At 64.9% G+C, this 56,740-nt stretch carries 49 protein-coding genes, 1 other RNA gene and 1 pseudogene (1 of these 51 cut by a window edge); 15 read left to right on the top strand and 36 right to left on the bottom strand.

Annotation, left to right across the window (positions count from 1 at the left end; genetic code table 11):
- Together AB3X95_RS02565 and fetB are read left to right on the top strand one after the other, a co-directional pair.
- Positions 1-323, top strand: partial view of an ATP-binding cassette domain-containing protein gene (locus tag AB3X95_RS02565; RefSeq protein WP_176119867.1) — the 3' portion only. The gene continues 421 nt to the left of window position 1, outside the view; 323 of the gene's 744 nt are visible here — the last part of the coding sequence; its start codon lies off the left edge, out of view; its stop codon occupies positions 321-323.
- Positions 320-1,126, top strand: a complete 807-nt coding sequence (gene fetB / locus AB3X95_RS02560; protein ID WP_176119868.1) for an iron export ABC transporter permease subunit FetB — start codon at positions 320-322, stop codon at positions 1,124-1,126. Before AB3X95_RS02565 ends, fetB begins: the two co-directional genes overlap by 4 nt.
- Positions 1,127-1,196: 70 nt before the next feature.
- Here the strand turns inward: fetB and AB3X95_RS02555 are convergent, their stop codons facing one another.
- Both AB3X95_RS02555 and AB3X95_RS02550 read right to left on the bottom strand, forming a co-directional pair.
- Positions 1,197-1,745, bottom strand: a complete 549-nt coding sequence (locus AB3X95_RS02555) for a DUF6013 family protein (protein WP_176368892.1) — start codon at positions 1,743-1,745, stop codon at positions 1,197-1,199.
- Positions 1,746-1,978: 233 nt separating this feature from the next.
- Positions 1,979-2,995, bottom strand: coding sequence for a zinc-binding alcohol dehydrogenase family protein (locus tag AB3X95_RS02550; protein ID WP_176119869.1), 1,017 nt, complete (start codon positions 2,993-2,995; stop codon positions 1,979-1,981).
- A gap of 112 nt (positions 2,996-3,107) precedes the next feature.
- Between AB3X95_RS02550 and AB3X95_RS02545 the strand changes: the two genes are divergently transcribed.
- On the top strand, positions 3,108-4,076 hold the full coding sequence (locus AB3X95_RS02545; protein WP_368620589.1) for a LysR family transcriptional regulator: 969 nt from the start codon (positions 3,108-3,110) through the stop codon (positions 4,074-4,076).
- A 22-nt stretch (positions 4,077-4,098) separates the two neighbouring features.
- Here the strand turns inward: AB3X95_RS02545 and AB3X95_RS02540 are convergent, their stop codons facing one another.
- From AB3X95_RS02540 to AB3X95_RS02525, 4 genes are all read right to left on the bottom strand, one after another.
- Entirely contained in the window at positions 4,099-4,401 is a 303-nt protein-coding gene (locus AB3X95_RS02540; protein WP_368620588.1) for a hypothetical protein, read from the bottom strand.
- A gap of 87 nt (positions 4,402-4,488) precedes the next feature.
- Positions 4,489-7,314, bottom strand: a complete 2,826-nt coding sequence (gene ligD, locus AB3X95_RS02535; protein ID WP_368620587.1) for a DNA ligase D — start codon at positions 7,312-7,314, stop codon at positions 4,489-4,491.
- Positions 7,315-7,362: 48 nt separating this feature from the next.
- Positions 7,363-8,373: a Ku protein gene (locus AB3X95_RS02530; protein WP_368620586.1), complete on the bottom strand. Its 1,011-nt coding sequence runs from the start codon at positions 8,371-8,373 to the stop codon at positions 7,363-7,365.
- 201 nt (positions 8,374-8,574) lie between these two features.
- Positions 8,575-9,810: a cytochrome P450 gene (locus AB3X95_RS02525; RefSeq protein WP_368620585.1), complete on the bottom strand. Its 1,236-nt coding sequence runs from the start codon at positions 9,808-9,810 to the stop codon at positions 8,575-8,577.
- 285 nt (positions 9,811-10,095) lie between these two features.
- On the opposite strand from AB3X95_RS02525, the gene serB reads away from it, so the two are divergent.
- Positions 10,096-10,935: a phosphoserine phosphatase SerB gene (gene serB / locus AB3X95_RS02520; protein ID WP_184225815.1), complete on the top strand. Its 840-nt coding sequence runs from the start codon at positions 10,096-10,098 to the stop codon at positions 10,933-10,935.
- A gap of 400 nt (positions 10,936-11,335) precedes the next feature.
- Here the strand turns inward: serB and AB3X95_RS02515 are convergent, their stop codons facing one another.
- From AB3X95_RS02515 to AB3X95_RS02460, 12 genes are all read right to left on the bottom strand, one after another.
- Positions 11,336-12,520 (bottom strand): cystathionine beta-lyase, encoded by a 1,185-nt coding sequence (locus AB3X95_RS02515; protein ID WP_176119876.1) that lies wholly within the window; start codon positions 12,518-12,520, stop codon positions 11,336-11,338.
- 84 nt (positions 12,521-12,604) lie between these two features.
- Complete coding sequence (locus tag AB3X95_RS02510) at positions 12,605-13,255, bottom strand: hypothetical protein (protein ID WP_368620584.1); 651 nt, start codon at positions 13,253-13,255, stop codon at positions 12,605-12,607.
- A gap of 63 nt (positions 13,256-13,318) precedes the next feature.
- On the bottom strand, positions 13,319-14,503 hold the full coding sequence (gene bktB / locus AB3X95_RS02505; protein ID WP_368620583.1) for a beta-ketothiolase BktB: 1,185 nt from the start codon (positions 14,501-14,503) through the stop codon (positions 13,319-13,321).
- A gap of 85 nt (positions 14,504-14,588) precedes the next feature.
- Entirely contained in the window at positions 14,589-15,539 is a 951-nt protein-coding gene (locus tag AB3X95_RS02500) for a sugar kinase (RefSeq protein WP_176119879.1), read from the bottom strand.
- 3 nt (positions 15,540-15,542) lie between these two features.
- Positions 15,543-16,937, bottom strand: a complete 1,395-nt coding sequence (gene rimO, locus AB3X95_RS02495) for a 30S ribosomal protein S12 methylthiotransferase RimO (RefSeq protein ID WP_368620582.1) — start codon at positions 16,935-16,937, stop codon at positions 15,543-15,545.
- Positions 16,938-17,018: 81 nt separating this feature from the next.
- Entirely contained in the window at positions 17,019-18,062 is a 1,044-nt protein-coding gene (locus AB3X95_RS02490; protein ID WP_368620581.1) for a tRNA dihydrouridine synthase, read from the bottom strand.
- A 430-nt stretch (positions 18,063-18,492) separates the two neighbouring features.
- The gene (gene phaR / locus AB3X95_RS02485) at positions 18,493-19,110 is read right to left on the bottom strand and encodes a polyhydroxyalkanoate synthesis repressor PhaR (protein ID WP_176108638.1); all 618 of its coding nucleotides are present in this window, start codon (positions 19,108-19,110) and stop codon (positions 18,493-18,495) included.
- Between the two features lie 137 nt (positions 19,111-19,247).
- A complete protein-coding gene (locus AB3X95_RS02480; RefSeq protein ID WP_176108639.1) occupies positions 19,248-19,988 on the bottom strand; it encodes a 3-ketoacyl-ACP reductase in 741 nt (246 codons plus the stop codon).
- A 232-nt stretch (positions 19,989-20,220) separates the two neighbouring features.
- Positions 20,221-21,402, bottom strand: coding sequence for an acetyl-CoA C-acetyltransferase (locus AB3X95_RS02475; RefSeq protein ID WP_176368882.1), 1,182 nt, complete (start codon positions 21,400-21,402; stop codon positions 20,221-20,223).
- Between the two features lie 179 nt (positions 21,403-21,581).
- The gene (phaC, locus tag AB3X95_RS02470) at positions 21,582-23,387 is read right to left on the bottom strand and encodes a class I poly(R)-hydroxyalkanoic acid synthase (RefSeq protein ID WP_176120112.1); all 1,806 of its coding nucleotides are present in this window, start codon (positions 23,385-23,387) and stop codon (positions 21,582-21,584) included.
- Positions 23,388-23,987: 600 nt separating this feature from the next.
- Positions 23,988-24,851: a peptidoglycan editing factor PgeF gene (gene pgeF / locus AB3X95_RS02465; RefSeq protein WP_176368881.1), complete on the bottom strand. Its 864-nt coding sequence runs from the start codon at positions 24,849-24,851 to the stop codon at positions 23,988-23,990.
- Positions 24,848-26,092 carry an RluA family pseudouridine synthase gene (locus tag AB3X95_RS02460; protein ID WP_368620580.1) on the bottom strand — a complete coding sequence of 415 codons (1,245 nt, stop codon included), beginning with the start codon at positions 26,090-26,092 and terminating at the stop codon, positions 24,848-24,850. The genes pgeF and AB3X95_RS02460 overlap by 4 nt, the downstream gene beginning before the upstream one ends.
- Before the next feature lie 38 nt (positions 26,093-26,130).
- Here AB3X95_RS02460 and AB3X95_RS02455 point away from each other — a divergent pair, with 38 nt between their 5' ends.
- Positions 26,131-26,991 (top strand): outer membrane protein assembly factor BamD, encoded by an 861-nt coding sequence (locus AB3X95_RS02455; protein ID WP_176119884.1) that lies wholly within the window; start codon positions 26,131-26,133, stop codon positions 26,989-26,991.
- Between the two features lie 93 nt (positions 26,992-27,084).
- Here AB3X95_RS02455 and rlmD read toward each other — a convergent pair whose 3' ends face one another.
- The 6 genes from rlmD to surE form a co-directional block, all read right to left on the bottom strand.
- Positions 27,085-28,515 (bottom strand): 23S rRNA (uracil(1939)-C(5))-methyltransferase RlmD, encoded by a 1,431-nt coding sequence (gene rlmD, locus AB3X95_RS02450; protein ID WP_368620579.1) that lies wholly within the window; start codon positions 28,513-28,515, stop codon positions 27,085-27,087.
- Positions 28,516-28,668: 153 nt separating this feature from the next.
- Positions 28,669-29,445: a 3'-5' exonuclease gene (locus AB3X95_RS02445; RefSeq protein ID WP_176108645.1), complete on the bottom strand. Its 777-nt coding sequence runs from the start codon at positions 29,443-29,445 to the stop codon at positions 28,669-28,671.
- A gap of 4 nt (positions 29,446-29,449) precedes the next feature.
- Positions 29,450-30,538 carry an RNA polymerase sigma factor RpoS gene (rpoS, locus tag AB3X95_RS02440; protein ID WP_368620578.1) on the bottom strand — a complete coding sequence of 363 codons (1,089 nt, stop codon included), beginning with the start codon at positions 30,536-30,538 and terminating at the stop codon, positions 29,450-29,452.
- A gap of 11 nt (positions 30,539-30,549) precedes the next feature.
- On the bottom strand, positions 30,550-31,500 hold the full coding sequence (locus AB3X95_RS02435) for a peptidoglycan DD-metalloendopeptidase family protein (protein ID WP_176368878.1): 951 nt from the start codon (positions 31,498-31,500) through the stop codon (positions 30,550-30,552).
- Between the two features lie 5 nt (positions 31,501-31,505).
- On the bottom strand, positions 31,506-32,720 hold the full coding sequence (locus AB3X95_RS02430) for a protein-L-isoaspartate(D-aspartate) O-methyltransferase (RefSeq protein ID WP_368620577.1): 1,215 nt from the start codon (positions 32,718-32,720) through the stop codon (positions 31,506-31,508).
- The gene (gene surE / locus AB3X95_RS02425) at positions 32,717-33,475 is read right to left on the bottom strand and encodes a 5'/3'-nucleotidase SurE (RefSeq protein ID WP_176368876.1); all 759 of its coding nucleotides are present in this window, start codon (positions 33,473-33,475) and stop codon (positions 32,717-32,719) included. Before surE ends, AB3X95_RS02430 begins: the two co-directional genes overlap by 4 nt.
- A gap of 225 nt (positions 33,476-33,700) precedes the next feature.
- Between surE and AB3X95_RS02420 the strand changes: the two genes are divergently transcribed.
- Complete coding sequence (locus tag AB3X95_RS02420) at positions 33,701-34,675, top strand: NADPH:quinone oxidoreductase family protein (protein ID WP_368620576.1); 975 nt, start codon at positions 33,701-33,703, stop codon at positions 34,673-34,675.
- Positions 34,676-34,753: 78 nt separating this feature from the next.
- Here AB3X95_RS02420 and AB3X95_RS02415 read toward each other — a convergent pair whose 3' ends face one another.
- The 8 genes from AB3X95_RS02415 to ffs form a co-directional block, all read right to left on the bottom strand.
- Positions 34,754-35,578, bottom strand: a complete 825-nt coding sequence (locus AB3X95_RS02415; RefSeq protein WP_176108650.1) for an ABC transporter permease — start codon at positions 35,576-35,578, stop codon at positions 34,754-34,756.
- A gap of 70 nt (positions 35,579-35,648) precedes the next feature.
- Entirely contained in the window at positions 35,649-36,461 is an 813-nt protein-coding gene (locus AB3X95_RS02410) for an ABC transporter ATP-binding protein (protein WP_176108651.1), read from the bottom strand.
- Positions 36,462-36,535: 74 nt separating this feature from the next.
- Entirely contained in the window at positions 36,536-37,573 is a 1,038-nt protein-coding gene (locus AB3X95_RS02405) for an ABC transporter substrate-binding protein (protein ID WP_176119891.1), read from the bottom strand.
- A gap of 159 nt (positions 37,574-37,732) precedes the next feature.
- Positions 37,733-38,974 (bottom strand): CaiB/BaiF CoA transferase family protein, encoded by a 1,242-nt coding sequence (locus AB3X95_RS02400; protein WP_368620575.1) that lies wholly within the window; start codon positions 38,972-38,974, stop codon positions 37,733-37,735.
- Between the two features lie 154 nt (positions 38,975-39,128).
- Complete coding sequence (gene recR / locus AB3X95_RS02395) at positions 39,129-39,725, bottom strand: recombination mediator RecR (protein ID WP_018418135.1); 597 nt, start codon at positions 39,723-39,725, stop codon at positions 39,129-39,131.
- Between the two features lie 146 nt (positions 39,726-39,871).
- Positions 39,872-40,198, bottom strand: a complete 327-nt coding sequence (locus tag AB3X95_RS02390; RefSeq protein WP_008923976.1) for a YbaB/EbfC family nucleoid-associated protein — start codon at positions 40,196-40,198, stop codon at positions 39,872-39,874.
- A 73-nt stretch (positions 40,199-40,271) separates the two neighbouring features.
- Positions 40,272-42,767 (bottom strand): DNA polymerase III subunit gamma/tau, encoded by a 2,496-nt coding sequence (locus AB3X95_RS02385; RefSeq protein WP_368620574.1) that lies wholly within the window; start codon positions 42,765-42,767, stop codon positions 40,272-40,274.
- 183 nt (positions 42,768-42,950) lie between these two features.
- Positions 42,951-43,049: signal recognition particle sRNA small type (gene ffs, locus AB3X95_RS02380), an RNA gene on the bottom strand.
- A gap of 508 nt (positions 43,050-43,557) precedes the next feature.
- Here ffs and trxA point away from each other — a divergent pair.
- From trxA to AB3X95_RS02345, 7 genes and pseudogenes are all read left to right on the top strand, one after another.
- Positions 43,558-43,884, top strand: a complete 327-nt coding sequence (gene trxA, locus AB3X95_RS02375; RefSeq protein ID WP_013089343.1) for a thioredoxin TrxA — start codon at positions 43,558-43,560, stop codon at positions 43,882-43,884.
- Positions 43,885-44,168: 284 nt separating this feature from the next.
- The gene (rho, locus tag AB3X95_RS02370) at positions 44,169-45,437 is read left to right on the top strand and encodes a transcription termination factor Rho (RefSeq protein WP_008921615.1); all 1,269 of its coding nucleotides are present in this window, start codon (positions 44,169-44,171) and stop codon (positions 45,435-45,437) included.
- Between the two features lie 151 nt (positions 45,438-45,588).
- A pseudogene (locus tag AB3X95_RS02365) lies at positions 45,589-45,947 on the top strand (MFS transporter); the annotation flags it as partial.
- Positions 45,948-45,961: 14 nt separating this feature from the next.
- Positions 45,962-46,795 carry a zinc-dependent peptidase gene (locus AB3X95_RS02360; RefSeq protein WP_176108655.1) on the top strand — a complete coding sequence of 278 codons (834 nt, stop codon included), beginning with the start codon at positions 45,962-45,964 and terminating at the stop codon, positions 46,793-46,795.
- A gap of 178 nt (positions 46,796-46,973) precedes the next feature.
- A complete protein-coding gene (locus AB3X95_RS02355; RefSeq protein WP_012400355.1) occupies positions 46,974-47,237 on the top strand; it encodes a type B 50S ribosomal protein L31 in 264 nt (87 codons plus the stop codon).
- A gap of 305 nt (positions 47,238-47,542) precedes the next feature.
- On the top strand, positions 47,543-49,300 hold the full coding sequence (locus AB3X95_RS02350; protein WP_176119894.1) for a glycosyltransferase family 39 protein: 1,758 nt from the start codon (positions 47,543-47,545) through the stop codon (positions 49,298-49,300).
- 2 nt (positions 49,301-49,302) lie between these two features.
- On the top strand, positions 49,303-50,682 hold the full coding sequence (locus tag AB3X95_RS02345; RefSeq protein ID WP_368620573.1) for an MATE family efflux transporter: 1,380 nt from the start codon (positions 49,303-49,305) through the stop codon (positions 50,680-50,682).
- Between the two features lie 124 nt (positions 50,683-50,806).
- On the opposite strand, the gene AB3X95_RS02340 is transcribed toward AB3X95_RS02345, so the two are convergent.
- Both AB3X95_RS02340 and AB3X95_RS02335 read right to left on the bottom strand, forming a co-directional pair.
- Positions 50,807-51,217, bottom strand: coding sequence for a carboxymuconolactone decarboxylase family protein (locus AB3X95_RS02340; protein WP_368620572.1), 411 nt, complete (start codon positions 51,215-51,217; stop codon positions 50,807-50,809).
- Positions 51,136-51,663 (bottom strand): MerR family transcriptional regulator, encoded by a 528-nt coding sequence (locus AB3X95_RS02335; protein WP_176368867.1) that lies wholly within the window; start codon positions 51,661-51,663, stop codon positions 51,136-51,138. The genes AB3X95_RS02340 and AB3X95_RS02335 overlap by 82 nt, the downstream gene beginning before the upstream one ends.
- 311 nt (positions 51,664-51,974) lie before the next feature.
- Here AB3X95_RS02335 and AB3X95_RS02330 point away from each other — a divergent pair, with 311 nt between their 5' ends.
- Together AB3X95_RS02330 and AB3X95_RS02325 are read left to right on the top strand one after the other, a co-directional pair.
- Entirely contained in the window at positions 51,975-52,544 is a 570-nt protein-coding gene (locus tag AB3X95_RS02330) for a ComEA family DNA-binding protein (RefSeq protein WP_368620571.1), read from the top strand.
- A gap of 105 nt (positions 52,545-52,649) precedes the next feature.
- Entirely contained in the window at positions 52,650-53,081 is a 432-nt protein-coding gene (locus AB3X95_RS02325; RefSeq protein WP_176108661.1) for a YidB family protein, read from the top strand.
- A gap of 175 nt (positions 53,082-53,256) precedes the next feature.
- Here the strand turns inward: AB3X95_RS02325 and clpB are convergent, their stop codons facing one another.
- Together clpB and AB3X95_RS02315 are read right to left on the bottom strand one after the other, a co-directional pair.
- Positions 53,257-55,854, bottom strand: coding sequence for an ATP-dependent chaperone ClpB (gene clpB / locus AB3X95_RS02320; protein WP_368620570.1), 2,598 nt, complete (start codon positions 55,852-55,854; stop codon positions 53,257-53,259).
- 170 nt (positions 55,855-56,024) lie between these two features.
- Positions 56,025-56,555, bottom strand: coding sequence for an Rrf2 family transcriptional regulator (locus tag AB3X95_RS02315; protein WP_176119898.1), 531 nt, complete (start codon positions 56,553-56,555; stop codon positions 56,025-56,027).
- Positions 56,556-56,740: the final 185 nt, after the last annotated feature.

Below are 56,740 nucleotides of genomic sequence, written 5' to 3'. Positions count from 1 at the left end.
GCGAATTGTCGGGCGGCGAAGCGCAGATCGCCGCGCTGATCCGGGTGCTGCAACTCGCGCCCGAAGTGTTGTTGCTCGACGAGCCGACCGCGTCGCTCGACCCGGCGTCGTCGCGCGCGATCGAAGCGCTGGTGCAGGCATGGTTCGATGCCGCGCCTCGCGCTCACGCATCGATATGGGTATCGCACGATCCCGAGCAGGCGGCACGCATGAGCGAACGGCATTTGACGATGCGCGCCGGCGTGCTGGCCGAACACACCACGGTGCGGCGCGACGCGGACCAACGCGATGTTGCGGACTTGCGTCGGGAGTCCCGCCCATGAGCCTGCAGAATCTGAGCTTGTGGGACGTCGCAATCGCGACGCTGCTGATCGTCGTGAATGGCGCGGTGTCGGTCGCGTTGAAACTCGATCTCGAACGCAAGCTCGCATGGGCGGCGGTGCGCACCGTGGTCCAGTTGCTCGCGATCGGCTATGTGCTCGGCTGGGTGTTCAGTTTCGCTCGCTGGTACGTGGTGCTGCCGCTGATGATCGTGATGACGCTGATCGCGGGTTTCGCCGGCGCGCAGCGTGGCAGCCACACCTATGCCGGACAACGCGCCGACAGCGTGCTGTCGATCTGGGTCAGCTCGTGGCTCGTGGCCGCGGTGGGGCTGTTCGTCGTGATCCGCATCCATCCGTGGTATGAGCCGCAATATGCGATTCCGATTCTCGGCATGATCCTCGGCAACACGCTGACCGGTGTATCGCTCGGCATCGAGCGGATGACCGAGGAACTGACCGCGCGGCGCGACCGCGTCGACATGGCGCTCGCGCTCGGCGCGACACGCTGGGAGGCCGCGCAGGCGCCGGCGCGCCAGGCGGTGCGCGCGGGCATGATGCCGACGTTGAATCAGATGGCGGTGGTCGGCGTCGTCAGTTTGCCGGGCATGATGACCGGGCAGGTGCTGGCCGGGCAGTCGCCATTGCAGGCGGTGCGCTATCAGATCGTCATCATGTTTCTGATCGCGGCGGCGTCGGCGCTGGGGACGGTGGGCGCAGTGCTGCTCACGTACCGACGACTGTTTTCGGCCGAGCATCAGTTCTTGCCGGCGCGGCTCGTCGAGCGTGAGGCACGCAAAGGATGACTCACCGGGATGACACGCCAACGCATGTGACGGTTCGCGCACGCGGCCATCACGGCGCGCGCTGGACCATTCAACGCTTCGCGGTGACGGCGACCTCAGTGCCATCGTTCAGCGTCAGCGTTTTCGTCGTGCCGTTGACCGGCATCGTGAAACGCACGATCTGACTCATGCGCACATCGTTCGGACACTTGAGCGACTTGCCTCCGCTCGTCACGGTTTTGACACCATGCGGCGTCTGCGCCTGGAAGCTAAGCTGTACGGTCGCGGTGCCGTCGCTCGCCACCACCGGTGCGAGACGGATCTGCGTCTGGCGGATCATCGCGCCGTTCTCGTCGACCGGCAGCGACGCATAGTCCGGGCATGCGTCGGTAGCGGGCACCGGACCGCCGGGCGGCACGGTCTTCCACGTGAAGTCGTCCGTTTCGCCCGAGCGGATCGTGCGGGTCTCCTGGGAATTGCCGAACTGTTTCGACGTGACGCGAACGGTGTAGCGGATCGGACCGTCGAGCGCGGCCTTGTTGGTCACCGTGATCGGCGTGGCTGCGTGAGCAGCCGGCTCGAGCGCGCAGGCGAGAGAAGCGACAATCGAAACGGCGGAGAGTTTGAAGCTGAAGCTCATACTGTCACCTCGTTGTTGTGCCGCTGCGCGCTCGCGTCGACGCGATTGCCCGTGCACTGTTCGCGCACTGCCGAGGCCCGGCCGGTTCACACCGCCTTGCCTCGCCGCAAGACACGCAACCGTTTTGGCATGCTGCGTCGTCAGTCTAACGCCAAGCGCGCTGCCGCGCGTGTCGTGTCGGCTCGGGTGTTAACCCGCTTGCGGCGACGCGCTTTCTGCGCGTCGATTTCATCTCAGAAGCCGGTCAGCACCAGCTTGCCGATCGCGCGTCCTGCTTCCAGCAACCGATGCGCGCGGCGCAGATTCTCGGCGTTGATGCGGCCCAAGTCCTCGCCGAGCGTCGTGCGCAACGTGCCCGCGTCGACGAGGCGCGCGACCTCGGTCAGCAGCTTGTGCTGCTCGATCATGTCGGGCGTGCCAAACATCGAGCGCGTGAACATGAATTCCCAGTGAAACGCGGCGCTCTTCGCCTTCAGCAATTCGACCGGCACCGCGGCGCTGTTCTCGACGATCGTGCAGATACCGCCTTGCGGTTTGATCAGTTCGGCCGCGGCCGGGAAATTGCGATCGGTGTCGTTGAAGATCAGCACGTAGTCGACCTGTTCGATGCCGAGCACTTTCATCTGCGCGGACAGATCGCCGAAGTGATCGACGACGTGATCCGCGCCGAGCTCCCGTGCCCATTTCGCCGATTCGGGCCGCGACGCGGTCGCGATCACCTTCAGCTTGGCGAGCTGCTTGGCGAGCTGGATGCCGATCGAGCCGACCCCGCCCGCGCCGCCGAAAATCAGCACCGTGCGGCCTGCGTCGGCGCCCTGCGGCGACACGCCGAGGCGGTCGAACAATGCTTCCCATGCAGTGATCGCGGTCAGCGGCAAGGCGGCCGCGTGCGTGAAATCGAGCGACGCCGGCTTGTGTCCGACGATCCGTTCGTCCACCAGATGAAACTCGCTGTTGGCGCCCGGCCGCGTAATGCTGCCCGCATAAAACACGGGATCGCCGACCTTGAACAGCGTGACCTCGGGCCCGGCCGCGACGACGGTGCCGGCCGCGTCCCAGCCGAGCACGCGCGGCGTCTTCTCGACGCTATCCTTCGGCGCGCGCACCTTGGTGTCGACCGGGTTCACCGAAATGGCTTCGACCTTGACCAGCAGATCGCGGCCGCTCGCTTCGGGTTTGGGGATCTCGACGTCGACGAGCGCTTCGGCGTGATCGATTGGCAGATAACGGTAGAGTCCGACGGCTTTCATGGCTGCTCCTCGTGGGTTCGGTTGATGTGCAAGCATGACCCGAATCGTAAGACGGTTCTTATTCTGCTAAAACAGTCATAATCACTGAAACATTTTTTGGTTTTTCAGAATAATGAACGATTCAACTCCGGCTGGCCGGTCCCTGCCCAGCGAGCGCGAACGGCTCGATCTGCTCGATGTCGGACGGTTCGTGCGCGCCGCGCTGCTCGCCAACGTGTCGGCGGCCGGGCGCGAGTTCGGTTTGTCGGCGGCGGTCGCGAGCGCTCGGATCGCCCAACTCGAAAAGCTGCTCGGCGCGCGTTTGTTGCATCGGACCACGCGCCGCATCAGCCTCACCCAGGACGGTGAAGTGTTCATGACGCGCGCCGAGGCGCTGCTCGACGCGGCCGCCGCCGCACGCGCAGCGGTCGGCCGCGCGCAGGCCGAGCCGCAGGGACGGCTGCGCGTGACGATGCCGTCGTCGTTCGGGCGCCAGCATGTGTCGCCGGTGATCAGCGAGTTTTTGCGCCGCTATCCGGGCGTCAGCGTCGATCTGCGCCTGACGGATCAGGTGGTCGATCTGGTCGACGCGGGCATCGATGTCGCGATCCGCGTCGGCGTGCTGAAGGATTCGTCGCTGGTCGCGCGGCGGCTCGCGGTCAATCGCCGCGTGCTGTGCGCGGCCCCCGCCTATCTGGCCGCGCACGGCACGCCGCATCATCCGTCGGATCTCGCGCGGTACGAGTGCATCATCCTGTCGGAGCAGCGCGACTGGCGCTTCGTGACGCCCACTGGCCCGCTCGACGTGCGCGTGAGCGGCCGCCTCGTCACCGACAATGGCGAGGTGATTCGCGACGCGCTGCTCGCGGGCTTCGGCATCGCGCTGAAATCGACATGGGACGTGGCGCCCTATTTGCGCAGCGGCGAACTCGTCAGTGTGCTCGACAGCTATCCGCTCGCGGACGACGTCGCGATCTGGGCCGTGTACCCGAGCCGCGCGTTCGTGCCGCCGAAGACGGTCGCATTCATCGACTTCGTCGCCGCGCATTTCGACGATCCGCCGTATTGGGACCGGGAGCCGGTTGGACTGGCGGGCGCGTAGGTGTTACGCCCGGTACGCGGCGTCAGCGCTTGCCGCTCTTCGCGCCGCCCTGCTTGCGATCCGAATTCACATCGGCATGCGAGTCGTTCTGCGTGCGCTGCTGATACTCGCCGCCGCCGCGGCGGTCGGTATCCTGCAAGCCATGCTCGATATCCTCATGCGCCTGCTTGCCGACATGGCGCGGATGGTCCTCGTGCTGTGACTCCGGATGCTGGTCGGTTTCATGCGGCAGCGGCGCCGCGGCTTCCTGCAACGACTTCGGGTCCTTGTTCGCGTGCGGGTCGGCTTGCCAGTCGCCATCTGTCGATTGCGGCAGGGTCTTCATTGCATTGCTCCTTCGCGAAGCGCGCTCGCGCACTGAGTGCGCTTGGCGACTTCGCGGGTTGGATTCAGCCACCTGGACGAGCGCTCATCACGCGACGCCCAGACGTTTTTTCATCGCCGCGGTGATGCGCTGACGCGTCTTCGCATAGTCGGCCCATGGGTCGCTTGCGAGGCCGTCCACGCGCTCGTGGACGTTGCGGATGCCCCATTGATCGCCGCCCGTCGTGCTGTCGAGTTCGTCCCACGCGAGCGGCACCGACACGCCGAGCCCCGGCCGCGCCCGCGCCGAGAATGCGGCCACCGTGCTGGAGCCGCGGTTGTTGCGCAGATAGTCGATGAAGATTTTCTTCTTGCGATTCTGCGCGCCCATCTTCGCGCTGAAGTACTGCGGCAGCGTCGTCGCCATATGCTGCGCGACCGCCTGCGAGAAATCCTTCACTTCGTCCCAGCCGGCCTGCTTCGCGAGCGGCACGACCACGTGCAAGCCCTTGCCGCCGCTCGTCTTGACGAACGACTTCAGGCCCAGTTCGTCGAGCAGCGAGCGAGTCAGTTGCGCGGCCTCGACCATCCGTTCCCAGCCGAGCGACGGGTCCGGGTCAAGATCGAACACCATCCGGTCGGGCTTTTCGATATTCGACGCGAGCGCATTCCACGTGTGAAATTCGACGGTGCCCATCTGCGCGGCGCCGACCAGCGCGGCAAGCGTGTCGATCGTGATCAGCGCAGGATGGCCCGGGTCGAGTCCCTCGTGCTGCGTGACGTGCGGAATCGACAGCTTCTGGCTGTGCTTCTGGAAGAACAGCTCGCCGCCGATATCCTCGGGCGCGCGCACCAGCGCGACGGGCCGCTCGCGCAGATGCGGCAGCATCCATTCGGCGATTGATTCGTAGTACTGCACCAGTTCGAGCTTGCTTGCGCCGCTGCTCTTGTCGATCACGCGATCGGGATGCGAGATGCGCACGCCGGCGACTTCGCTTTGCGCGCGCGAGCGTGTTGCCGTGGTTCGGGCGGGCGCGCTTTCAGTCGCGGCGGGCGCGGCGGTCCTTGCAGTCCTGGCGGTTTTCGTGGCTGCGCGCTTTTTCGGCGCGCCTGTTTGCCGCGTATCGTCGGCGGCGGTTTCGGTTTGCTGTTGCACGTCGGCTCCTTGTCGGGCGGTTTCCTTGACGATCTGGCGCGCCGGTTTGTCGTCGCGCAGACTGACGAACGACGCCTGGCGCACGATGCCGTCGCTGGTCCATTCGGCGAAGTTGCATTCGGCGACGAGCACCGGCTCGACCCAATGCACGGGCGTACGGCTGCGTTCACGCGGCGCGCTCGCGAACGGCATGCGCTTGCTCGCGTGCGCGTCGAGCGCCTGTTTGACCGAGCGCAGCAACGCGGCGTCGAAGCCGGTGCCGACGCGCCCCGCGTACTGCAGTTGGCCGTCGGCGTCGTAGACGCCGAGCAGCAGCGCGCCGAACGCCTCGCGGCTGCCGGCCGGCTCTGAATAGCCGCCGATCACGAACTCCTGGCGGCGTCGGCACTTCAGCTTGATCCACGACGGCGCGCGGCCCGACACATAGCGGCTGTCGCGCCGCTTGCCGATGATGCCTTCGAGCCCCATGTCGCACGCGCTCTTGAGCAGCTCGCCGGCACTGAACGCGAAGTCGTTCGAAAAGCGCAGCACGCGATCGTCGACGCCTTCGAGCAGCGCACGCAGAATCGCGCGGCGCTGTTCGAGCGGTACGCCGCGCAGGTCGTAGCCGTTCAGGAACGGCAGATCGAACAGATAGATCACGATGTCCTGCGGGCGGTGCGCATCGAACGCGTTTTGCAGCAACTGGAAGCTCGGCACGTCGCGTTCATCGAGCACGACCGCTTCGCCGTCGAGCCACGAGCTTTGCAGGTCGAGCCCGGCGATGGCCTCGATCTGCTTGCTGAATCTGGTGGTCCAGTCGTTGCCGTTGCGCGTGAAAACGCTGACGGCACCAGCCTTCTTCTTTGACGCGTGGTCGATGCGCGCGAGCACCCGGTAGCCGTCGAACTTGATTTCGTACAGCCAGTCGTCGCCAGGCGGCGCGGTGTCGACGAGCGTCGCCAGCTCCGGCGTCAGGCTCGCGGGCAACGCGGCTTTGACCGCGCCTTCAATCGATGGCGATGCGGCGAGTTCACGCAACGACTGCGCGGTACGCGTCGCGACGATGTCGGGGCGTTTGGAATCGGCTGCGCGGCGCAAGGAGGCGGACTTCGCTGGCCTGCCTGTGTCCGCGGCTTTGCCGTCGCCCGACGTTTTCGTCTGCGCTTTCGCTTGCTTCGTTTTCCTGCCTTTCGACGCGCCGTCGGCCAGCACGCTGCCCGGCAGTTCTTTGAGCACGTCGTAGTCGCTCTCGTCGCGCGCTTCCTCGTCGCGCTCCTTGATCAGCAGCCATTGCTCCTTGTCGCCGCTGCCGCGCATATGGCTGCGTACCAGCGTCCAGCCGCCGTGCAGCTTCTCACCGTGCAAATGAAACTTGAGCTTGCCGGCCGCGTACGACCGCGCGGCTTCGGCCACGCCGCCCGCCGGTTCCCACGTGCCGCGATCCCACACGATCACGGTTCCCGCACCGTAGTTGCCGGGCGGAATCTCGCCCTCGAACGTACCGTATTCGACCGGATGGTCTTCGACGTGCACCGCGAGCCGCTTGACCGACGGGTCGAGGCTCGGCCCTTTCGGAACCGCCCACGACAGCAGCGCGCCGTTCAGTTCGAGCCGGAAGTCGTAGTGCAGACGCCGCGCGTCGTGCTCCTGGATCACGTAGGAAAGTGTGTCGGGCGCGGCACGCGTCGCGCTCCTGCCCGTCTTGCCTGCCGCGCGCTTGCGGGTCGTCGCGCCGGATGGCTCCGGCGTATCTTCGAAGCGGCGCTTGCGGTGATAGACCTCGAGTCGGTCGTTCATGGCGATGACTCCGGTGCGTTAAGCGCGAGCGGCGGGTCGGCCGCGCGTTCAGGCCGCCGCGCGCCGTTTGCGCGACGTTGCGGTGGTTTTCGATGCGGCGCGGGCGCTGCTGCCGCTACCGCTGCGACTGCGCGCGGTGCTTGTCGCGCGAGCCTTTTTGCGCGCGGGCGCGGCCGTCTCTTCATCGGACCCGGCTTCGCTATCGGCCTGAACCTCGTCCTCGCCGGCGGTGCGCTTGCGGCCGGTGGCCGCCTGCTTGCCCTTGCCGCGGCCGAGGCTGCGTTTGAGCAGATCGGACAGGTCGAGAATGTCGGCGGACTTGCGCGACTCGTGCGGCGTTTCGACCTCGGTGACTTCCTCGGTCTTGCCCGCCTGGATCTTGCGCTCGACGAGCGCCATGATGTCGTCGCGAAACGTATCGTGATACTGCATCGGGTCCCACGTCTCGCTCATGTCGTCGATCAGCTTTTTCGCCATGTCGAGTTCTTTGGCCGACACGCCGGCGGCCTTCATGCCTTCGGGCGGCACCTTGAATTCGTCGAGACCGCGCACCTCGTCGGCCCAGCGCAGCGTGTTCAGCGCGAGCATCGGACCGAGCGGAATCAGCGCGGCCAGATGCTGCTTGTTGTGCAGCACGACGCTAGCGACGCCGATCTTGCCCGAGGCCGTCATCGCCTCGCGCAACAACGCATAGACTTTTTCGCCCTTGCGGTCGGGCGTCAGGAAATACGGCGTGTCGAGATAGAGAAACGAGATGTCGGCGGCGTCGACGAACGCGAGGATGTCGACCGTCTGCGTCGACTCGGGATTCGCCGAGCGGATTTCGTCGTCCGACAGTACGACGTAGTGATCCTTCTCGTATTCGAAACCGCGCACGATGTTCTCGCGGGTCACGTCCTTGCCGGTGCGCTTGTTGATCTGCTTGTAGCCGATCGGGTCGATCGTGCGCTTGTCGAGCAGATTGAAGCCGACCTTCTCCGACCGCGTCGCCGGATAGAGCTGCACCGGTACGTGGACCAGCCCGAAACTGATTGCGCCCTTCCAGATCATATGTGCCATCGCGCGCTCCCCTGTCCCACGGCCCTGAGATATCAGGCGCAGCAGCAAGCGTGCCCGAGTTTTCGCGGGTTTTACGCTGCTGCCACGCTTAAAGCATGAGCCGGTCCGCTCGGCGGCGTGCCGTCTTGAGGCTGTAAGTCTTGCGACGAAGCGGCAAAAGCTACCGCTCTCCTTGTTCGCGCGCTCTACCCGGGGGTCGCATCAAGGCTCGAGCAGGACCGGCACGGACGCAAATCCGCGAAACCGCACGCGCCCGCCCCGCGTCGGCTCGCCATCGACGCGATACGCCGGGAAGCGCCGCACGAAGCGCCCGATCGCAATCCGCGCCTCCAGCCGCGCCAGCGACAGGCCCGCGCACTGATGAATGCCGAAGCCGAACGCGAGATGCCGGTTCGGATCGCGGCGGATATCGAAGCGGTCCGGCTCGGCAAATTGCTCGGGATCGCGATTGGCCGCACCGATGCACAGCGTGACTGGCGTTCCGCGCGCAACCGCGACGCCGCCGATCTCGGTATCGACGGTGGTCATGCGATTGCCGAGCTGGTTCGAACTCTCGAAGCGCAGACATTCCTCGACCGCGGTGCCGATCAACTCGGGCTCGCGCAGCAGCGCGGCGCGCTCGTCAGGCCATTGGCTCAGCGTGACGAGCCCGTTGCCGATCAGGTTGGTGGTCGTTTCGTGCCCCGCGTTCAGGATGAAAATGCAGTTCTGCAGCAGCTCGGCTTTCGATAGCTGCTCATGCGGGCCCTCACCCTGAATCAGCCGCGTCAGCACGTCGTGCTGCGGATCGCCGGGCTCGCGGCGGCGTCGTGCGACGAGGCCGCGCAGATAGTCGACGAATTCGCTGACCGCGCGATTGCCGCGCTCGAACTGCGCGTCGGTCAGCGACGGCTCGAGGGCACCGAGTATCGCGAGCGACCAGTCGCGCAGCGGTGCGCGCTCGTCGTGCGGCACGTCGAGCAGATTACCGATGACCTCGACCGGAATCGCCGCCGCGAACTCGCCGATCAGATCGATCCGTCGGCGCTGCGCGGCCGCGTCGAGCAGACCGTCGACGAGCCGGATCAACGCGGGTTCCATCGCCGCGATCGCGCGCGCGGTCAGCGCGCCGGCGATCAGCTTGCGCACACGCGTATGGCGCGGCGGATCGTTGAACACGAGGCTCGTGGTGTGATGCGCGTAGAGCGGCGAGTCGCCGTATTTCGGGCGGAACTCGACGGTCTTGTCGGAACTGAAGGTCTTCGGGTCGCGGTAGACCGCCTGCACGTCGCGAAAGCGCGTCAGGAACAGCGAGCCGTCGGGCATGCGCCGGATCGGGTCATAGGTGCGCAGTGCGTGATAGACCGGATAGGGATCGGCGTAGAACGCGGGGCTCAGATGACGCAGATCGAAGTCGCGGGCAAGGGAGGAAGCGTCGCAGGCGGTTGCAGGGGGCATGCGTTGTCTCCGTGGGGCGTCTTGTTGCGCTTGTGATGTGGCGGGTTCGTGTGACCGCATTTGTTCGGTCCGTTCCGTTACGGCGATATGCGAAACGCCGACTTCTGCCAAGCTGACGACGACCGCGCCACACGATTCGATGCGTCAGTATGAACCGCGCACTGTCGGAGCCACGGCAAACCCGCCCACGACGGCCGCCCGCGACGGCGCGGCGCACGGAACCGATACAATAGCGGGATTTTCCGCGCGCCACGCGCCTCTTTCTTCCCGCGTCACTGGTCGTCCATGAACCTCGTCATTCAAAGCGTCGCCCCCCTTTCCGCCGACCACCACAAAACGCTCGTCGCGCTCGCGCGCGGCTCGCACGCCACCGTCATCGACGAGAGCGCGATTCGCATCGCCGGCGCGAACCTCGCGCAACGCGCCGACGTCGAAGCGTATTGCTACACGCATCAACTCGACTACGCGTTTGTCGAAGCCGGCCGCCAGTTGCGCGACTTCGGGCTCGTCGCGATGGACATGGATTCGACGCTGATCACGATCGAGTGCATCGATGAAATCGCCGATTTCTGCGGGCTCAAAGCCGAAGTCGCGGCGATCACCGAGGCTGCGATGCGCGGCGAGATCAAGGACTTCAACGAAAGCCTGACGCGCCGCGTCGCTCTGCTGAAGGGGCTCGACGCCAGCGCGCTCGAGCGCGTGTATGACGAGCGGCTGCAGTTGTCGCCGGGCGCCGAACGCATGCTCGCCGGCGTGAAACGGGCGGGCCTGAAAACGCTGCTCGTGTCGGGCGGCTTCACGTTCTTCACCGCGAAGCTGACAGCGCGCCTCGGCCTCGATTTCACGCGTGCGAACACGCTCGAAATTGTCGACGGCAAGCTGACCGGCAACGTGATTGGCGAGATCGTCAACGCGGACGTGAAAGCGCGCACGCTGCGCGAAGCCTGCGCGACGCTCGGCATCGAGCCTTCGCGCGCAATTGCGATGGGTGACGGCTCGAACGATCTGAAAATGATGGCCGAAGCCGGACTTTCCGTTGCCTTCCGCGCGAAGCCGGTGGTGCGCGAAGCAGCCAGCGTGTCGTTCAATTTCGTTGGACTGGACGGGTTGCTGCGGTTGTTCTGAGGCTGTTGCTCGAGGGGTTCGTTATCGCGTCGGGACAACGACCGACGCCGGTGATAGCGTGCCAACCATGGACTCGGTCTGCCTGTCATCGCGAGCGGCGACGACAATCCCCAACGCAAGCATCGAGGACTCCCCGCTGCCCTGCTCCAACGCGATCACCGCCTCATAAATCGCGGCGGCACACAGTCCAATCGCACACCAGAACAGTTGCCCGTCTTTCACTGACGCCGCAATCATCGTCCGGGCAACACGCCAGCCATACGCAGGCGCGACAAGCGCACCCGTATCGAACCTTCGGCCAAACGGTCAGGTCTGCTCGATACTCCGGGCAACAAAAAAGCCCGCCGGGAACGCATCCCGACGGGCTTCTCGAACAACGTGTCGAACAGGCTAACGCGTATTAAGCCAGCTTAGCCAGGCTCTGCTCGATATCCGCGCGCAGATCCGCCTCGTCTTCGAGACCGATATAGAAACGCACCAGCGTGCCGCGGTGCGGCCACTCAGCCGCCGTGCGCATCGACGCGATGTCGTACGGCATCGCGAGGCTATGCGCGCCGCCCCAGCTCCAGCCGAGCGAAAACAGTTCGAGCGATTCGCAGAACGTGTCGATCTGCGCCGCGCTGTATCGCTCGTCGAACACGACCGAGAACAGGCCGCCCGCGCCGGTGAAATCACGCTTGTACACTTCGTGCCCGGGACAGTCGGCCAGCGCCGGATGCAGCACCGCGACGATTTCCGGCCGGCTCTTCAACCACGCCGCGAGCGACAGCGCCGCGCGATCGTGCTGCGCGAAACGCAGTTGCATGCTCGGCAGGCTGCGCAGGATCAGCGAGCAGTCGTCCGAGGATACGCCGATGCCCATGCGCATGCGCGCCGCTTTCAGCTTCACATGCACGTCGCGGTCGACCGTGATCGTTGCGCCCATCAGCACGTCGCCGCCGCCCGACTGGTACTTGGTCAGCGCCTGCACCGAGATGTCGACGCCGTGGTCGAACGGCCGGAACGCGAGGCCGGCGGACCACGTGTTGTCGATCGCGGTGAAGACGTTGCGCGCGCGCGCCGCCGCCGTGATGGCCGGCACGTCGGGCACTTCCATCGTCACCGAGCCGGGCGCCTCGATCCAGATCAGGCGCGTGTTCGGCTGGATCAGCCTGGCAATGTCCGCGCCGCTCAGCGGATCGTAGTAGCGCGCCGTGATGCCGAAATCGCGCGCGAGCCAGTCGCCGTGGTCGCGGTTCGGCGAATAGACGTTATCGGGGATCAGCACGTCGTCGCCGGCCTTCACGAGGCCGAAGTAGACGTTCGAGATCGACGACAGCCCCGACGGCTGTAGCAGCGCATGATTGCCGCCCTCGATCGCGGCGAGGCGCTGCGCGAGCGCGATCTGCGTCGGCGTCGCATGCAGGCCGTAGCGCCATTGCGCGTCGTTTTTCCAGTCGAGCGCGCGCATCGCGGCGAGATCGGGAAACACCACCGTCGACGCCCGCGTGACCGGCGTCGAGAACGATTCGAAGCCCGGCGTGATGTCGTCCTCGGCACGCACGATGCGGGTCTGCAGGCGGTGTTTGAGTTTGGATTCAGTCATGTGGAGCTCGATGAAATACACAGGGAAGCGGGCTTGGAGCAACCGCCGCGCCGCGCGACTCAATATGCCCGGCGTGCGTACGCATCAGTCGCCGGTTTGCAGGTTGCTGACGCCGCCCACCGGGTGCCCGCCGGCAGCGGATGCCGGCGCGGGAGCCGCCACTGCGCCGTTCACGGCAGCCGGCTGCGGAGTTGGGGGGGCCGCTTTGGCGGCCGCCGCGCCGGCCGAAGCGGCCGCAGGTGCCGCCTGCCCCGCCGCCAGAGGCTTCAGGTTGAATTCCTGAGGGTTCGAATCGTCGACGTTCATGCGGTCGCCTTCGAGCGAGCCGTCCGCTGCGAACTTGCCGACCCAGTTGCCGGTGATATGCGTGCCGTCGTTCGATTCTTCGACTTCGAGCGTATCGCCGACGCGATCGCCGGCGATCAGGATCACCTCGCCGCTATCGGTGTACTGATACTCGCCGTGCACGCCGGAAGGATCGTCGGTCTTGGGCCCGAGCCGCAGCACGATCGGCCGCGCGCCGAGCGTGCCCACGTAGCGCGGAAACTTCGCGAACTCGGGGCTCGGTTTCAGCGGCAGCTGAATCGGCGGCGGCGCGGCCAGCTCCTTGACTGCATCGCTTTCCGCCCACGCCTGCGACGGCATCCACAGCACCGTGCCGGCACACAGCAGCGCGGCGGCGCGCTGACGCAACGTCTGCGTTACCGAACCCTTCGTCACTTTCGCTTCCCGCATCCCGTCGATCCTTGTTGCTGGTTCCTGCTTGCTATCTATGCCGGGCCGGCCTGCCGTGCGCGGTCACAGACGCTCGAAAACCGCCGCGATCCCCTGGCCGCCGCCGATGCACATCGTGACGAGCGCATAACGCCCGCCGATGCGCTGCAGCTCGTACAGCGCCTTCACGGTGATCAGCGCGCCGGTCGCGCCAATCGGATGGCCTAGCGAAATGCCCGAACCATTCGGATTGACCTTGGCCGGATCGAACCCGAGCTCCTTGCTGACCGCACAGGCCTGCGCGGCGAATGCCTCGTTGGCCTCGATCACGTCGAGATCGGCGACCGTCAGACCCGCCCTCTCGAGCGCCTTGCGGCTCGCTGGCACCGGCCCGATGCCCATATACGCCGGATCGACGCCCGCATGCGCGTACGACACGAGCCGCGCCAACGGCTTCACGCCGCGCCGCTCGGCGACGCTGCGCTCCATCAGCACGACGGCCGCGGCCGCGTCGTTGATGCCCGACGCGTTGCCCGCCGTCACCGTGCCGTTGTCCTTCACGAACACCGGCTTCAGCTTCGCGAAGTCTTCCGCGGTTGCGTTCAGCCGCGCGTGCTCGTCGGTGTCGAATACGACGTCGCCCTTCTTCGACGCGAGCGTGATCGGCAGAATCTGTTCCTTGAAGTAGCCGCTCGTGATCGCGTGAGCCGCGCGACGGTGCGATTCGAGCGCGAGCGCGTCCTGCGCCTCGCGCGAGATGTCGTACTTGCGCGCGACGTTCTCGGCGGTCACGCCCATATGGATCGACTGGAACGGATCGTTGAGCGCGCCGACCATCATGTCGACCAGACGCGCATCGCCCATGCGCTGACCGAAGCGCGCGGCCGGCATCGAGTACGGCGCGCGGCTCATGTTTTCAGCGCCGCCGCCGATCGCGATATCAGCGTCGCCGAGCAGCACGCTTTGCGCGGCCGACACGATGGCCTGCAAGCCCGAGCCGCACAGCCGGTTCACCGTCAGCGCGGGGGTATGCTGCGCGACACCGCCGTTGATCGCCGCGACGCGCGCGAGATACATGTCTTTCGGCTCGGTGTGCACGACGTTGCCGAACACGACGTGCCCGACTTCATCGCCCGACACGCTCGCGCGCTCGAGCACTTCGCGCACGACGCGCGCGCCGAGATCGGTCGGGGCAAAATCTTTCAGGCTACCGCCGAACGTGCCGATTGCCGTGCGCACACCGCTTACCACCACTACGTCCCGTTGCATCGCTTGCCCCTCCTGTTGTCTCCAGTTCGCCTGGATGATTGCGCCAACGCGGGCCATGCTGCGCCGCGCGCGGCTTACGTAATATCTAACCCGCCAGCAGGCGCTCGACGGTCTCGCGCGACGGGATCGGCGCGACCGCGCCATAACCTTGCGTCGACAGCGCGGCGGCGACGTTCGCGTAGCGCGCGGCGGCAAACGGATCGTCGCCCGCAACGATGCGCGCGATGAATGCGCCGCCGAAGCAGTCGCCGGCGCCGGTCGCATCGACCGCATCGACGACGTGACCCGGCACGACGCGTCGCTCGTTAGGCGTCGCGATATACGAGCCGTCCTTGCCGAGCTTCAGCGCGACCACGCTCGGCCCGTGCGACAGCAGAAAATCGACGATCTCGTCGCGGCCGGTCAGCCCTGTCAGTTCGGTGACGTCGTCCCAGCTCGGCAGGCAGATGTCGGTCTGGCGGATCGCCTCGAGCATCACCGCACGCGCCCGCGCGAGCGGCCACAGCTTCAGACGCAGATTGGTATCGAAGCTCACACGCACGCCATTCGCGCGCGCATGCGCGATCGCCTCGAGCGCGGCGTCGCAGGCGCTGACGCTGATCGCGAGACTGATGCCGGACAGATGAACGACCTTCGCCGCCGCGAGCGCGTCGCGCGGCAGATCGGCGGGCGCATAGCGGCTCGCCGCCGAGCCCGCGCGCAGATAGTCGAACGCATGGCCGTTGGGGCCGTGAGACACGAAATAGACGCCGGTCGACGCTTGCGCATCGATGCGCACGAACGACGTGTCGACCTGTTCGCGCTCCCACAGATCGACCAGCAGGCGTCCGAAATGATCGGCGCCGACCGCCGACACGAAGCCGGTCCTCGCACCTTGGCGCGCGGCCGCGATGCAGAAGTTCGACGTGTCGCCGCCGAAGCCTTGCAGGTAGTTCGGCTGATCCTTCGCCGACTGGTTGAATTCGATCATCGCCTCGCCGAGCGCGAGGATGTCCGGTGTTTGAGCTTCAGGCCGTGCGGCCGCGCCGAGCGCCATCGCTTAGACCTCACCCCACAAATCGTGGCCGTCCGCGCCGGTGATCTTCACCGACACGAAATCGCCGACCTTGTAGCGCTTCGATGCTTTGGTAGACGGTGCGATATAGACGACGCCGTCGATCTCCGGCGCGTCCGCCGCGGTGCGGCCGATGCCGCCGTCCGCGTTGATCTCGTCGACCAGCACCTTCAGCGTCTTGCCAATCTTCTTCGCGATGCGCTTCGCCGACACCTGCTCGGCCACTTCCATGAAGCGCGCCCGACGTTCCTCACGTACTTCGTCGGGCAGCGCGCGGTCGAGTTCGTTCGCGCTCGCGCCTTCGACCGGCGAATAAGCGAAACAGCCAACGCGATCGAGCTCCGCCTCGCGGATGAAATCGAGCAGCGTCTCGAACTGCTCTTCAGTCTCGCCCGGGAAGCCGGCGATGAACGTGCTGCGGATCGTCAGATCCGGGCAGATCTCGCGCCATGCCCTCACGCGCTCCATCACCTTCTCGGCGTTGGCCGGGCGCTTCATGCGCTTGAGCACTTCCGGATGCGCGTGCTGGAACGGCACGTCGAGATACGGCAGCACATGGCCTTTGTACGGACCCGCGGCCATCATCGGAATCACTTCGTCGACACTCGGATACGGATACACGTAATGCAGGCGCACCCACGCGCCGTATTGCGCGGCGAGTTCGCCGAGCGCGGCGACCAGATCCGTCATGCGCGTCTTGATCGGCTTGCCGTTCCAGAAACCGGTGCGGTACTTGACATCGACGCCGTAGGCGCTCGTGTCCTGCGAAATCACGAGCAGTTCCTTCACGCCGGACTTGAACAGGTTCTCGGCTTCGAGCATCACCTCGGCGACCGGGCGCGACACCAGATCGCCGCGCATCGACGGGATGATGCAGAACGTGCAGCGATGATTGCATCCTTCGGAAATCTTCAGGTACGCGTAGTGGCGTGGCGTGAGCTTGACGCCCGCTGCAGGCACCAGGTCAACGAACGGATCGTGCGGCTTCGGCAGATGGCTGTGCACCGCCTGCATCACCTCGCCGACCGCGTGCGGGCCGGTCACCGCGAGCACCTTCGGATGCACTTCCTCGATCAGACCAGAACCGCTCGCGCTCTTCTTTGCGCCGAGGCAGCCGGTGACGATCACCTTGCCGTTTTCGTTGAGCGCTTCGCCGATCGCGTCGAGGCTTTCCTGCACGGCTTCGTCGATGAAGCCGCAGGTGTTGACGACCACGAGGTCCGCGCCGTCATAGGTGCCGGAGATTTCGTAGCCTTCGGCACGCAGCTGGGTGATGATCTGCTCGGAATCGACGAGGGCCTTGGGGCAGCCGAGGGAAACGAAGCCGACTTTCGGCGTGGCGCCCGGCGCGGCCGGAGCGTTCGAGGGGGTGGAAGACATGGGGAACCGCTTGAAGACGTTAAACCCTGAATTGTAGCGGTTCGCCACCGCCACCGCTCGTAAGTCTTTGAATTCTAGTCTTCAAACGGGGATGGGTTCAGCCGGTTCGGGTTGATTCAGCTCGCTATTTTCGTCGCTGAAAACTTGCTCACGCGTTGGCGCCGATGCGCCTGCGGCCGCCAGCGCCTGGCCGATCACCGTAAGAATTTCGTCAGAGTCCTGCACTCGCCGGATCGCCGCATGCAGTTCGGCCGCTTGCGGCCAGGTCCGCTGCAGGTAGCTGAGCCACTGCTTGACGCGGCCGTGCTCATGGGTCAGCGAGCCGTGCGCCCGCAGCTTGTTCAGGTAGCCGACGATCGAACCCAGCACCTGCGGCCATTCGTCGGCCGACGCACACGGGTCCATGAGCCCGCGGATTCGCTGCGCGAGGAATGGGTCCGACACGGCGCCGCGGCCAATCATCACGTCCGTGCAGCCGCTGACCGAGCGGCAGCGCTGCCAGTCCGCGACTGTCCAGACCTCGCCGTTCGCGATGACGGGCACATCGACGGCGTCGTCGATATGCGCGACCCACTCCCAGTGCGCAGGCGGCCGGTAGCGGTCGTCGCGCGTGCGCGCATGCACGACGAGCGAGGCCGCGCCGCCGTCCACGAGCGCCTGCGCGCATTCGATCGCCCGCGACGTGTCGGATACGCCGAGGCGCATTTTTGCGGTCACCGCGATATCGGCCGGCACCGCGGCGCGCACGGCCGCGACGATCTGGTTCAGCAGCTTCGGGTTAGCGAGCAGCATCGCGCCGCCGCCATGCTGATTGACCACTTTAGCGGGACAGCCGAAGTTCAGGTCGATACCGTACGGCGACAGCGTGGCCGCGTACGCGGCGTTGCGCGCCATCCACTCGGGATCGCTGCCGAGCAGTTGAATCACCATCGGCGTGCCGCTGGCGGTCACGCTCGCGTGCAGGATCTCGGGCGCCTCGCGCTCATAGACGCGCGTCGGCAGCATCGAGCCCGTGATGCGGATGAACTCGGACACGCAGCCGTCGAAAGCGCCCGCGCTCGTCAGCACGTCGCGCAGCACGTAGTCCGCAAGCCCTTCCATTGGGGCGAGAAACAGCCGGCTCATGAGGATGTGGGTGAACGGCGGATCAGCGAAGAATGATCCGTGCGGCCTTCACAACGGAAGACACGGACGCGATCAGGGAGACGGTCTGAAACATAAGGCGGGTCCAGCGGAAGGAAAACGATAACGGCGCTAGCAGCGATGTGCCGGCAGAGGGACGCAACGGACCTTGAACCGCGGCCTGAATCCGGTTCCGACGGAAAAGCGTCCCCACGCGCGGGCCGGTATTGTAGCGCGTCGGTGGCTGCGCAATCGTGCGAGCCATCTGGGAGATTGGCAACGGAGCGGCGGGATGCCAACGCTACGCCGACGGCCACGAGCTGGCTCAGCCAGGTCGCGCGATCCCGTTGCAGCCATGAAGGTCGGCTTCGCGTCCGCGGGCTACCCCCGAAGCCCTCGTCGACCCGAGTGGACCTCGCCGCCATTCACTCGTTCACTTCTTCTCCGGCTCCGGATTGCCCTGGGGCGTAGCCGGCGCATTGCTCGCGTTGTTCGCATTGACAGCGCCGCCCGGCGTGAACGGGAACGTGGCGAACATGGTCTTCGCCTGGTTCTGCATCTGCTCCTGCATTTGCACGAACATGTTCTTCGACTGCTCGATATAGCTGGTCATCATGCCCTGCATCATCGGCGCCTGCATGTTCATGAACTGCGACCAGACCTCGGGGTTCATCGCCTTGCCTTCATAGAGATTCTTCGACTGGTCTGCGAGCTTCGCCTGAATGTCGATGAAGGCCTGGATGTTCTTCTCCAGATACGTGCCCATCATGCCCTGCATCGCATGACCGTAGAACCGGATGATCTGCGACAGCATCGACGACGAGAACATCGGCAGGCCGCCGCTCTCTTCTTCGAGAATGATCTGCAGCAGGATTGAACGCGTCAGGTCCTCGTTGCTCTTGGCATCGATCACCTTGAAATCTTCCTGATCGAGCACGAGCTGCTTCACATCAGTCAGCGTGATGTAGGTGCTCGTCTCCGTATCGTAGAGCCGACGATTCGGATATTTCTTGATCAGTCGTTCGGCCGTTTTCTTTGTAGTAGTAGTCATGTAACGCCTTTAAGCTCGAGTTAAGCAAACGCGGAAACGGCGTCCGGGCTGTGCGATCGAATCGATTGCGCAGCCGGGACGCCGGGGAAACCGTCTGAGCCGGAGCGCGCCGCCATCCGGTCCGGCGCGCCGATGGCTCAGCCCATATGCAAGCCGCCGTTCAGCGAAAAATCTGCGCCGGTGGCGAAGCCCGATTCGTCCGACGCGAGCCATGCGACGATCGAGCCGATTTCGTCCGGCTGACCGAGGCGGCGCACCGGAATCGTCGCGACGATTTTTTCCAGCACGTCCGGGCGGATGGCCTTGACCATGTCGGTGCCGATGTAGCCCGGCGACACGGTGTTGACTGTCACGCCCTTGGTCGCGACTTCCTGCGCGAGCGACATCGTAAAGCCGTGGATGCCTGCCTTCGCAGTCGAATAATTGGTTTGGCCGAACTGGCCCTTCTGGCCGTTCACCGACGAAATGTTGATTACGCGGCCAAAGCCACGCTCGACCATGCCGTCGATCACCTGCTTGGTGACGTTGAACAGGCTCGTCAGGTTGGTGTCGATCACCGCGGTCCAGTCTTCGTGCGTCATCTTGCGGAACACAACGTCGCGCGTGATGCCGGCATTGTTGACCAGCACGTCGATCTCGCCGACTTCGGCCTTGACCTTGTCGAACGCGGCCTTGGTCGATTCCCAGTCGCCGACGTTACCCTCGGAGGCGACGAAGTCGAAGCCAAGCGCCTTCTGCTCGTCGAGCCACTTTGCACGGCGCGGCGAATTCGGGCCGCAGCCCGCGATCACCTTGAAGCCTTCCTTGTGCAGACGCTGGCAGATGCTGGTGCCAATGCCGCCCATGCCGCCCGTTACGTACGCAATTCGCTGTGTCATAAACCACACTCCGTTATCGTTGTCGAGGCGCCTGCCGGCGGCCTCGTGCCTCGCCTGATGCTGGTTCACGTTGCCGCCGGGTGCCCGTCTGGCAATGCGCGCTGCCGCCCCGAGTCACCTGTTGCAGCGCAGCGCGCCGCACCGCCAGTTGGCGTGCGGCGCGGCCAGATGGCTGTGCCGGCGAAGGCCGCGCGCGAACGGTCGCGGTCGCGCGCGGCATACCCAGCGTACTTTAAACTCGCTCGACCGCGAGCGCGACACCCATGCCGCCGCCGATACACAGCGACGCCAGACCCTTCTTCGCATCGCGCTTCTGCATTTCGTGCAGCAGCGTAACGAGAATCCGGCAGCCGGACGCGCCGATCGGGTGGCCGATCGCGATCGCGCCGCCGTTCACGTTGATCTTCGACGTGTCCCAGCCCATCTGCTTGTGCACGGCGAGCGCCTGCGCGGCAAACGCTTCGTTGATTTCCATCAGGTCGAGGTCGGCCGGCGTCCAGCCCGCGCGCTCGAGGCAGCGGCGCGAAGCCGGCACCGGGCCCATGCCCATCACCTTCGGATCGACACCCGCGTTCGCGTACGCCTTGATGCGCGCGAGCGGCGTGAGGCCGAGCGCTTCCGCTTTCTTCAGCGACATCACGAGCACCGCGGCCGCGCCGTCGTTCAGGCCCGACGCGTTCGCCGCCGTGACCGTGCCTTCCTTCGAGAACGCCGGCTTCAGGCCCGCGAGCGATTCGGCCGTCACGCCGTGACGCACGAATTCGTCGGTGGCGAAGCGCAGCGGCTCGCCCTTGCGTTGCGGAATCTCGACCGGCACGATTTCGTCGTTGAAGCGCCCTGCCTTCTGCGCGGCTTCCGCCTTGTTCTGCGACAGCGCCGCGAACGCGTCCTGCTGCTCGCGCGTGATGCCGTGTTCCTTCGCGACGTTCTCAGCCGTCACGCCCATGTGGTACTGGTTGTAGACGTCCCACAGGCCGTCGACGATCATCGAGTCGATCAGCTTCGCGTCGCCCATGCGGAAACCATCGCGCGAACCCGGCAGCACGTGCGGCGCGGCGCTCATGTTTTCCTGGCCGCCTGCGACGACGATGTCCGCATCGCCGGCGATGATCGCGTTGGCCGCGAGCATCACGGCCTTCAGACCCGAGCCGCAAACCTTGTTGATCGTCATGCCGGGCACGGCCGACGGCAAACCCGCTTTGATCAGCGCCTGACGCGCGGGGTTCTGACCGGAGCCCGCCGTCAGCACCTGGCCCAGGATAACTTCGCTCACCTGTTCCGGCTTCACGCCGGCCCGTTCGAGTACGGCGCGCACCGCGACCGCTCCGAGTTCAGGTGCGGCAACCTTCGCCAGCGACCCACCAAACTTGCCCACTGCAGTACGAGCGGCCGATACGATCACAACATCAGTCATTTCCATATCCTCAGGGCATCCCGGCAAACTGCGCCGCAGCCCGTTACGTTAAAAATCGCGTCGCAACTTGCGTTGCTCTCACGCCTTCATCAACCAGACGCTCATTCGCCTGCCAAACACCTTTGCACCGGCCGACTGCACAGCAACTTCGGACGCGCGCGTCGGCCCGTGCGTGAAACCTACTCCCTCTGCCGCACGTAGCGGCCCGGCGCCGGCTCGATGACCGGGAATTCATCGGAGCCCAGCGTGGCGCGCGGCTTCACCTTCTTGCCGCCGTACTGATCGAGCCAGTCGGTCCATTCGGGCCACCAGCTGCCGGGCACTTCCGTCGCCGCTTCGAACCATTCGTCCGCGCTTGCGGGCAGCGTCTTCGCGTCGCTCTCGAGCTTCCAGAAACTGCGCTTTTTCTTCGCGGGCGGATTGATCACGCCGGCGATATGACCCGACGCGCCGAGCACGAACTTCAGCGGTCCCGTGAGCAGCGGCACGGACGCGTACGCGGTTTGCCACGGCACGATATGGTCTTCTCGCGAACCGTAAATAAAGGTCGGCACGTCGATCTTCGACAGATCGATCGGCTCGCCGCAGCTGCTCAGCGCACCCGGCTCGCGCAGCTTGTTCTCGAGATACGTGTTGCGCAGATACCAGACGTACATCGGCCCCGGCACACTGGTCGAGTCGCTGTTCCAGTACAGCAGGTCGAACGGCACCGGCGTGCGGCCCTTCAGGTAGTTGTCGACGACGTAGTTCCATACGAGGTCGTTCGGACGCAGGAACGAGAACGTGTTCGCGAATTCGATGCCGCGCATCAACCCCGGCGGCGCACCGTTCTTGCCGCCGATGGTCTGTTCGCGCATCTGCACGTGCGCCTCGTCGACGAACACGTCGAGCACGCCCGTGTCGGAGAAGTCGAGCATCGCGGTGAGCAGCGTCATCGACGCGGCCGGATGTTCGCCGCGCGCCGCGGCCACCGCGAGCGCGGTGGCGAGCAACGTGCCGCCGATGCAGAAGCCGAGCGTATTGATCTGCTCGCGGCCGCTGATCTGGCGCACGGTGTCGATCGAAGTCAGCACGCCCTCGGCGATATAGTCGTCCCACGTCTTGTGCGCGATCGACTGATCGGCGTTGCGCCACGAAATCAGGAACACCTGGTGGCCCGAATCGAGCCCGTGCGCGACGAGCGAGTTTTCGGGTTGCAGGTCGAGGATGTAGTACTTGTTGATGCACGGCGGCACGATCAGGAGCGGCCGCTCGCGCACGGTCGCCGTGCGCGGCTTGTACTGGATCAGCTGCAGCAGATCGTTCTCGAACACGACCGAGCCTTCGGTGTTCGCGAGGTTCTCGCCGACCGCGAAACGCGATTCGTCGGTTTGAGAAATCTTGCCGCGCTGCATGTCGCCGAGCAGGTTCATCACACCCTGGCGCAAGCTCTCGCCCTTGCTGTCGAGCAGCGTTTTCTGCGCTTCGGGATTCAGCGCGAAGAAGTTGCTCGGCGAGGCCGCCGCGGTCCACTGCTGGACCGCGAAGCGAATGCGCTCGCGGGTTTTCGGCTGGGTATCGAGCGCGTCGACCATCTGCTGCAGATAGCGCGCGTTCAGCAGATACCACGCGGCGGTGAACGCGTAGGCCGGCGCCTGGCTCCAGGCGTCCGCGCTAAAGCGCCGGTCCTTGAGCTCGGGCGCCTTGATCGCCGACGTGGTGGCCTGCTGGATCAGTTCCATCGCCTCGCGCGAATAGTCGGTTTGCAGCTTCTGCAAACGCTCGGGCGGAATCGCGGCGGTGGGAATGTTGAGCCCCGGCAGCGCGCCGACGGCCAGCTTGCTGAAGTCGGGCATGCCGGGAAATGCCGGGATTTGCGGAAAGCCCGCCGTGATCTGCGCGAGGTCCGGCATCTGCGGCATTGAAGGCATCTGGAATGCCGCGCCATTGGGCGGAGCGCCGAACGAACGCCAGGCGTTCATCCAGGCGTCGAGAAATTGCTGCATGCCTGCGGCCGACGATGCACCGCTCGTACCGGCCTGCTGCGTCTGCTCCTTCGAGGAGTCCGTGCTGGGGGAAGCTGAGGAATGAGATGCTGCCATGCCTGCTTTTGACCGGTAAGTCCTTGCGGACGGGTTGAGAGGCAGGTTCGTGCGCACGGAGCGATTGCTCGCGACTTCGTCACACCCTGCCTCATGAACGAGGAGGAGCTTAGAAGGAACATTCTTGCTCCCCATCACAAGGCATGTCAATGCTTGTTCCCGATTTTGCCGCGGTGCGATATTTTTTTAATTATCGTTTTCCCTGTATGGCAAATCGCGCTTTTGCGAATAAATGTTCCATGCCGCACGCAGATCGAAAAAAGTCCAACGGCGCATGGCACTTAAGTGTATTTATCCGTTCGCTCGCCCACAGAGCAGGCGGGGGATTCGCGCTATCTGCAATCCTTCCGGCAGTGCAACAAAAAATGTGCTTGAAGGCCGGGGGAAGGCCTTCAGTGACGGACCTGCCGTGCCATTCGTGAATCTCGAACCGGTGCGCATTCACGCAGAATCAAACCACCGTTCGATTCTAAAAATATGACGAGATGCACGCGCTACCCAGAATTAATCGGCAATTGATTGCGCCTGTTCGTCGATCCAGATCAACGCGGCCATACGGCCGGTTTCGCGGTCACGGCGATACGAATAGAAGCGCTCGCGCAGTGTGACCGTGCACAGGTCGCCGCCGCTGATACGCGTAAGGCCGAGCCGCTGCATGCGCAAGCGCGCCAGCGCCGGCAGATTGGCGAGATATTTGCCGGCATTCGCGGGATGCGCGACGAACGCCTTCGCGGTCGCATCGCGTTGTGCGCCGTCGACATCAGTCATGAAGGCGTCACGGACGTCTGCACCGACTTCGAACGCGTTGGGCCCGATCGACGGTCCGAGGTACGCATGCAACTCGGCGGCCGGCACGCCCGCCAGCGCCGCGACCCGCGCGGCGGTCTGCTCGACGATGCCCGCCGCGAGTCCGCGCCAGCCGGCATGCGCGGCGCCGACCGCGCGCCCCGCTTCGTCGCACAACAGCACCGGCATGCAATCGGCCACCATCACGACGCACGCGATGCCCGCGCGATCGGTGACGCTCGCGTCGGCGCGCGCCGGCGCGCCATGCTCGCGCGCGTGCGCGACTGCATCCTCGGCGCGCACGATGCCGGCGCCGTGAATCTGTTCAAGCCACGCGGTTTCGCGAACACCGGTCAGCGCGACGAGCCGTGCGCGATTGCTCGCGACCGCGGCCGGATCGTCGCCGGTCTTCATGCCCAGGTTCAGCCCGCCGGGCTGGTCAGCGCCGTCGCGCCAGCGGCCGAACGGCGCGTCGCTGACGCCGCCGTCGCGCGTGGTCACGAGCGCGCGCACGCGCGGCGAGACGTTCCATGCGGGCTGCACGACATCGGCAAAACCCAGCTCCGGCAGATTGGCGCTCATGCGTGATCGTCCTCATCGTGGTCGCTGTCTTCATCGTACGCGCCATCGTCGAACGATGCATCGTAGTCCTCGTCATACGCGTCGTCGAACTCCCCGGCGTCGTCGCGACCGAGGCCGAGCGCGGCCGACAATGCCTCGATGTCGGCCGGCACGTCGGCGCGCCATTGCATCGAGCGGCCGGTCTTCGGATGGATCAGGCCGAGCCGCCACGCGTGCAGCGCCTGGCGCGCGAAGCCGTCCGGCAGCGGCGTGACCGAGCGCTTGCCGCGCGCGCGTCCATAGACGGGGTCTCCGAGCAGCGGATGACCGATATGCGCGCAATGCACGCGAATCTGATGCGTGCGCCCGGTCTCCAGATCGCAGTGGATCGCCGTGACCGGCTGACGCTGCCAGATCGCCGCGGCCACGCGCCGAAAATGCGTGCGCGCCGGCTTGCCGGCCGCGCCCGTCACCACGGCCATGCGCGTGCGCTCGCGCGGGTCGCGGCCGATCGGCGCGTCGATCGTGCCTTCGTCGGGCATGTTGCCCCACACGAGCGCGAGGTAGCGGCGCTTGACCGTGCGCGCCTGCAACTGACGCACGAGGTCGGTCTGCGCCTCGAGCGTGCGCGCGACCACCATCAGTCCCGAAGTCTCCTTGTCGAGCCGATGCACGATGCCCGCGCGCGGCAGACCCGCCGCGGCCTCGCCATAGCGGTGGAGCAGTCCGTTCAGCACGGTGCCGCTCCAATTGCCGGCCGCCGGATGCACGACCATGCCGGCCGGCTTGTTGATGACGACCAGCGTGTCGTCCTCGTAGACGATCTCGAGCGGCACCGGCTCGGGCGTGAAGGCGAGCTGCTCGGGCAGCAGATCGGGCACGAGCTCGATCGTGGCACCGAGCGGCACCGGCTGGCGAATCTTCGCCGGCTGGCCGTCGACACGCACCCGCTGCGCCTCGATCCAGCTTTGCAGACGGCTGCGCGAGAACTCCGGGAATACTTTGGCGAGCACCTTGTCGAGGCGCTCGCCGGCCAGTTCGTCGGGCACCACGACGCTGCGCGGCGCCTCGTCGGCCGCGCGCACGGGCACCGGCGCCGCCGTGGCCGCGGAGCCTTGCGGACCGCTTTCGGCGAGTGCGTCGCCAGCGAAATCGTCATCGAGGGAATCGACGCCCAACGCGTCGGCCGGGTCGGCGCTTACGCTATAATCTTTGTTGCTATTCCCGGCGCCTGCGGTGCCTGGAGTATTTGAGCGGGTCATTGAATCTGGGTCACCTGGACGTAAAGCTAGACTGGAAAATGCGAGCCTTGAACACCATCACTGAAGCGGCGATCAATTTGGCGGCCATCAAGAAGGCGGCCCGGAAAGTGGCCGGATACATTGCGTGCGCCGCGGCCGTCGTCGCTGTTGCGGCTTGCCACGGCCTGCCGGAGAAGACCGACGAAACGGCAACGTGGAACAACAACAAATTATATACGGAGGCGAACGACGCCCTGACCGGTGGTGACTGGGGCAAGTGCGCGAAGTATTTCGAGCTGCTCGAAGGCCGCGACCCGTTTGGCCACTTCGCCCAGCAGGCGCAGATCAACGTCGCGTACTGCAACTGGAAAGACAACGAAAACGCCGCCGCCGACCAGGCCATCGACCGCTTCATCCAGTTGCACCCGGATCACCCGGACATCGCCTACGCGTATTACCTGAAGGGCATGATCCACTTCAATGACGACCTCGGTCTGTTCGGCCGCTTCTCGGGCCAGGACATGAGCGAGCGCGATCCGAAGTCGCTGCGCGAGTCGTACGACGCGTTCAAGGTCGTGGTGGACCGCTTCCCGAACAGCAAGTACGCGCCGGACGCTGCGCAGCGCATGCGCTACATCGTGAATGCGCTGGCATCGCACGAAGTCCACGCGGCGGACTACTACTACCGCCGCGGCGCCTATGTCGCCGCGATCAACCGCGCGCAGCTCGCCTTGCGCGAGTACAAGAACGCGCCGGCCATCGAAGACGCGCTGCACATCATGATTCTGTCGTACGAGAAGCTGAACAACCACCAACTCGCTGACGATACGCGCCGCGTGCTGGCCGGCACTTTCCCCGACAGCCCGTACGTGACCGGCCACGCACGGCCCGGCACGGCGAAGTCGTGGTGGCAGTTCTGATTCCCCACGCGCCGACGGCACACTGACCGTCGTCTGGAAACGAAAACGCCACGACCTCGGTCGTGGCGTTTTCGTTCGTGCGCGCCGCGAGACTCAATCGCGCTCGAACAACGCAATCGATTCCACGTGCGACGTATGCGGGAACATATTGACGACGCCCGCGCCCACCAGCCGATAGCCGGCTTCATGCACGAGCAGCCCGGCATCGCGCGCGAGCGTGCCCGGCGCGCACGACACGTAGACGATGCGCTTCGGCAGCGGCCCGTTGCCGCTCTGCGCAATCTCCGCGAGCGCCTTCGCGATCGCGAGCGCGCCTTCGCGCGGCGGATCGACCAGGAACTTGTCGAAGTGGCCGAGCGCGCGCAGGTCGTCGGCGGTGACTTCGAACAGATTGCGGCATGCGAACGACGTATGCCCGGCGACGCCATTGAGCTCCGCGTTCGCGAGCGCGCGCTGGGTCAGCACTTCGCTGCCCTCGATGCCGACCACTTCCCGCGAAATTCGCGCGAGCGGCAGCGTGAAATTGCCGATCCCGCAGAACAGGTCGAGCACGCGGTCCGTGCGCGCCGGCGCCAGCAGGCGCAACGCGCGGCTCACCAGCACACGGTTGATCGCGTGATTGACCTGGGTGAAATCAGTCGGCTTGAACGGCATGCGGATGCCGTATTCCGGCAGCGTGTAGTCGAGCTGCACGTCGAGCGGATAGAGCGGCGTGACTGTGTCGGGACCACCCGGCTGGACCCAGAACTGCACCTTGTGCTCGTCCGCGAACTCGCGCAGCACCTGCTCGTCCGCGGCTGTCAGCGGTTCGAGGTTGCGCACGACGAGCGCGGTGACCGAGGAGCCGACTGCGAGCTCGAGCTGCGGCATACGGTCGTAGATCGACAGCTTGCGGACCATGAAGCGCAGCGGCATCAGCATCGCCGACACATGCGGCGGCAGCACCTCGCAGGTCTTCATATCGGCGATATAGCTGCTCTTCTTCTCGTGAAAGCCGACGCGCATGCCGCCGCGCTCCGGCAGATAGCGCACCGCGAGCCGCGCGCGATAGCGATAACCCCAGGACGGCCCGTGAATCGGCCGGAACACCGTTTCGGGGCGCAGCTTCGCCAGATGCTGCAGGTTGTCCTCGAGCACGCGCTGCTTGACCGCCACTTGCGCGCGCATGTCCAGATGCTGCATCGAACAGCCGCCGCAGATGTTGAAGTACGTGCATTTCGGCGTCGTGCGGATCACGCTTTCGCGGAACACCTGGATGACTTCGGCCTGCTCGAATTTCGGCTTGCTGCGATGCGTCGAATAACTGACGAGTTCACCCGGCAGTGCGCCCTCGACGAACACAACCTTGCCTGGCGTGCCGTCTTCACTCGCGGTGCGGCCCACGCCGCGCGCTTCCATATCGAGCGAAACGATTTCGATGACCGGTTCGTTGCCGGTAATAACGGGCGCCGGCGCCGGGGCGTGCGCCTTCGCATGCTTCGATGAGCGCCGCGGCGAGCGACGTTGGGGGGCAGTTCGGGACACCTGCGGACTTCCTGACAAACTATGGGGAAAGGCGAGATTGTAGACCAAGCGCCGAGCCTGCCAGCGGCGTGGTCTGGACCACGCCCGGAGCGCGTGGACATCGCGGCCCCGATTGCGGCGCGGGGCCCCGGCGGACGCGCTACTCGCGCGCCGTTACGGCTCGAACGCCGCCAGATACTCGGCCCACTGTGGCGCGGTTTCCAGCGCCAGCGCATTCTTCACGAGGTTGATCTCATCAGCATACTCCGACGGCGAAAAGCCGCCGCGCATCAACTGGAAGCGGCAATACAGCAGGTACGTATTGACGACGTCGGTCTCGCAGTAATTGCGGATTTCCTCGATGCGCCCTTGCTGGAACGCCTGCCACACCTGACTGCCGTCCATGCCCATCTTGCCCGGAAAGCCGCACATCTTCGCGAGCGCGTCGAGCGGCGCGTTCGCGCGCGCCTGGTACATTGCGAGCACGTCCATCAGGTCGGTGTGGCGCGCGTGGTAGCGGCTGATGTAGTTGTTCCACTTGAAGTCGCGGTCGTCCTCGCCGAGATCCCAGAACCGGTAGGCCGGGATGCCGTTGACGAGCGCGCGATAGTTGAGCACCGGCAGATCGAATCCGCCGCCGTTCCACGACACGAGCTGCGGCGTGTACTTTTCGATCACGCGATAAAACGACTGCACGAGCGTCGCCTCGCCGTCCTCGGGCGTGCCGAGCGAGCGCACGCGAAAACCGTTGTTGTCGCGGAACACGCAGGAAATCGCCGCGACCCGTTGCAGGTGATGCGGCAGAAAATCGCTGCCGGTTTTTTCGCGTCGCGCGGCGAACGCATGCTCGGCGACATCGGCGTCGCTCATCGACGCGGGCAAATCTTCAAGACGGCGGATGCCGGCGACATCGGGAATCGTCTCGATGTCGAATACAAGAATCGGTGTCATCAGGTCAGAGAACGGCGTCTTTGCGGACACCGTTTGAGGCGAAGAAGCGCTTGAGCCGCACCAGTGCTTCCTGTTGGATCTGGCGCACACGCTCGCGCGTAAGGCCCATTTCGTCGGCCAGCTCCTCGAGCGTGGCGGGCTCGATATGATTCAGACCGAAGCGCCGCTCGATTACATGGCGGTGCTTGTCCGACAAACGCGCGAGCCACGCGCGTGTCAGCGTTTCGAGTTCGCGATGCTGCACCTCGGCGTCTGGCGACTGGCTCTGGTCGTCCGACAGCAAATCGAGCAGGCTGCTCGCCGGATCGAGATCGAGCGGCGCGTCTAGCGACGCGGTGTGCTCGTTCAGCGCGAGGATGTCGGTGACTTCGTCGGTGGTCTTGCCGGTCAGATAGGCGATGTCATCGATGCTCGCGTCGCGGCGCTCGGCGGCTTCGCCCGAATTCATCGAGTTCTTTTCCAGATGGCGCTTCGCGCGCAACACCTGGTTGAGCTCACGAATCACATGCACCGGTAAGCGCACGGTGCGCGCCTGGTTCATGATCGCGCGCTCGATGCTCTGGCGAATCCACCATGTCGCGTAAGTCGAAAAACGGAAGCCGCGCGTCGGATCGAATTTTTCGATTGCGTGCATCAGGCCGAGATTGCCCTCCTCGATAAGATCGAGCAACGGCACGCCGCGATTCAGATAACCCTTGGCAATGCTGACGACCAGCCGCAGATTGCGCTCGATCATCACCTGCCGCGCTTCGAACTCGCCGGCCTTGGCAAGGCGCGAATATTTCTGCTCTTCCTCGACGGTGAGCAGCGGCTTCACGCTGATGCGGTTTAGATATTGCTGGATCGTGTCGGCCGTGAGTTCGGCCTGCAGCAGTGCGCGGAAATCGTCGGCGTCGGGCACGGCGTCGCCGGTGCTTTCGCGCGCGTCGGCGCCCTCGCTGTCGTCGAGGCCGCTCTGGCGTTCGTCGAGATCGCGCTCCTCGACGATCTCCTCTTCCACTTCCGAAGCGCCGCTTTCGTCCACTGCGGCGGACGTGACTTCGCTGATCGTCTCAGACTCGGCTTGCGGCGGGCGGCGCTTCGATTTCGGCATGGTCGTATCGCTTATTGCGGCGGCAAATACTTCAGTGGGTCGACTGGTTTACCCTGTCGGCGAACTTCGAAATGCAACATCACGCGGTCGGAATCGCTATTGCCCATCTCAGCGATCTTCTGCCCCTTCGTTACCGCGTCCCCCTCTTTTACCATCAAAGCGCGGTTGTGTGCATACGCGGTGAGATAAGTTGCATCATGCTTGATGATAATGAGATTGCCGTAACCACGCAGCCCATTCCCTGCGTAGACGACGCGACCATCGGCCGACGCTTTAACCGGCTCGCCTGCGGAGCCGCCGATATTGACGCCTTTGTTGGTCGAGTCGTTGAACGTGTTGAGCAGCGGACCGCGCACCGGCCATGCAAATGCTACGTTGCCCGCCGCCGCGCTGCCGAGCTCGGCGTTCGCCGCAGAGGAATTGGCCGGAGGCGCAGCTACCGCGCCGTTCGCGGGCGTACCGTTGGTCGCGCCGCCGTAGAGCGGCGGCATCGCGGCGCCGACCGCGGCCGGCGCGTTGCTGTTCAGCGGCGCGCTTTGCACCGCGCCCGTGCTGCCGATCGGCGCGGTCGACACGCCCGGCGTCATGGCCGCGGTATTCGCTCCCGGCGGCACGACGCGCAGCAGCTGGTCGACTTCGATCTGATTCGGATTGGTCAGGTTGTTCCACGTCGAGATGTCGCGGTAATTCTGGCCGTTTTCGAGCGCAATGCGGTACAGCGTATCGCCCGGCTTCACGCGATAGTAACCGGGCGGCGGCGGACCGAGCGGCACCGCCGGTTGCGCCGCGCCCTGCGCGGTGGAGAGCACGCCGCCGCCGGAGCGGTCGACGACGGGCGCCTGGTCGAGCCGGGATGCACAGGCCGTCATCAACAGGGACAAGGCGAGCACGCACACGCTGCGCTGGGTTACGGTCAGGGGGGTATTCGGGGTGGTTCTCTGCATCGCGCGCAACATACTCATCGGTGTCAAATCACTCCGGATTTTAAGGGTACAAAGAAAACGCGATCAAGCCGCGACTCGCGCCATTGCGCGGGCCCGAGGCGCTCGACCAGCGTCAGCACCTGGCTCTGTCCTTCCTGCGAGCCGACCGGCGCAACCAGACGTCCGCCGATCGCAAGCTGCTCGAGCAACGCCTGTGGAACGTCGAGCCCGGCAGCCGCGATCACGATCGCGTCGAACGGCGCCGCCGACGACAAACCGAGCCGCCCGTCGCCGTAATGCAGCCGGATATTCGGAATGCGCAGCGGACGCAGATTCGTCTTCGCGCGCTCGGACAGCGGCTTGATGCGTTCAATCGAATAAACCTCGCGCGCGACCTGGCTCAGCACCGCTGCCTGATAGCCGCAACCGGTGCCGATTTCGAGCACGGTGTTCGGCGCGCGCCCGGCGGCCGCGAGTTCGATCATCCGCGCGACCACGGACGGCTTCGAGATGGTCTGGTGGTGACCGATCGGCAGCGCGGCATCTTCGTACGCCTGAGCTGCAAGACCCGGATCGACGAACATGTGGCGCGGCACCGCGGCCATCGCGTTCAGCACACGCTGGTCGCTGACGCCATTGGCTCGCAGGCGTTCGACCATCCGTTCGCGAACCCGTTCCGAGGTCAGCGCGAGGGCGTTGTTCATCGCGCTGCTGCTTGCGCCGCCGAATGCGCCGCTCATCGCACCGGCTAGCGCGGCGTTCGACGCGGGCTTCGCGCTTTGCTGCGGTTGCGGCTGAAGTGGTGGTGTCGGACGTGCGCTGTGTGCAGACGCATGCGTCGAGGTTTTGCCTGGCTTGCCCGACGACTTCGGTGCTTGCTTGACAGGCTGCCCTGCCAATGCACCGGACAACGAGTTCGCCGTAGTCTTTGCGACTGGCGCGGCCTGCGGCTTCGGCGGCGTCCCTCCGGTGGTTCCCGTTGGCGTGCCCAACGTGGCGATCTGCGTCTTCGCCTGGGGAATCACCTGGGGTCGCGTCGCCGGCGTTGACGTTGTTTGCGCCGCAGCGGAGGTCCTCGCTTGCGCTCGTGCGGCCGCGCCGCCCTGCGTCGGTTTCGCCGACTGCTGCCGCGCATTCAACGCCGCACTCGCCGCGAGCGCCGCCGCGCGCATCTCCCCCGGACGTCCCTCGGGCCGGCGCGGTTCGCGCACCAGGTCCTCGAGACCTAGCGGAAAGCGCTTCGCGCGCTCGCCGGTCATGAACTGCCGCTCCCGGCGCGTAGCCAGTCGCGCGCCGCGGGCAGCATTTGCGTGTAGGTCAGATCGAGCTGCAGCGGCGTGATCGACACGGCGCCGTTCGCGACCGCGTGGAAGTCCGTGCCTTCGCTCGCGTCGCGCGCCTTGCCCGAGGCGCCGATCCAGTAGATCGGTTCGCCGCGCGGATTGGTTTGGCGGATCACCGGCTGCGACGGATGACGTTTGCCGAGTCGGGTGATCTCCCAGCCGCGCAGTTGGTCATACGGCAGGTTAGGAATATTGACGTTCAGCAGCGGATGTCCCGGCAACGGCTGCTCGAGATAATGCGCGACGATTTCGGCGGCAACACGCGCCGCGTCTTCGAGATGCACCCAGTCTTTGTCGACCAGCGAAAACGCGATGGCCGGCACGCCGAACATGATGCCTTCGGTGGCGGCCGCGACGGTGCCGGAATACAGCGTGTCGTCGCCCATGTTCTGGCCGTTGTTGATACCCGACACGACGAGGTCCGGCGTATGGTCGAGCATGCCGGTCAGTGCGATGTGCACCGAGTCGGTCGGCGTGCCGTTCACGTAGTAGAAGCCATTCGCCGAACGCAGGACCGAGAGCGGCCGCCACAGCGTCAGGGAATTCGACGCGGCGCTGCAGTTCTGTTCGGGAGCCATCACGGTGACGTCGGCGATCGGCTTCAGCGCTTCGTAAAGCGCGGCGAGGCCAGGCGCCAGATAACCGTCGTCGTTGCTGAGTAGGATTCGCATGCGCCGATTGTAACCGAGGAAAGATGGCACGCGAACGACATGGTCGGCGTCTCTGCATGGCGCGCACGAGCGTCGTGCGAGCCGGGTTTATTCAGGTGCGCGGGGGCTTGTGCCGAACGCAAGGATGCCGCTTTGAGTCGCAAGCCGCAGCGCAATGAATCGTACGGTCGTGCGCTTTGATTTACACTCGAAACCGTTGCGAACCCTGAACGATATGGAGCCACGATGCGTGCGATTCGCTGCAAACAGTACGGGCCGCCCGAGAGCCTGGTCGTCGATAACCTGCCGGATCTCGATCCGCCGCCAGGCCACGTCGTGATCGACGTGAAGTCCGCAGCCGTCAATTTTCCCGATGTGCTGATCATCGAGAACAAATACCAGTTCAAACCGCCGCTGCCGTTCACGCCGGGCTCGGAAGCCGCGGGCATCGTGCGCGCGGTGGGCGAAGGCGTCACGCAGTTCAGGCCCGGTTCGCGCGTGGCCGCGTTCACCGGCTCCGGCGGTTTCGCCGAACAGGCGCTCGCACCCGCCGCAGCCTGCGTGCCGCTCGACGACGATGTATCGTTCGAACTCGCGGCCGCGTTCACGCTCGCGTATGGCACCTCGCATCACGCGGTGGTCGATCGCGGCGCGCTGCAGCCTGGCGAGACGATGCTCGTGCTCGGCGCGGCTGGCGGCGTCGGCCTCGCGGCGGTCGAAATCGGCAAGGCGCTCGGCGCGCGCGTGATCGCGGCGGCATCGAGCGACGAAAAGCTCGCGACCTGCGTCGAGCACGGTGCGGACGCGACGATCAACTACAGCAGCGAGGATCTGCGCGAGCGCATCAAGGCACTCACCGACGGCAAAGGCCCGGACGTGATCTACGACCCGGTCGGCGGCGTGTATGCGGAGCCGGCGTTTCGCAGCATCGGCTGGAGGGGGCGTTATCTGGTAGTCGGCTTTGCCAACGGCGAGATCCCGAAGCTGCCGCTGAACCTGATGTTGCTCAAGGGCGCAAGCGTAGTCGGCGTATTCTGGGGCGATTTCGCGAGGCGTGAGCCGCAGCGCAACCGCGCGGCATTCGAGCAGATGACCGGCTGGATTCGCGAAGGCAAGCTCAAGCCCTATGTGTCCGCCCGCTATTCGCTCGACGACACCGGCTGCGCGTTGCGCGACATGGCCGAGCGTCGCGTGATCGGCAAGGTGGTCATCACGCCGTAGCGCATCCAATCAGGCAGCATGAAAAACGGCGCGGCGCCCAAAGGCGATTTCGGGCGCCGCGCCGCTTGCGATCCACACTCACAGCTTCTCGGTATCTCCGGTGCGCGGCTGCCACTTCATCAAACGCCGCTCCGCGATCCCGACGATCGCGTCGAGAATCAGCGCGAACGCGGTGAGCACCAGAATGCCCGCGAACACGGTGTTGATGTCGAAGGTGCCTTCGGCCTGCAGGATCAGATAGCCGACGCCGCGCGCCGAGCCCAGATACTCGCCCACCACCGAGCCGACGAACGCCAGCCCCACCGACGTATGCAGGCTCGAAAACACCCAGCTCATCGCGCTCGGCAGATAGACGAAGCGCAGAAGCTGTTTGCGGTTCGCGCCGAGCATGCGCGCGTTTGCGAGCACGACCGGGCTCACTTCCTTCACGCCCTGGTAGACGTTGAAGAACACGATGAAGAACACCAGCGTGACGCCGAGCGCGACCTTCGACCAGATGCCGAGGCCGAACCACACGCCGAAGATCGGCGCGAGAATCACGCGCGGCATCGAGTTCGCGGCCTTCACGTACGGATCGAACAGCGCGCTCGCGGTCGGCGCGAGCGCGAGCCACAGGCCGACGCCGAGCCCGATCGCGGTGCCGAACACGAACGCGAGCACGGTCTCGACGAGCGTGATCCACAGGTGCAGATAAATCTCGCCGCTCGTGAACCACTCCCAGATCCGCTGCAGCACTTTCTGCGGCTCGCCGAAGAAGAACGCCGCCTTGTTCGGATCGTCGAAATAGAACGGCGGCACCAGCGTCGGGCTCGTCAGCACGTACCACAGCACGAAGCACAGCACGAGCAGCAGCCACTGCCAGATCACCAGATTCGCCCGGTTTGGGCGCAACGTCTTCCACATGACTTTGATTGCCTCGGACGATTGTTGAATGCGTGTTCTCTTTTAATGCGCATGCAGGTATGCGCGGCACTTAAACAGCAGTCAGTTGCTGCTGATATCCCTTGAGCACTTCATCGCGCAGCACGCCCCAGATCTGCGCATGCAATTCGACGAAGCGCGGATGCGAACGGATTTCGGCGACATCGCGCGGCCGTGGCAGATCGATCCGGAACTCGCCGATTGGATGCGTGGCGGGGCCGGCCGACAGCACGACCACGCGATCCGACATCGCGATCGCTTCGTCGAGATCGTGCGTGATGAACAGCACCGCCTTGCGCTTCGCGGCCCAGAGGTCGAGCAGTTCGTTTTCCATCAGCTGCCGAGTTTGAATGTCCAGCGCGGAAAACGGCTCGTCCATCAGGATGATGTCGGGATCGAGGATCAGCGTTTGCGCCATCGCGACGCGCTTGCGCATGCCGCCCGACAGCTGATGCGGATAGCGGTCGCCGAAGCCGCCGAGTCCAACGCGCTTCAACCACTCTTCGGCCTTCGCGCGCGCGTCTGCGGCCGACATGCCGCGAAACGACAGGCCGGCCATCACGTTGTCGAGCGCCGAGCGCCACGGCATCAGCGCATCGGCCTGAAACATGTAGCCCGCGCGGCGATTCAGGCCATCGAGCTTTTCGCCGAACACGCTGACCGCGCCCGTGGACGGCTGCAGCAGCCCCGCGCCGATGTTCAGCAGCGTGGACTTGCCGCAGCCAGTCGGCCCGACCACCGACACGAACTCGCCCGGCTCGATACGCAGCGTCGTGTCTTTGACCGCTGTGTAGCGCTGCGCGCGGTTGTCGCGCGCGGCGAACGTGCAGGTGATGTTTTCGAGCGCCAGGGCAGCAACGGTCATCGTACGGCTCGCTTCAGGGATCGGGTTGGGGGGAGATGTCGCGGCGACGCTGGAGACCGCGCGCGCCGCGTCGTTTATGCCTTGACGGTCGTCAGCGCCTTCTTTACGAAGTCGTTGGTCCACGTCTTCGACAGATCGATCTGCGCGTTCTGGATCATCGGATCGAACGCTTTCAGCGTCTTCAGCGACGTCGCGGGACCGTCGGCGGGCATCAGACCGTCGGGCGACATCGCTTCGCGCACGTGCTGCCACGCGTCGAGATAGAGTGCGCGGTCGCCGAGCAGATAGCTCTCCGGCACCGTATTGATCAGTTCGCTGCCGCTCGCGTTCTGCAGCCACTTGAGCGCGCGCACCATCGCATTGGTCAGCGCCTGCGTGGTGTTCGGGTTCTTCGTGATGAACGACTGCGACGCGTACAGGCAGCCCGCCGGCATGTCGCCGCCGAACACGGTGTGCGTGTCGGCGAGCGTGCGCGTATCGGATACGACGCGCACTTCGCCGGCGCGCTCGAGGCGCGTGACGACCGGATCGAGATTGGCGATCGCGTCGATCTGGCCGGACTGCAGCGCGGCGATTGCACCGGCACCCGCGCCCACGCCGATGAACGCGACGTCTTTCGGACTGAGCCCGGCTTTCGCGAGCACGAAGCTCGCCATGATCGACGTCGACGAACCCGGCGCGGTCACACCGATCTTCTTGCCCTTCAGATCGGCGATCGACTTGAAGTTCGGCATCGTCTTCTTCGACACCGCGAGCACGATCTGCGGCGCGCGGCCTTGTAGCACGAACTCACGGAACATCTGCTTTTGCGCCTGCAACAGCAGCGTGTGTTCGAACGCGCCGGAGACCACGTCGGCGCTACCGCCGACTGCCGCCTTCAGCGCCTGCGAGCCGCCCGCGAAGTCGGAAATCTCGACTTCGAGCCCTTCGTCCTTGAAGTAGTTGCGGCGCTCGGCGATCGTCAGCGGCAGGTAGTAGAACAGGTTCTTGCCGCCGACCGCGATGGCGACCCTGGTGGTCTCGGGTTTGGCCTGAGCGAAAGCGAACGGTGTGGCCGCGAGCGAGGCGCCCGCGAGCGCCGCACCGCCGGCGAGGAAGGTTCTGCGTTGCATGGTCCGTTGTCTCCAGATTTTTTTAGTCCGGCTTTTGACCGCCCGGGTGCGCGTTGCGCACGCGCTTGGACACGGTGTGTGGCTTGCCGGTCGCGCGGAGCCGATCGTGCGTCAGCGCCGCGCTTTAAGCGCTCTTCTCAATGCGTTGCACTGTGCGCATCAGACGATCTGTTGCGCCCGCAACCGCGCGATGCCGTCAGCATCATAACCCAGTGATTGAAGGACTTCATCGGTATGTTCACCCAGTTCCGGCCCTAGCCAGCGCGTCTCGCCGGGCGTCGCCGACAGCTTCGGCGTGACCGTGGGCAGCGTGATTTCCTTGCCGTCCTGCCACTTGAAACGCTGGATCATCTGCCGCGCGATGAACTGCGGATCGGTGAACATATCGGCGACGCTGTAGATGCGGCCCACCGGTACATCCGCCGCGTTCAGCACCGCGAGCGCTTCGTCGATCGTGCGCGTGGACAGCCACGCGGCGATCGCGGCGTCGATTTCCCGGGTGCGCGGCACGCGGCCGTCGTTATGCGCGAGCGCCGGATCGTTCGCGAGATCGTCGCGTTCGATCGCGATCATCAGCCGCTTGAAGATCGGATCGCTATTGCCGCCGATCACGATGCTGCCGTCGCTGCACGGATAAGTATTGGACGGCACGATGCCCGGCAGCGACGCGCCGGTACGCTCGCGCACCATCCCGTAGACGCCGTATTCGGGCACCACGCTTTCCATCATGTTGAAGACGGCCTCGTACAGCGCGACGTCGACGACCTGCCCCCTGCCGCCGTTCACCTGCTTGTGATGCAGCGCCATCAGCGCGCCGATCACGCCGTGCAGCGCGGCGATCGAATCGCCGATCGAAATGCCGATGCGCGGCGGCGGCAGATCCGGATAGCCGGTGATATGGCGCAGACCGCCCATCGATTCGGCGATCGCACCGAAGCCGGGCCGGTCGCGATACGGACCCGTCTGGCCGTAGCCCGACAGACGCACCATTACCAGACCGGGGTTCTCGGCGGACAGCACGTCGTAGCCGAGCCCGAGTTTTTCGAGCAGCCCCGGCCGGAAATTCTCGACGATGATATCGGCCTCTTTCGCGAGCCGCCGCACGATCTCTTTGCCCTCTTCGGCTTTCAGGTTGATCGTGACGGACTTCTTGTTGCGCGCCTGCACGGCCCACCACAGCGACGTACCGCCCACTTCCGGATACAGCTTGCGCCATTTGCGCAGCGGGTCGCCGCCTTTGGGGTCTTCGATCTTGATGACGTCGGCGCCGAATTCGCCGAGAAAACGCGCAGCGAACGGCCCGGCGATCAGCGTGCCGAGTTCCAGCACCTTGACGCCGGCGAGCGGACCGCGTGCGTCATGCGGTGCGGTGCTCGCGCCTGAATCGGGGGTGGCGCTCATGAGTCTCCTTTGTCGGCCAGAGTTGGTGCACAGTGCTCACTCTGGTCCCCTGCAAGTGGGTTGCATGGTTTTGTATCGCCATGCGCACGGTCCGCACGGCTGGCGACGACGCGTGTCTTCACGGGTACCACGCCGGCCAACGCAAGCCGCGTGGCTACATCGAACGACGGTCGAGCATCGCGCGCGCGATCGTGCCCGCGTCGACATATTCGAGCTCGCCGCCCACCGGCACGCCGCGCGCGAGACGCGTGACGGCAAGGCCGCGCGCCTTCAGTGTCTGTCCGAGGTAATGCGCGGTGGCCTCGCCTTCGTTGGTGAAATTGGTGGCCAGCACGACTTCCTTGACGACGCCATCCGACGCGCGCTTCACGAGCCGGTCGAAATGGATCTCCTTCGGGCCGATGCCGTCGAGCGGACTCAACCGCCCCATCAGCACGAAATAGAGGCCGCGATAGGTCATCGTCTGTTCGAGCATGATCTGGTCGGCCGGCGTTTCGACGACGCACAGCAGCGACGGATCGCGCTCCTCATCGAGGCAGACCTCGCAGATCTGCGCTTCGGTAAACGTGTTGCACTTTTCGCAGTGACGCAGATGCTCGGTCGCGAACAACAGCGAGCGGCCGAGCTTTTCGGCGCCTTCGCGATCGTGCTGCATCAGGTGATACGCCATGCGTTGCGCGGACTTCGGCCCGACACCGGGCAGCGCGCGCAGCGCTTCGACGAGCGCCGACAGGGCGGAAGGTTGTTTCATGCGGATCGGCGTCGACGTGGGTGGTGCTCGGGTGGGCGAATCGGGATGCGGAGTGGTGCTCGGACCGGGGCGCGCTTTCGCACCGCGGCAATGAACCGCCGCGGCGCTCACCCGCTTCAGCCTACTCTCACTCAATTAGAGCAGGTTCAGAACGGCAGCTTGAAGCCCGGTGGCAGCGGCAGGCCGGCGGTCATGCCGCCCATCTTTTCCTGCGCGGTCGCCTCGGCCTTGCGCACGGCGTCGTTGAACGCGGCGGCGACGAGATCTTCCAGCATGTCCTTGTCGTCCGCGAGCAGGCTCGGGTCGATCGACACGCGGCGCACGTCGTTCTTGCAGGTCATCGTCACCTTGACGAGACCGGCACCCGACTGCCCCTCGACTTCGATCTGCGCGAGTTGCTCCTGCATCTTCTTCATGTTTTCCTGCATCTGCTGGGCTTGTTTCATCAGCCCGGCGAGTTGGCCTTTCATCATGGACGTGCTCCTTCTAGATAGCGTGAAATCTGGCATTCCGGCGCCGCGCTGCGACGACGCCGCGAACGATGAATCAGTGGGCCGGCGCCGCGCCGTTCGGAGCGGCGTCCGGGGTAATCGGGCGGATCGAGCCCGGCACGATGCTCGCGCCGAATTCGCGAATCAGCGACTGCACGAACGGATCGGCGCTGATTTCGCGCTCGGCCTCCTGCTGGCGCTGCGCGCGCAACTTCGCGTCGTGCGCTGCAGCGGTACGGCGCGCCGGGCCGACTTCGACCTGCACGTCGACGTTCTGGCCGAGCCGCTCGACGAGCGCTGCTTTCAGTTTAGCGACCTGCGACGCTTCCGCGTATTGCGGCACCGGCACGTTGAGCTTCAGCGTGCTGCCTTCGAGCGCCATCAGTTCGCTGTTGAACGCAAGCTGATACGAAATGCCCTTCAGCGGCAGATCGACCGCGAGCGCGGGCCAGTCGCCGGTGAAACCGAGCGGATCGAGCGGCACCGCGGGCGGCAGCGGGCGTGTGTCGACGACCGGCGCCGGTGCGGCGGCCTGCGCGGCCGGGCCGCCCATGCGGACGTCGTCGGGGCCGTGGTCGAACACCGGCACGAAGTTGTCGTCTGGCGGAATGAAGTACGCGTCGTCCGCGGCCGACAGCGGCATGTAGTCGTCGGGCGGCATGTCGTCCCAAGGTGGGCTCGACGGGCTGGTCTGTTGCGCGTTGCCGCTTGCGCCGGTGTAGGCGTCTCGGATGGGCGCAGCCTGCGCGGCGCTGTCTTGCGACGCGCGGCGTGGCGCACCGGGGGTCGGCACCGGCACGACCACGCGCGGCGCGGCGGGTTTCGGGGCGACCGGCGCGGCCGGCTTCGCGGCCGCGGGCGTGTTGGGGCGGGCACGGTCGGACGATACTTTCATGCCGGCGTTGCGCAGCACGTCGAGCGCGGCGCTCGCGCCGCCCGCGCGACGCGGCGCGGAGTCGGCCGAGGCCGCCGGTGCCGGCGTTGGAGCGGGTGCAGTCAACTCCTGGCGCGCTTCCGGCTCCGGTGCCGTGGCCTCTTCCGCGCGGGCCAGCGCGCTCGGCGCGGACGCAGGTGCGATGTCAGAAGCCTGGTTGGAGACCGGCGCAGTCGAACCGGCGATCGCGGCGCCATCATTCGGGGGCGAGTCTTCCCAAGGTGCCAGCGGGCGTGCCGACATAGCCGGTGCGTCTGTCACGCGCGCTGCTTCAGCTTGCGCGGTGTCGGCTGCGGGCTTCGCGATCGGCTTTGCAACCGGCGCGGTCGATTTCATCGCATCGCCCGGTTCCTCGCCGGCGACGCCCACCTGAGGTCCGCGAGTCGGCGCAGCGGCTGCCATGGCCGTCGCGGACGAAGGCGACAGCGCGCGCAGCGCGGCAACCGTCGGTGCACCAGAACGCTTCGCACCGGCGCCGGCCGCGCCGGTCTGCGCGCCAGCGGCTCCCGCCGCCCCACCTCCGCCGCCTGTCGGCGCCGGCTCGAACGCGAGCATGCGCAGCAGCGTCATCGTGAAGCCCGCGTATTCGTCGGGCGCGAGGCCCAGCTCGCTTCGGCCGATCGTCGCGATCTGATAAAACAGTTGCACCTGCTCGGCGCTCAATGTGTCGGCGAAGCGGCGCAAGTCGGCCGCCTCCGGCCATTCGTCGAGCACCGACGAAGGCGCGAACTGCGCCCACGCGATCCGATGCAGCAGGCTCGCCAGATCCTGCAGCGCCGTCGAAAACGACAGGCTGCGCAGCGCCATCTCGTCGGCGACCGCGAGCACCGCCGCGCCGTCGCCCTGCGCGAGCGCGTCGAGCAGGCGGATCAGATAGCTTTGGTCGAGCGCGCCGAGCATGCCGCGCACCGCGTCTTCGCTGACCTGGTTCGCCGAATAGGCGATCGCCTGATCGGTCAGCGATAGCGCGTCGCGCATCGAACCGTCGGCCGCGCGCGCGAGCAGGCGCAACGCCTGCGCCTCGTGAGGCACGTTCTCTTCGCCGAGAATGCGTTCGAGATGCGACACGATATGGCCGGCCGGCATCTGCTTCAGATTGAACTGCAGGCAGCGCGACAGCACGGTGACAGGAATCTTCTGCGGGTCGGTGGTCGCGAGGATGAACTTGACGTGCGGCGGCGGCTCTTCGAGCGTCTTCAGCATCGCGTTGAACGCGTGGTTCGTCAGCATATGCACTTCGTCGATCATGTAGACCTTGAAGCGCGCATCGACGGGCGCATACACCGCGCGCTCGAGCAGCGCGGCCATTTCATCGACGCCGCGATTGCTCGCCGCGTCCATCTCGACGTAATCGACGAAGCGCCCTTCATCGATCTCGCGACACGCACGGCACACGCCGCACGGCGTCGACGTCACGCCGGTCTCGCAATTGAGTGCCTTCGCGAAGATGCGCGACAGCGTGGTCTTGCCGACGCCGCGCGTACCTGTAAACAAATAGGCATGATGCAGACGGCCGCCGTCGAGCGCATGGGTGAGCGCGCGCACCACGTGCTCCTGTCCGACGAGCGAAGCGAAATCCTTCGGCCGCCATTTGCGTGCGAGAACTTGATAGGTCATCCGGAAATTGTATCAGTAACAATGGCGCGCAAAACCGATTCGGCAAGACGCGCGAACGCGCGACACGGCCACGACGATGCTCAGTCCGAACACGGCGAACGATCAATATTGAAGCGGGGAATACTATGAAGGACAGCCTGCGGAGAATCCGTGAAAACGGCCGCGGAGAAAGAAGCAAAGGAAGGTGACGAGCCCGACCCTCGGCACTGGTGGAAAACGGCTGTGGCTGCTTCGTTCCCGACCTGACCAGGTTGACCATCCCTCCATGCGAGGAGGCCCGTCACGAAAGATTCTATCATTGCCGCGCGCATTGTGCGACTGTTGATACACGCAAAACGCGAACGACGCTCCGCTTCGAACCGCTTCATACTGATAACGTCCGCTTGCTGCACGCCGCCCGACGTCATCCCAGCCGCCGCGACGACACCCGCCACGCAAGGCACTTGAGTTGGCCACGCCCGCCACCATCTAGATGGCAACGCGGTATCGGTGAGCGGCAGACACCGGCCGACGCCGCGGCGGCGACCTATTAGCCCCACTGACCTAATGAGTACTATCGCCATCGGCAACGCATAGCGAATTAAGCTACACTGCCAGTTGAAAGACCCGCATACGCGACTTTTCCGCGCATTCCGTGAAAATCCGGCATTTTTTCAGACGGTTTTTCTGATTTTCACAGGCATGCGCGGCGAGTCTCCGGATGCGGCAAAGCGAACGGAAATTTTCCCGGTTTTTGACGTATCGTGGCGAGCAATTCAGGCGGGCCTCGAACCGACAGAGGTATTCATAAATGAGCGAACAAATTAAGCATATTAGCGACGCATCGTTCGAACAGGACGTCGTGAAATCCGATAAACCCGTGCTGCTCGATTTCTGGGCCGAATGGTGCGGTCCCTGCAAGATGATCGCGCCGATCCTCGACGAAGTCGCGAAGGACTACGCCGATCGTCTGCAAGTCGCGAAGATCAATGTCGACGAGCATCAGTCCACGCCGGTCAAGTTCGGCGTGCGCGGCATCCCAACGCTGATCCTGTTCAAGAATGGCGCCGTCGCCGCTCAGAAGGTCGGCGCTCTGTCGAAGTCGCAACTCACCGCGTTCCTCGACGGCAACCTGTAAGACATACAGAAGCACGTCGCGGCGCTCGCGGGTTGATCGCGCGCCGCGAGCAGTTAAGAATCGGGCGCATCGGTGGATGCAAACCACCGCGCCCGCCGGTCAAGCGTGTTGTCAACCGGCAACACGCTTTACGACAAAGATGCCACTCCGCCGCACTGGCGGAAATTGGCGTGTGCTATGCTAGAATCCAGAAAACGTCGAAAAGACGTGTAAGTCTTTGAGCGGTTCCGCTCACCCTCCTCCCAGATTTCATTTCGTCGCACCTTCTCCTGCGGGTTCTCCGTATGCATTTATCCGAGCTTAAGACTCTGCACGTGTCCCAATTGATCGAGATGGCCAATGGCCTCGAGATCGAAAGCGCGAACCGCCTGCGCAAGCAGGAATTGATGTTCGCCATTCTAAAAAAACGAGCCAAAGCGGGCGACACGATCTTCGGCGACGGCACCCTCGAAGTGTTGCCGGACGGTTTCGGCTTCTTGCGTTCGCCGGAAACCTCCTACCTCGCCAGCACGGATGATATCTACATCAGCCCGTCGCAAATCCGCCGCTTCAACCTGCATACGGGCGACACGATCGAAGGCGAAGTGCGCACGCCGAAAGACGGCGAGCGCTATTTCGCGCTGGTGAAGGTCGACAAGGTCAACGGCCAGCCGCCGGAGGCCTCGAAGCACAAGATCATGTTCGAAAACCTGACGCCGCTGCACCCGAACAAGGTGCTGCTGCTCGAACGTGAAATGCGTGGCGAAGAGAACGTGACGGGCCGCATCATCGACATGATCGCGCCGATCGGCAAGGGCCAGCGCGGCCTGCTCGTCGCCTCGCCGAAGTCGGGCAAGACCGTGATGCTTCAGCACATCGCGCACGCGATCAAACAGAACCATCCCGACGTCGTGCTGTTCGTGCTGCTGATCGACGAGCGCCCGGAAGAAGTGACGGAAATGCAGCGTTCGGTGGCAGGCGAAGTGATCGCCTCCACGTTCGACGAACCCGCCGCGCGTCACGTCCAGGTCGCCGAAATGGTGATCGAGAAGGCCAAGCGCCTCGTCGAAATGAAGAACGACGTCGTGATTCTGCTCGATTCGATCACCCGTCTCGCGCGCGCTTACAACACGGTGGTACCGGCCTCCGGCAAGGTGCTCACGGGTGGTGTCGACGCGAACGCGCTGCAGCGTCCCAAGCGCTTCTTCGGCGCGGCGCGCAACATCGAGGAAGGCGGATCGCTGACCATCATCGGCACGGCGCTGATCGAAACCGGCAGCCGCATGGACGACGTGATCTACGAAGAGTTCAAGGGCACCGGCAACATGGAAGTGCACCTCGAGCGCCGTCTCGCCGAGAAGCGCGTCTACCCGTCGATCAACCTGAACAAGTCGGGCACGCGCCGCGAAGAGTTGCTGATCAAGCCCGAAGTGCTGCAGAAGATCTGGGTGCTGCGCAAGTTCATTCACGACATGGACGAAGTCGAGTCGATGGAATTCCTGCTCGACAAAATCCGCCAGACGAAGAGCAACTCCGAGTTCTTCGACATGATGCGTCGTGGCGGCGGCAGCTAACGCGCGACGTTCGTGCTGGCCGTAGCGGCCGGCAACTGCACAGCATGAAAAACCGCTCGCAGATTGCGAGCGGTTTTTTTTCGCCAGCTATATTGCGGGTGGCGTCAATGCACCGCCGGATGCGCTCGCGTGGGCGTCGAGCGCCTATGCGCTCGTGTTGCTGTTCATCGCGCAGCTGGTCGCGAATCTGACTTTCCGCATCTTCGCGATCGAAGAGTTCACGTACGGCTACCGGTTGAAAAAACATCGTGTGGCTGCTGACCATCTCTTTCGCGACCGACTCAGTGATCATCATCGAACAGCACCGGCTCGCGCTGCATCAAAGTCGCCTCGCGGAGTCCGTGAATCCGTACAATTCGGTCTATCAGAACACGCTCGCGAATCGCGACGATCAGCCGGTCGGTCGCGCAGCAGGCCAATTTCCTCGCGTCGCTCGACGGCTTCCATTTTCTGATCGGCGTCACGATATGCGGCGGCCTGTTCGCCGCGTGGCAAAAACAGATCGACTGAAGGTGGGCTCAAGCATGCTGTCGAAACTCACGAACTGGCTGGGCACACGGCGTCGCGAGCGCGCGCTGCGCGATTACGCGATCGACGATTCCCTATGGCAGGCAACACTCGCCGGCCTGCCCTTTCTCACACATCTGGAAGCCCCGGATCTCGCGCGGCTACGCGAGCTGACGAGTCTCTTCCTCGCGCAGAAGGAATTCTCGACCGCGCACGAGCTCGAACTGACCGATGCGATGACGGTCGGCATCGCCGCTCAGGCGTGCCTGCCGGTGCTGAACCTGAGCCTCGATCTGTATCGCGGCTGGGTTGGCGTAATCGTCTATCCGGGCGAGTTCGTGATCCGCAAGACCGTCGAGGACGAAGACGGCGTCGTGCACGAGATCGAACACGACGCCAGTGGCGAGGCGTGGGAAGGCGGCCCGGTGGTGCTGTCGTGGGAAGACGCGCAGATGACCGACGGCAGCGACGCATACAACGTCGTGATCCACGAGTTCGCGCACAAGATCGACATGCTGAACGGCGAAGCGGATGGCCACCCGCCGCTGATGCGCCGCTGGCACGCGCCGCTCGATGCGCAGGCATGGGCCGACGTGTTCGACCACGCATACGATCATTTCTGCGCGAAAGTCGACGCTGTGCCCGAGCGACGTTGGACGCGTTTCGAACGCGAGTCGCTGATCGATCCGTATGCGGCGGACCATCCGTCGGAATTCTTCGCCGTGTGCAGCGAGGCGCTGTTCGTGAAGCCACAAGCGTTCGAGGCGGAGTATCCGGAACTGTACCGGCTGCTCGCGCGCTACTATCGGCAAGATCCTGCGCGCGTCGGATTGACGTTCACGCCGGTTTGAGACGCTGCAAACGGGCGCCGCTTGCGCCGCAATAGAATCTAGTGGCAGAAAAATCGCCAAGCGACTGATTTTCTGGCATAATCGCGGTTTTTCGACCGTAGGCAAGTGGCTCGCGCCTGAAGGCAGTCTAAATTAAGACTGCACGCGGGTTGGCTACCGCCAGATTAAAGGAAAGACCATGAAAGAAGGCATTCACCCGGATTACCGCGAAGTCCTGTTCATCGATATGTCGAACGACTTCAAGTTCGTGACGCGCTCGACCATCCAGACGCGCGAAACTGCGGAATTCAACGGCAAGACCTACCCGCTCGCAAAGATCGAAGTGTCGTCGGAATCGCACCCGTTCTACACCGGCCAACAAAAGATCATGGACACGGCCGGCCGCGTCGAGAAGTTCAACAAGAAGTTCGGCGCCCGCGCTTCCGGCAAGGCAGCAAAGTAATACCGCAACGGTGCCGGCTTCTGGCCGGCAACGGAGCAAACAGAAAGGGCAGCGCGAGCTGCCCTTTTTTGTCGCCTGCGCGTGGGCGGCCGCTGGGTCGCATACCCGCGATGGCATAACCCGGAACCAGCACCCCGCGCTTTCACGACACCTGTTACAGGTTGTCCATCGACGTTGCCGGGCGTTACCGGCCGTGACGTGCATCGCACCGCACGACTACAATGCCGGATGCTCGAAACGGGCCCTCCCGCCCTGACTTGCCAGACCGCTCCGGCTGCATCGTTTATCCAGACTCCACACACCGCATGAGACCTGTCGTCCGCCTCACCGCCTCTGCGACCAGTGCGTTGCCGCGCTGGCTGCTGCTGGCCATCTGTATCCTCTACGCCTCGTTCGGCCTGTTCGGCCGCGATCCGTGGAAGAACGAGGACGCGGCTGGCTTCGGCGTCATGTGGACGATGGCGAATGGCGGCGCGCACGACTGGCTGCTGCCGAATCTCGTCGGCAAATATCTGACCGAGGACGGCCCGCTCGGCTACTGGCTCGGAGCGAGCGCGATCCGCGTCCTCGCACCGTGGGTCGACTCGAGCAACGCGTCGCGCGTGTTCACCGGCCTGCTGTTCTGCGCGGGCTGCGCGTTCGTCTGGTACGCGGCGTATCTGCTCGGCCGGCGCGCCGAAGTGCAGCCGTTCAAATACGCGTTTGGCGGCGAGCCCGAACCGCGCGACTATGGCCGCACGCTCGCCGATGGCGCACTGCTGATCCTGCTCGCGTGCTTCGGCCTCGCCGAGCGCGGCCACGAAACCACGCCGCAGCTCGTCCAGTTCGTCTGCATCGCGATGCTCGTCTACGGCCTCGTGCGCATGATCGACAAGCCGATCCAGGGCGCGCTGATCTGGGGCCTCGCGATCGGCCTCGTCACGCTCGCGAGCAGCCCGGTGCTGGTCGGCGCGCTGCTGCTCGGCACGCTCGCGATGACGCTGATCGTGCGCGAAACGCGTTCGCGCTGGCTGCTGCTCGCGGGTCTGCCCGTCGCGCTGCTGCTCGCGGTATCGTGGCCGATCATCGCGCTTGCCGCATTCCCCGACGACGCCGTCTGGTACCTGAACCAGTGGCTGCATGTGAGCCTGAGTTCGTTCGCGGGCCCACCCGGCTCGGTCGCCGCCTATGCGCTGAAAAACCTGCCGCTCTTCACATGGCCCGCCTGGCCGCTCGCGCTGTGGTCGTGGTTCAGCTGGAAGGGCCTGCGGCGCGCGCCGCATGTGGCGATTCCGCTGTCGGTGATCGGGCCGCTGTTCGTGCTCGTGGTGCTGCAAAGCCATCAATCGAATCGACTCTACATGCTGCTGCTGCCGCCGCTCGCGGTGCTCGCCACTTTCGCGCTGCCGACGCTCAAGCGCGGCGCGATCAACGCGATCGACTGGTTCGCGCTGCTGAGTTTCACGATCCTCGGCAGCTTCGTGTGGGCCGTGTATGTGGCGAGTCTGACCGGTTTTCCGCACCCGCTTGCGCGCAATCTCGCGCGGCTCGCACCCGGCTTCGTGCCGCAGTTCAAGATTCTGTCGTTTATCTGCGCGATCGCGGTGACCGTCTGCTGGTTCCTGCTGGTGCGCTGGCGTCTCGCCCGTCATCCGAAGGTGTTGTGGCGCAGCGTGGTGCTATCGAGCGCCGGCACGACGCTGATGTGGGTGCTGCTGATGACGCTGTGGCTGCCGGTCGTCAACTACAGCCGGACTTATCGCGACGTCGCGCAGCAGATCGCCAACCACTTGCCCGATGACTACACCTGCATCTCGCCGGTGCGCCTCGGCAATGCGCAGATCGCGACGTTCGCGTATTTCGGCGACATGCATTTCTCGTTCGACCAGGACTGCGACGTGATCCTGCGTCAGGACTCGCAGGACTACGGCGACCCGAGCGCGCTGCCCGACTACATCTGGAAGCTCGTGTGGGAAGGCCGCCGCGCGGCCGACCGCGACGAGCGCTTCCGCCTGTACGTGCGCATCGACCGTCCGAAGCCGCCGCCCGGCAAGCACCGCAACTGGCACAAAAAGCCTAACTGACCATGTTCGCCGACGTACGGAAAATCGCCGCGCTCGCGTGGCCCGTATTGATCGGCCAACTGGCCATCATCGCGTTCGGCGTAATCGATACGGCGATGGTCGGGCGCTACTCGGCCGTCGATCTGGCCGCCCTCGGTCTCGGCTCGTCGATCTACGTCTCGGTCTATATCGGCCTGACCGGCATCCTGACCGCGCTGCAGCCGATCGCCGCGCAACTGTACGGCGCGCGCCGCTACGGCGAGATCGGCGAAGAGGTGCGCCAGTCATGGTGGCTCGCCGCCGCGCTGACCGTGATCGGCTTTCTGATCCTGTTCTTCCCCGGGCCGCTGTTGTCGTTGTCGCACGTGCCCGACGCGCTGCACGAGCGCACGCTCGCGTATCTGCGGATTCTCGCGTTCGGGCTGCCCGCCGGCCTCGCGTTCCGGGTCTACAGTTCCGTTGCCAACGCGCTCGGCAAACCGCGGCTCGTGATGTTCCTGCAGATTGCCGCGCTGCTGCTGAAAATTCCGCTCAATACCTGGTTCATTTTCGGCGGCCTCGGCGTGCCGGCGCTGGGCGGTCCGGGCTGCGCGCTCGCGAGCACGCTGCTCAACTGGGCGCTCGCGGCGCTTGGCATGCTGCTGCTCGCGCGCGTCGACGATTTCAAGGCGCTCGGTATCTTCACGCAGTTCTGCTGGCCGGTCTGGAAGCGCCAGGCCGCACAACTGCGGCTCGGTATTCCGATGGGGTTGTCGTATCTGATCGAGGTCACGTCGTACACGTTCATGGCGCTCTTCATCGCGCGCTTCGGCACGACGACGCTCGCCGGGCATCAGATCGCCGGCAATATCGGCGCGGTGCTGTATATGACGCCGCTGTCGATCGGCATCGCATCCTCGACGCTGGTCGCGCAGGCGCTCGGCGCGCATCGGCCGCAAGCGGCGCGCACGCTGTCGCGTCACGGCATCGCGATGGCGGTCGCGCTCGCGTGCTGCTATGGCGCGCTCGTGCTGGTGCTGCGGCCGTATATCGTCGACGGCTATACGACGAACGCGCAGGTCGCGGCGAAGGCGTTGCCACTGGTGCTGATCGTCGCCTGCTACCACCTGTTCGACGCTTTGCAGATCACGACCGCGTTCGTGCTGCGCGCCTACAAGGTCGCGGTCGTGCCGACCGTCATCTATGCGGTCGCGCTGTGGGGTGTCGGGCTCGGCGGCGGCTATGCGCTCGGCTTCGATACGACCGGCCTCACGCCGTCCTGGCTCACCGGCGCGCGCGGGTTCTGGGTCGCGAATACTGCCAGTCTCGCGATTGCCGGGGCCGGCTTGCTCGTGTATTGGCGGATCGTGAGCCAGCGCTATTTGCGCAAGACCGCTGCAGTGCGGGTTGATTCGGCTGTATGAGGCGATGGGGGCTCAGGAAGGCCCCAAATCGAACTGATGGGACCGTTAGTTGCACCCCAAAGCCGGGGGTGAGACTCTAGCTGTCCTGCATCCGCCATCCCTCTCCCCTTGCAGATCAGCCCTCTCACGCCGCGCACGCGGCCTCCCCCTGCCGATCCCTGGCCTCGAATATTTCGCGCGCCGCGAACAACGCATTGAGCGCGGCCGGAAATCCCGCATAAAGCGCCATCTGCATGAACACCTCGACGATCTGCTCGCGCGTGCAGCCGACGTTCAGCGCCGCCTCGATATGCACTTTCAACTGCGGCTGCGCACAGCCGAGGGTCGCGAGCGACGCGATCGTCGCAATCTCACGCGTGCGCAGATCGAGCTGCGGCCGGCTGTAGATGTCGCCGAAACCGAATTCGATCAGCAGGCGCCCGAATTCCGGCGCGATCGGTGCAAGCGCGGCGATTACCTGCTCGCCCGCCGAACCGTCGATTTCCCTGAGCTTGTCCCATCCGCGCTTGTAGCGGTCGTTGTCTGCGTAGTCCATTGCAAGTCCTCATTGGCGTGTGAGGACGACGAGGCTTCGTCGTCCTGTCGTGCCGGATCGGGCTCAAGCGCGCCGCTCGTGGCCGCCTCGTAGTACGCGATCTTGTCGTCGATCGCGCCGAGGTTGCTCTGCAGTTCGGCGATCCGCGCGAGCAGCGCGGTGCGATGCGCGACCAGCAGGTCGCGGCGCTCGCGCATCGTCGGATGGCCTTGCGCGCGCAGCGCGGCGATCTGCTGCATGCCGGAAATCGACATGCCCGTCGTCTTCAGACGCATCACGAAGCGTAACCAGTCGAGATCGGCTGGCGAGTACAGCCGGTGCCCCGCCTGCGTGCGCCCGACCGGCCGGATCAGGCCGGCCTGCTCGTAATAGCGCAGCGTGTGCGTGGATACGCCGATCGTTTCGGCGACCTGACCGATGGTGAGCGCGGTTGAGTGTTTCGACATGACAGACTCAGGTTAGGACTTCGAGTGCACTCTAAGTCAAGCGTCGGACGGTGTCATCCGCCGGCGTTACCTATTCTTTATCGCAAGCGCTTTATCGCGACCGGTATCGACCGATAAATTCACCGGAATTGCATGCGGCTAAAAGTTTTAAAGATTGTGTGGCCGGATTTACTTGTCATCGATCGATCGGTATAAATCGACCGCTATCTCAAATCGGGTCTGCGATTTGTTCTATGCTTAAACGCAGCGCCCGCTGACAGGATAGGTCGTCCGTTCCCGGCTAACTTTTTGCCCTCAATGGAGTGCTTGCCATGCTGAAGAAGCTTTTCATGCTTTGCGTCGCTGTGGCTTTGTCGCTGTCGGCCGGATTTGCCGCGGCCGTGGAAGTGAATACCGCCGATCAGGCCGCGCTCGAATCGGTCAAGGGCATCGGCCCCGTGCATGCGAAAGCGATCCTCGACGAACGCGCCAAAAACGGCCCGTTCAAGAATGCCGACGATCTCGCCGCGCGCGTGAAGGGCCTCGGCCAGAAATCGGTCGAAAACCTCGAAGCGGCCGGACTGACGATCAACGGCTCGTCGGCGCCGCCGACCGGCGCGAAGACGTCGGCCAGGTCGGCCACGAAGACGACGCCAGCGGCTCCCGCGGCAACCACCGCCGCCGCGCCCGCTGCCACGACGGCAGCGCCGGCCGCGGCTGCTCCCGCATCGGCCGCGAAGCCGTCGAAGTCGAAGAAGAAGGCGGCTGCACCCGACGCGACAGCCGCTGCGGCGCCGGCCGCCACGGCAGCTAGCGCACCGGCCGAAGCATCCGGCACCAAGGCTTCGAAGAAAGCGAAGAAGAGCAAGGCGGCATCCGCCGCGGCCGCGTCCGGCGCTTGAGGCCGCGCGGGGCTGCCGCCCTTGCGTTTCACCGCGACGCGCAACCGCGCGTCGTCGTCACCCGCCCGGCCGTCATGCACGCGCCGGCATTCAAGAGAGACCGTCATGAGCCTACTCGACACCATCGGTTCCCTGCTTGGCAAATCGCCAGAAGGCGGCGGCCAGCAAGCGCTGATCGCAGCCGCGCTCGAATTCGTCAATAACCAGCCTGGTGGCCTGAACGGCCTGATCCAGCGCTTCCAGGAAAAGGGCCTCGGCGACGTCGTGTCGTCGTGGGTCGGCAACGGCGAAAACCAGCCGATCGCGCCCGACGCGCTGCATAACGTGCTCGGCTCCGAGGCCGTGAGCGGCCTCGCCGCCAAGGCCGGCGTCCAGCCGGATCAGGTGACAGGTCTGCTGTCGCAGATCCTGCCGCACGTCGTCAACGCGGCCACGCCGGAAGGCGAAGTGCCGGCCGATGGCAAGCTGAACGCGACCACGGTGCTCGGCGCGCTCGGCGGCCTGTCGGCGCTGCTCGGCAACAAGGGCAACGCTTGAGCACGCAGTGCGCGATGCGCTGACGGCGGCTCATGCTGCCGGTCGAGGTCGACGCCCGGTTTGAAAGCGGCGGGCAAAAAAAACCGGCAACGAAGTCGCCTTCGTCGCCGGTTTCTTAACGTTGGCGGGAACGACTCGACTACCGCCGTCCCGTCGCGTCATCAAGCCATCGCGCTCAGTGCACGACGCGTTCGAACCGCAGCTCACCGTCGTCCACTTCGACCGGAATGACATCCTTCGGACCGAACTTGCCGGCCAGAATCAGCTTCGCGATCGGGTTCTCGATCTCCTGCTGGATCGCGCGCTTCAGCGGCCGCGCACCGAACAGCGGATCGTAGCCGACCTTGCCGATGTGCTCGAGCGCCGCGTCCGATACCACCAGCTGCATGTCGAGCTTCGCGAGCCGCTCGTGCAGACGCTGCAACTGGATCCGCGCGATCGACTGGATGTTCGAGCGATCGAGCGCATGGAACACCACGACGTCGTCGATCCGGTTCAGGAACTCGGGCCGGAAGTGCAGCTTCACCTCTTCCCACACCGCGTCCTTCACCGCTTCCTGCGGCTCGCCGACCATCGCCTGGATCACCTGCGAGCCGAGGTTCGAGGTCATCACGATCACCGTGTTCTTGAAGTCGACGGTGCGGCCCTGGCCATCGGTCATGCGGCCATCGTCGAGCACCTGCAGCAGCACGTTGAACACGTCCGGATGCGCCTTCTCGATTTCGTCGAGCAGGATCACGCTATACGGCTTGCGGCGCACGGCCTCGGTCAGATAGCCGCCCTCCTCGTAGCCGACGTATCCCGGCGGCGCGCCGATCAGACGCGCGACGCTGTGCTTCTCCATGAACTCGCTCATGTCGATACGGATCAGGTGATCTTCCGAATCGAACAGGAACGACGCCAACGCCTTGCAAAGCTCGGTCTTGCCGACGCCGGTCGGCCCCAGGAACAGGAACGAGCCGTACGGGCGGTTCGGGTCCGCCAGACCCGCCCGCGAGCGGCGGATCGCATCGGCGACCGCGCTGATCGCCTCGTCCTGGCCGACCACGCGCTCATGCAGCTTCGACTCGATCTGCAGCAGCTTTTCGCGCTCGCCTTGCATCATGCGCGACACCGGAATACCGGTGGCCCGCGACACCACTTCGGCGATCTCTTCCGCGCCGACCTGCGTGCGCAACAGACGCGGACGCTTCGGACTGTTCTGCTCCTCGGCTTCGGCGCGCGTGACTTCCTTCAACTGCGCTTCGAGCCCCGGCAGCTTGCCGTACTGAAGTTCGGCGACCTTCTCGAGCTTGCCCTCGCGCTGCAGACGCACGATTTCCGCGCGCGTCTTCTCGATCTCTTCCTTCAACTGCGCGCTGCCCTGCACCGCTGCTTTTTCGGCGGTCCAGATTTCTTCGAGGTCCGAATATTCACGGTTCAGGCGTTCGATTTCCTCTTCGATCAGTTGCAGACGCTTCTGCGACGCTTCGTCCTTCTCCTTCTTCACCGCTTCGCGTTCGATCTTCAGCTGGATCAGACGACGGTCGAGCCGGTCCATCTCCTCCGGCTTCGAGTCGATTTCCATCTTGATCTTCGACGCGGCTTCGTCGATCAGGTCGATCGCCTTGTCCGGCAGGAAGCGGTCCGTGATGTAGCGATGCGACAGCTCCGCCGCCGCGACGATCGCCGGGTCGGTGATGTCGACGCCGTGGTGCAGCTCATAGCGCTCCTGAAGACCGCGCAGGATCGCGATGGTCGCCTCGACCGACGGTTCGTCCACCAGCACCTTCTGGAAACGGCGCTCGAGCGCGGCATCCTTCTCGATGTACTTGCGGTATTCGTCGAGCGTGGTCGCGCCGACGCAATGCAGTTCGCCGCGCGACAGCGCCGGCTTCAGCATGTTGCCCGCGTCCATCGCGCCCTCGGCCTTGCCGGCACCGACCATCGTGTGAATCTCGTCGATGAAGACGATGGTTTGGCCTTCGTCCTTCGCGATGTCGTTGAGCACGGCCTTCAGGCGCTCTTCGAACTCGCCGCGATATTTCGCGCCCGCGAGCAGCGCGGCCATGTCGAGCGAAAGCACGCGCTTGTTCTTCAGCGTTTCCGGCACTTCGCCGTTGACGATGCGCTGCGCGAGTCCTTCGACGATCGCGGTCTTGCCAACGCCCGGCTCGCCGATCAGCACCGGGTTGTTCTTGGTGCGGCGCTGCAGGATCTGGATGGAACGGCGGATTTCGTCGTCGCGGCCGATCACCGGATCGAGCTTGCCGGCGCGGGCGCGCTCGGTCAGGTCGATCGTGTATTTCTTCAGCGCTTCGCGCTGGCTTTCGGCGTCCTGGCTATGCACCTGGGAGCCGCCGCGCACCGCGGCGATCGCGGTTTCGAGCGCCTTGCGCGACAAGCCGTGCTCGCGCGCGAGACGGCCCACGTCGCCTTTGTCGTCGGCGACCGCGATCAGGAACATTTCGCTCGCGATGAACGTGTCGTTGAGCTTTTGCGCTTCCTTGTCGGCCTGGTTCAACAGACCAGTCAGTTCACGGCCGATCTGCACGTTGCCGTCAGTGCCTTGCACCTGGGGCAGCCGCGTGATCGCGTCGTTCAGTGCGGTCTGTAGAGGTTGTACATGCACGCCGGCGCGCGATAGCAGCGAGCGAGCGGAGCCGTCCTGCTGCGCGACGAGTGCCGCCAGCACGTGAACGGGTTCGATGTACTGATTGTCGTGGCCAACCGCCAGACTCTGGGCGTCCGCGAGTGCTTCCTGGAATTTAGTGGTGAGTTTGTCGATTCTCATCAAGAGACCTCCAATTTCGATTACCACCAAAATGAGGCGATTTATTAGGGTTTCAAGCGCTTTTTTGGCCTCGGTCGCAACTATTTAACATTTGAGCGCAAGAACTGCCGCGATCCTTCCCCGGTGAGGCGGCCGGACGGGTTTGCGCACCCTGGAGCCGACTCGATGTCCTAGCTTTTGTGGCCCAACGTCGCCGAACTGCCGCCACGCGTGCCATCCGATGCCACCGGAATCGGCAGCGGCACCCTCTGAACGTTGGGTCCCAACCCGAGCAATGCCGCGAGCGCACTTTTCGGTTCTGCGACTTCGCCGATGGTAAAGCGATCGAGTTCGGCGAGAAAAGCGAGGTTCGCCGCCTGCAGCGCGCCGCGCAGCCGGCAGTGCGGCGTGATCACGCAAGGCCGCTGTTGGCCTTGCCGGTCCGGCAGACAGCCGACCAGCGCAAAGTCGCTTTCCGTGACCCGCACCACGTCGCCGACGGTCAGCGACAGCGATTGTGCGGCGAGCCGCAACCCGCCGTTGCGGCCGCGCACGGTTTCGACCCAGCCCAGTTCGCCCAGTTGCTGCACGACCTTCATCAGATGGTTCTTCGAGATGCCGTAAGCTTCCGAAATGTCGTGAATCGTCGATAATCCGTCGCCCCGCACCGCGAGGTACAGCAGCACGCGCAGCGCGTAATCCGTATAGTCGGTAAGTCTCATAGGTCCTGGTATAGCTTGAAAAGCTGCGAGCAAGTGCGTTGAACGTGCCCGATAACCGCGTCGACGCAAGGGTTGCGGTGAATCTGCGCCGCGCCCTAACATCAGTGGCTGGCGGCGTCGTTGCTCGAATCGCGTTGCAAAGCTGTGTCGGATAGCAATAGTAGCTTTTTCCGCATCAACCGTTT

Origin of the sequence: Paraburkholderia sp. BR13444 (assembly GCF_040948755.1) — a bacterium.
Taxonomy (GTDB): domain Bacteria; phylum Pseudomonadota; class Gammaproteobacteria; order Burkholderiales; family Burkholderiaceae; genus Paraburkholderia; species Paraburkholderia youngii.
Note: the sequence above shows the minus strand (reverse complement) of the source record. Positions and strands in the feature narration are given on the sequence as shown.

Coding starts and splice junctions, on each gene's coding strand:
- fetB (WP_176119868.1), top strand. CDS start 320: ATGAGCCTGCAGAATCTGAGCTTGTGGGACGTCGCAATCGCGACGCTG.
- AB3X95_RS02555 (WP_176368892.1), bottom strand. CDS start 1,745: ATGAGCTTCAGCTTCAAACTCTCCGCCGTTTCGATTGTCGCTTCTCTC.
- AB3X95_RS02550 (WP_176119869.1), bottom strand. CDS start 2,995: ATGAAAGCCGTCGGACTCTACCGTTATCTGCCAATCGATCACGCCGAA.
- AB3X95_RS02545 (WP_368620589.1), top strand. CDS start 3,108: ATGAACGATTCAACTCCGGCTGGCCGGTCCCTGCCCAGCGAGCGCGAA.
- AB3X95_RS02540 (WP_368620588.1), bottom strand. CDS start 4,401: ATGAAGACCCTGCCGCAATCGACAGATGGCGACTGGCAAGCCGACCCG.
- ligD (WP_368620587.1), bottom strand. CDS start 7,314: ATGAACGACCGACTCGAGGTCTATCACCGCAAGCGCCGCTTCGAAGAT.
- AB3X95_RS02530 (WP_368620586.1), bottom strand. CDS start 8,373: ATGGCACATATGATCTGGAAGGGCGCAATCAGTTTCGGGCTGGTCCAC.
- AB3X95_RS02525 (WP_368620585.1), bottom strand. CDS start 9,810: ATGCCCCCTGCAACCGCCTGCGACGCTTCCTCCCTTGCCCGCGACTTC.
- serB (WP_184225815.1), top strand. CDS start 10,096: ATGAACCTCGTCATTCAAAGCGTCGCCCCCCTTTCCGCCGACCACCAC.
- AB3X95_RS02515 (WP_176119876.1), bottom strand. CDS start 12,520: ATGACTGAATCCAAACTCAAACACCGCCTGCAGACCCGCATCGTGCGT.
- AB3X95_RS02510 (WP_368620584.1), bottom strand. CDS start 13,255: ATGCGGGAAGCGAAAGTGACGAAGGGTTCGGTAACGCAGACGTTGCGT.
- bktB (WP_368620583.1), bottom strand. CDS start 14,503: ATGCAACGGGACGTAGTGGTGGTAAGCGGTGTGCGCACGGCAATCGGC.
- AB3X95_RS02500 (WP_176119879.1), bottom strand. CDS start 15,539: ATGGCGCTCGGCGCGGCCGCACGGCCTGAAGCTCAAACACCGGACATC.
- rimO (WP_368620582.1), bottom strand. CDS start 16,937: ATGTCTTCCACCCCCTCGAACGCTCCGGCCGCGCCGGGCGCCACGCCG.
- AB3X95_RS02490 (WP_368620581.1), bottom strand. CDS start 18,062: ATGAGCCGGCTGTTTCTCGCCCCAATGGAAGGGCTTGCGGACTACGTG.
- phaR (WP_176108638.1), bottom strand. CDS start 19,110: ATGACTACTACTACAAAGAAAACGGCCGAACGACTGATCAAGAAATAT.
- AB3X95_RS02480 (WP_176108639.1), bottom strand. CDS start 19,988: ATGACACAGCGAATTGCGTACGTAACGGGCGGCATGGGCGGCATTGGC.
- AB3X95_RS02475 (WP_176368882.1), bottom strand. CDS start 21,402: ATGACTGATGTTGTGATCGTATCGGCCGCTCGTACTGCAGTGGGCAAG.
- phaC (WP_176120112.1), bottom strand. CDS start 23,387: ATGCAGCAATTTCTCGACGCCTGGATGAACGCCTGGCGTTCGTTCGGC.
- pgeF (WP_176368881.1), bottom strand. CDS start 24,851: ATGAGCGCCAATCTGCCGGAGCTGGGTTTTGCCGATGTCGTGCAGCCC.
- AB3X95_RS02460 (WP_368620580.1), bottom strand. CDS start 26,092: ATGACCCGCTCAAATACTCCAGGCACCGCAGGCGCCGGGAATAGCAAC.
- AB3X95_RS02455 (WP_176119884.1), top strand. CDS start 26,131: ATGCGAGCCTTGAACACCATCACTGAAGCGGCGATCAATTTGGCGGCC.
- AB3X95_RS02445 (WP_176108645.1), bottom strand. CDS start 29,445: ATGACACCGATTCTTGTATTCGACATCGAGACGATTCCCGATGTCGCC.
- rpoS (WP_368620578.1), bottom strand. CDS start 30,538: ATGCCGAAATCGAAGCGCCGCCCGCCGCAAGCCGAGTCTGAGACGATC.
- AB3X95_RS02435 (WP_176368878.1), bottom strand. CDS start 31,500: ATGAGTATGTTGCGCGCGATGCAGAGAACCACCCCGAATACCCCCCTG.
- AB3X95_RS02430 (WP_368620577.1), bottom strand. CDS start 32,720: ATGACCGGCGAGCGCGCGAAGCGCTTTCCGCTAGGTCTCGAGGACCTG.
- surE (WP_176368876.1), bottom strand. CDS start 33,475: ATGCGAATCCTACTCAGCAACGACGACGGTTATCTGGCGCCTGGCCTC.
- AB3X95_RS02420 (WP_368620576.1), top strand. CDS start 33,701: ATGCGTGCGATTCGCTGCAAACAGTACGGGCCGCCCGAGAGCCTGGTC.
- AB3X95_RS02415 (WP_176108650.1), bottom strand. CDS start 35,578: ATGTGGAAGACGTTGCGCCCAAACCGGGCGAATCTGGTGATCTGGCAG.
- AB3X95_RS02410 (WP_176108651.1), bottom strand. CDS start 36,461: ATGACCGTTGCTGCCCTGGCGCTCGAAAACATCACCTGCACGTTCGCC.
- AB3X95_RS02405 (WP_176119891.1), bottom strand. CDS start 37,573: ATGCAACGCAGAACCTTCCTCGCCGGCGGTGCGGCGCTCGCGGGCGCC.
- AB3X95_RS02400 (WP_368620575.1), bottom strand. CDS start 38,974: ATGAGCGCCACCCCCGATTCAGGCGCGAGCACCGCACCGCATGACGCA.
- recR (WP_018418135.1), bottom strand. CDS start 39,725: ATGAAACAACCTTCCGCCCTGTCGGCGCTCGTCGAAGCGCTGCGCGCG.
- AB3X95_RS02390 (WP_008923976.1), bottom strand. CDS start 40,198: ATGATGAAAGGCCAACTCGCCGGGCTGATGAAACAAGCCCAGCAGATG.
- AB3X95_RS02385 (WP_368620574.1), bottom strand. CDS start 42,767: ATGACCTATCAAGTTCTCGCACGCAAATGGCGGCCGAAGGATTTCGCT.
- trxA (WP_013089343.1), top strand. CDS start 43,558: ATGAGCGAACAAATTAAGCATATTAGCGACGCATCGTTCGAACAGGAC.
- rho (WP_008921615.1), top strand. CDS start 44,169: ATGCATTTATCCGAGCTTAAGACTCTGCACGTGTCCCAATTGATCGAG.
- AB3X95_RS02360 (WP_176108655.1), top strand. CDS start 45,962: ATGCTGTCGAAACTCACGAACTGGCTGGGCACACGGCGTCGCGAGCGC.
- AB3X95_RS02355 (WP_012400355.1), top strand. CDS start 46,974: ATGAAAGAAGGCATTCACCCGGATTACCGCGAAGTCCTGTTCATCGAT.
- AB3X95_RS02350 (WP_176119894.1), top strand. CDS start 47,543: ATGAGACCTGTCGTCCGCCTCACCGCCTCTGCGACCAGTGCGTTGCCG.
- AB3X95_RS02345 (WP_368620573.1), top strand. CDS start 49,303: ATGTTCGCCGACGTACGGAAAATCGCCGCGCTCGCGTGGCCCGTATTG.
- AB3X95_RS02340 (WP_368620572.1), bottom strand. CDS start 51,217: ATGGACTACGCAGACAACGACCGCTACAAGCGCGGATGGGACAAGCTC.
- AB3X95_RS02335 (WP_176368867.1), bottom strand. CDS start 51,663: ATGTCGAAACACTCAACCGCGCTCACCATCGGTCAGGTCGCCGAAACG.
- AB3X95_RS02330 (WP_368620571.1), top strand. CDS start 51,975: ATGCTGAAGAAGCTTTTCATGCTTTGCGTCGCTGTGGCTTTGTCGCTG.
- AB3X95_RS02325 (WP_176108661.1), top strand. CDS start 52,650: ATGAGCCTACTCGACACCATCGGTTCCCTGCTTGGCAAATCGCCAGAA.
- clpB (WP_368620570.1), bottom strand. CDS start 55,854: ATGAGAATCGACAAACTCACCACTAAATTCCAGGAAGCACTCGCGGAC.
- AB3X95_RS02315 (WP_176119898.1), bottom strand. CDS start 56,555: ATGAGACTTACCGACTATACGGATTACGCGCTGCGCGTGCTGCTGTAC.